Raw genomic sequence first — 52225 nt, 5'->3', positions numbered from 1 at the left:
CTTCAACAGCAAGATTTGATTCAAGGGTTAACGGGTTTTCACTGGTGGATTAAAATCGGAGCTTAATCGTAAGTGATTTACCGAACATGATATAAAGCCTGCCGATGCAGGCTTTGTTTTGGTTTTTCTATGACTCCAAATTATAAATATAACTGGTGAACGAAGATGAATTAAAATTTATTTCCCAGTTTCTTTGTATACATTTAATTGGTGAAGAATGGAAGATTCAGTGTTTGTTATATTTCTGGTCTTTGGGTGTATTTGGATTGTGATGGGAGTTGTAGGTTGGATTGCGTTTTTAAAATCTGAGGGTGAGGAAATTAAGTTTGGTAAGTGGGGACTTATAGTTGCTATTCCAATCCTAATACCAATAATTGCTTCTCTTATTATTGGTATATTTTATCGTTAGTAAAATCAATATTTATCTGACAATCCCTCTTTGTTCACTTGTTAATTGCACCCCTAACCAAAATCACTGTACTTTCTACACCAGAGGCGATCGCTTCTGGAATATTACCTTGAATCGCGTGCTGCAACAATCCCTCGCGTGAAGCTCCCAAAACTACAACATCGTAACCTTCGGTTTTCACTAGGTTAATCACACCTTCAGCGACTGAATTAGCTTGGACTGGGAGAGCAACTACAGTACTAGACAATTTCCGACGCCGCATCAAATGGCGGATGGCTTGTTCTGAAATTGTCATGTCTGGCTTTAATTCTGATGGCTTAAACACCTGTGCAAGGCGAATTTGGGGATCATTTCCTAATGTCAGTAAAGCTGGGAGCAATTTAATCGCTAGCCGCGAATTGGGGCCACCAGCCATTGGGACTAGCCAGCGATTGAAGGAGTTGTGAGTTGTGAGTGTTGATTGCCCAGTTGTGCCTAATTTTACTAATACTACTTCGCAGGTGGCTTGGCGAATTATGGTGTCTACAACGTCGCCAAAAATCCGATTAGGGGTAGATGTGCTACCTTTCCATCCCATTAAGATGAGGTCGATGTGTTGTTCGTTGATTGTCTCCAAAATTGCCTGAGCGACATCGTGGGTAACTCGAATCTGCGTGTGCAGAGGAATTTGCCATTTTTTTGCTAAGACTTCCGCCTGTCGTAGCAAGCGACGACTTTTTGCCGTTCTTACCTCTGTTTCCGATGGTGAACTGTGGCGGGGTATCAGCATCACTTGGACGCAATCTATTTCATAATGGCGATCGCGGGCAATAGCTGCTGCCATTTGTAATAAAATCCCGGCTGTTTCGGGATTAGCTACTGGCACTAATAATCTACCTCTGCCGATGCTGGGCGATCGCGTTTGGTAAACTATATATGAAGGATCTGGTCGCAGTCTTGGCGTGTCATTTTCACCATTGAGATGGTCTGCTTCCGCCCGAATAATATCTCCACGAGTAATAATTCCAATCAGTTTTCGTCCATCTAGCACTGGTAAGCGACTGATTTGGTAGCGATCCAGCAAATACAGCACATTGCTTAGGTTGTGGATGGGTGTTACGCTCACCGGAGCGGCTGTCATAATGTCTCGTAAGGGAGTATCGTTTGCTAAATTGCGATCGCGGATATTTAATAAATCTGATTGTGTCACAATCCCTACAAGCTTGCTGTTCTCTACCACAGGAAAGCCACGATGGTGGGAACGGGCGAATGCTTGGATGACTTCATCTAAAGGCATCTCTGTATCTAGAGTTTCTACTTGTTGCTGCATGACATCTCTGGCTGTCAAATTTGTCATTATCCCCCCCGCAGGTGGTGCCTTTTCGATAGTTATGCCATTGAACTTCAAAAGTTTGTCATATAGTGATCCTGGCGCTAACTTTTCGGCGACTAGATAGGAGGTTACAGAGCCAATCATTAAGGGCAGCACTAAGTTGAAATCTGTAGTCATTTCAAACACAATTACTATCCCCGTCATTGGCACTCTGGCCACCGCAGTAAAAAATGCGCCCATTCCTGCCAAGGCATAGGTCATTGGTAATCCAGTCGCTATCCCGAAAGGAAGAAGCAGACTGTGTTCTCCCATACCCACCAAGTAGCCAAGGGCAGCCCCAAGGGTCAAAGCGGGGGCAAATAATCCTCCGGGCACACCAGATCCATAGGCTACCAGGGTTAGGATAAACTGGGATAAAAAGGCGATCGCGGCCATTGACCAGCTAGCCTCACCTGTAATTAAAATTTCCCGCAGTCCCGTGTTGTCTCGAAACGCTAGTGGTAGGAATGCCACAATTACCCCAGAAACTAACCCAGCTAGTGCCACACGAGCAGGTAATCCAAAACGCAGAGAGCGGCGGTAAACAGTTAAGCTGGCAATAATCCCGCGATTGAACAGCGCTCCCATCAACCCAGCTACAATCCCCAACACCAAATAGAAAGGAATATCTTGAACAAAAAACTCTGTCTTGGAAGCAGTTAATGCTAGATTCAGATCCAGGCTGCGACCACCCAATAAGCGCGAGACGACAGCACCGATAAAAGAAGCCAGAATCGCAGTGCCGAGAGTAAATTCCGAGAAATCCTGTAATAGTTCTTCGACGACAAACAACACACCTGCAATCGGCGTATTGAAGGCAGCCGCTAACCCTGCTCCTGCACCAGCAGCAATCAACTGGCGACGGTGGTCTGGTGAAGTCGGAAACCACCGACTGAGTTGAGCTGCTAAAGCTGCGCTCACCTGAACTGTTGGACCTTCCCGCCCTAAAGATAGCCCAGAGCCTAGTGCCAGAATACCACCGACTAACTTGACTAGGGCAACCCGCAAATCTAGAGCAATTGGGATGCGGGCTAACACTGCTTTGACTTGAGGAATACCGCTCCCGGAAGTTTCTGGGGCTACGCGCTCAACCAGCCATCCGGCGAGAAATCCGAAGGCGAGTCCGATACCTGGTAGCACGAACCAAGCTGGTAGCAACAGCGATGTCTGCACTCGCCAGGCACCTAGCAATCCCACCCCCGATTTAAGTAAGACTGCTGCAAGTGCTGAAACCAAACCAATCAAACAAGCTTCAAAAATTGCTAACCGACGCCGTGGTTGTAGCTGTTGCCGAATGCGCTGGAAGATACGTATATACCACATGATGTCAAATTTCTTGTGTTATTCGGAAATTATTTACCGAAGAAGAATAAAGGCGCCAGTCGCCAGAATTCAGCATGGAGTCTGGACTGGATGGAGAATCAAGGTTTAAAGCCCCCGATTTGAATCGTGGAGAAGAAAAAATTTTTCCGTGACTGTTACCCCTGACTTGACTGTTTGGGGTATTCTGAATTCTGAATTCTGAATTCTGTCTTCTGACTCCTTCTCATTAAACTTTCAACGAATCAAAGGCAACATTTGCTACTTACAAAACCCGTTACTGGCGATGAATTTAGAATTTTTAATTGCTTCTCCCCGTGGTAGATAGCCCTTCGACTATCAGAGATGGAGTATAACAAGAACCATTCCAATCAGCGTCGTTGCCCAGTGTCACCAATTGCTTGAGGGCTGTATAGACATTACCTGCAACCATCGTATCCTTAACGCGCCCAATTACGTGACCATTTTGGACGCGGTAGCCTAAATCAACGTTGATTGAAAAATCTCCAGAAATACTGCCGTCACCCCCCAGCATTTGATCCACAATCAAGCCATCATCTAGTTGTTGAATCAAATCTGGTAGTGATGCCGAACCGGGCTGGATGAGAAAATTAAATAAACCAGGGGTGGGATAGCTGCCTAAACCAGGGCGAAAACCATTTCCAGTGGTGTCAGTACCGAGTTGGCGGACAGTGGTGCGATCGCCATAGAAATGCTGTAAAATACCGTTTTCGATAAATACTAAAGATTGAGACGGAGTGCCTTCATCATCGAAAGGACAACTGTAAGGACCCGCTTCCGGGTCTTGATAGATGGTAAGGCTGGGTGCAACTACTGCCTTACCCAGGCGTTCTGCCCAAGGCGAAGCTACTTCTAAAACTCGCTTGCCATTCAAAGCTGCTTGCACAGTACCCCAAAGCATATCGGCAGCTTTAGAAGTGAACAAAACCGGGACACGACCAGTAGGAGGTGAGACGTTTTCTCTGGCCCAAATTAACCTCTGTAAAATTTGATTAGCTAATCTCTCCGGGTCGAGTTCACCACGCTGAGTTTGTCCATCAGCAACATTCAAAAAATCATCACCACGTACCCATTCTGCTGATATGTAGCAACTGAGGGTAGTATCGGTGTAGTAACAATCTAAACCTTTGGTATTGACTAGTCTAGTGGTTTCAACATCACATTCCCAGTCACCATTGCAAACAACATCTGGATAGGCATCACGGATGAGTGCGATCGCTTCTTTGCCCCAATCTACTAAAACCTCTATCGGCACACTTTCCCCTAAATCTGAGTAGGAGGGCTGAAAGTTAGAGCCTAATTCTACTGTTTCTGGATGATTAAGTTGACTCAGTGCCAGAGCTTTTTCCACCATTACTTCGGCGAGCACAGAACCGTAAGCCACCATCAGTCCCGGTCGCCCGTTTCGCCAAAGCCGTAGTGCTGTACCTTCAGATTGGTTGGTTTCTAGCTGTTTGAGTCGGTTTGCCTCAAAAAACACTGGACGAGAAAGCGATCGCGACTGATACACCTCAGCAGCTTCAGCTCCAGATTTTATCGCTAGTTCCAGCAGCTGTTCGGCTAGTGTATCTTGTGACAAATTTTCAGAACCCATGACCCTTAGTGAATTGTGGATTTGGAACCGCATATCAACCCACGTTGAAGAAAGTGCGATCGCCAAAAGCCGACGATCAGACTTTCCGCTAATAAACGCAGATAACTATCCAAAAATCATCAGCGTCTCCTTGCAGTTGCGATTTGAAACCGCAGATCAACACTGATGGACGCAGTTAATTATCCCAAATCATTGTCATGTCTCAACGGATCTAGTCATTAGTCATTGGCCATTAGTCATTTGTCATTCTTCCCCCATGCCCAATGCCCAATGCCCCATGCCCATTTTTAAAGATTAACCTCTTGCAACAGCCAAAAACCAGCAAAAGATTCTGCTTTGGGATCAGACTGTACACCAATAAAATGTACTCCGTTAGCTTTTTGCTTGGCTTCTTCAAAACCTTTGGCTTCTGCTAAGATTTGAGGTTTTTTGATATTTGCCACAATCCAGCTTTCAGTTACACCAGTTTCTAAAAGCAATCTTGCCTCTTCGCTGGTGTCAAATCTTAAGAAAGCTAACTCCAAACCAGACATCCAGCCTGCCAAAGGCAACGCTCTCGGTGAGAAAATCAAAATACCAGGAATACGGGCTTCGGGTGAAACTTTCACCAACTCTAGGGGGAAAGCTTCACCAAAGCCAATTTCCCACTCTGGCATTTCTGCCAAATCCGCAGCATCTAAGGTAACAAATACCCACTGCTGTCCTTCTAAAGCATCTGGTAAACGTTGCGGCAAAGGTTTCTCCAAGCGGACTGAGGGATTAGTTCCCCCTTGATACCCTTCTTCTTGAGGATACACTTCTTCCATGCGCTGTTCTAACCATTGGTTGAGAACCAAAGTGCGGCGACTAGGCTGGGCAGGAATGCTCAAGTCTTGGCAAGCTTTAGTAATCATATTGTTCATTTGGCGGCGGAAAAAGCGGATTTTAATTGGTGCTTTTCCAGCCTGGTTAATAGCCTCCTGCAACGCTGTCCGCAACCAGCCAGAATTTACCTGGGTACTGGGACAATATTGAGCATAGCGAAACAAAGAATCTGCTTTTGTGCTGATATCCAAAGGACTTTCGCAGACTAAGACTTCCCAAATTTTTTTCTGATTAGCGTCCAAAATCGGACGCGAGTAAAAATCGATTTCCCAAATACTGCCCATGTTTTGCGGTAAAAATCTGGCTGTTATGTTTTCCTGATATTTTGATCATACGAGTGTTGGGGCAGCATTTGGCATTGGGAATTGGGCATTGGGATGAATGAGTCTTTGAGAATTAGTAGGTTGGGTTGAGCGACAGCCAAACCCAACGAAGTGTTGATAATGTTGGGTTTCGTTCCTCAACCCAACCTACGCCAGTGTTAGTTTTTAGCCTTAGCTGAACTGTATTGCATTGGACATTGGGATTATAGCTATTTTCAGGTAAATAGACCACGCAGTAGGGGCACAGCATTGCTGTGCCCCTACGACAGATGTGGTTTAAATACTTGAATTCTGCTGTAATGAGTCTCTGAGGTGGATGAATTAATCTTTGGGCTTAATACTTCAAGTTCTAACTCTCCCTCATCCCTCAATCGATTCAGATTCACGAGTTTGGGCTGCTGCTGGCTCTGGCAGGTACAGTCTATCTTCACTAGCATCATACTCAAACAGTTCGGCATAACGCCCCCAATCTACGGACGTGGCAAATTGCCGCTCGGCTTCTTCATGAGGATAGTATTCCTCAAGTAAATCGATAAAGAAATCCGCACGCATTGACCGATTCCGTTTTTCACGCAATGTCTGCACCATGCTAACTACGACTGGCACATTTGACAGCACCTGCTGCCGAAATAAGTCTTTACTGCGAAGAATGGTTGTGGTTGCGAAATCTTGCCCTATATCGGTCAGCTTGACATCTCCCTGTGCAACTTCCGCAAACCCCAGCATTACGGTTGCATCAAGCATCGGTAGCAAATCATCGACCGATAGTTGGATTCGTTCTGCTAGGCGAGGAATATCATCCTTACCTTCTGGTTGATCCACAATTAGCTCCAGTAGACCGCTAATACCACCGATTCTGACGTGGGGCAGGGGTTTTGCATAGGGCGATTGTTGGATTGTGCCAGGCGATCGCGATACTTGTACAGGTGATGTAGGTGCTGCAACAGCCCCAGTCACTTCTACTTCTGGGTTAGTCATCACCGTGTAGATATAGTCTATCAGAGATTTGAAGCGGATGCTGGTACGGTCATGAGGTCGTGGCATATCAATCACAACCTCACCGCGAATATGCCCCGGATTTGATCCCAAGATAATTACCCGATCTGCCAGAAACAGCGCTTCTTCAATGTTGTGAGTGACAATCAAAATGCTTTTGGAGGGAAAGGTGCCAGCATTCCATAAATCATCAATTTCACCCCGCAGGTTCTCAGCTGTCAACACATCTAGGGCGCTAAATGGCTCATCCATAAATAGTACTTGCGGCTCTAGCACAAATGCCCTGGCAAAGCCAACTCGCTGCCTCATCCCCCCAGACAACTCTTTAGGATAGGCACTCTCAAAACCATCTAAGCCCACCAAGTCAATGGCTTTAAGCGCTCGTTGTCGTCGCTGATCCCGCCCGACGCCCTGCGCGTCTAGCCCTAACTCGACGTTTTCCTGTACTGTCAGCCAGGGTAGCAGTGCAAAGCTTTGAAATACCATTGCTACACCAGGGTTAGCACCTTGCAGATGTTTCCCATTGCTGATCACCTTTCCTTCACTTGGGGGAATCAAGCCTGCCATAATCCGCAGTAAGGTACTTTTGCCACTGCCACTGCGCCCCAACAACGCTAATACTTCACCCGCAGCTACCATCAGGTTAATGTTGCGGAGAACGTTAAACTCACCTTTGCCCTCTGGGCGCGGAAAACTCTTATAGACCTGTTCGACAGCGATTAGTACATTATTAGTAACTTGCGTAGATGTCATGCTTGCTCCTCTAGCGAGCGATGGTTTAGAGATGGTACTTGGTTTCTGCTAGTTCATACAATCGTCGCCAAAATACTCTGTTCAGCCCAACGACAAATAGGCTCATCATCCCAATCCCCAGTGTAATGCGAGGCCAGTCACCTACTCCTGTTGCGTGAGCAATATATGCTCCCAACCCGTTGGCAGTTAGGGTGGTTTGCCCCCAAGCGACAACCTCTGAGACAATGCTGGCGTTCCATGCCCCACCGGTAGCAGTGACGCCACCTGTTACCCAGGCGGAGAAGATGCCAGGAATGATTAACTTGCGCCACAGCCGCCAACCACGTAAACCAAGGCTGGTTGCCATCTCGCGTAGATCCGTTGGGATGCTCATCGCTCCAGCAATGGAGTTGAAGAGGATGTACCACTGGGCGCCCAGTGACATCAACAGAATACTACCCCAATCAATGCTGATATGGGAACGGATGAAGAACAGTGTAGCGAAGGGAAAGATAAAGTTTGCTGGAAAGGAGGCCAAGAATTGCACCACAGGCTGCAACAAAGTTGCCAGTCGGGGATTAAACCCAATTGCCACTCCCACAGGTGTCCAAACTAGAGTTGCAAATACCAACAACACCAGCACACGTAACAGAGTGAGTAATCCCAGCCCAAAGGTTTTGACAACTTCAGCTAGTCCCACCGTTGTGAAAATGAAGTGCAACCCGACAACCAACAGCCCACCAATTATAGCCAGCAGCATCAAGTTGTAAAGGCGATCGCCCATTTCCTGCCGACTAGTCTCCACAGCCCGGGGAGTCTGCGGTGGCGTTAGCAATGACAAAATGCGGTTGATAGCTTCAGCCAAAGGAGCTAGCGCCCGCCCCAATAGATAAGGAATTCGGGCTGCTTTGAGCAGATCGTAGACCCAGGATTCAGGTGCTTGGGCTGCTGCACTCTGTTCTAAGCGGAACTTATCCGCCCAGGCGATTAACGGCCGCCAGAACAGTTGATTTACCAGCACAATCACCACAGCGATCGTCAATAGCGCCCAACCCAAAGCAGGTAAATTCTCCGCTACAACTGCGGCTGCTACGTAGGAGCCAATTCCCGGTAGTGTGTATTGCTGGTTTAGTACGCTGATAGCTTCACTCGCAGCCACAAAAAACCAGCCACCCCCAAAACTCATCATCGCATTCCAAAGCAGCCCCATCATCGCTGTAGGCAATTCCAGCTTGGTGAACCGTTGCCATCCCGACAACCGATAGAGCGTTACTGCCTCATCCAGTTCCGGTGGCAGTGTTCTCAGTGAGTGGTAGAACGAAAAGGTCATATTCCAGACCTGACTGGTGAAAATTGCAAAAATCGATGCTGCCTCTAGTCCTAATAGGCTTCCAGGAAACAGGGCAATAAAACCTGTAACCGTGATCGACAAAAAACCTAGTACCGGAACCGACTGCAAAATATCGAGTAATGGAATCAGAACTCGTTCAGCGCGGCGGCTTTTGGCAGCAATGTAGCCATAAATTAAGGTGAACAGCGTTGAGTAAAACAGGGCAATAAACATTCGCAGGGTTGAGCGCCCAGCATAATACGGTAGATTACGCGGGTCGAGGCTGATACCTGGCACTACATCGGGTGGTACAAAGCTTACCAACGTTCCAGCACCGACACGCGCAATTAGCGCCAGCAGAACCAATGTGCCAAGAATCAGGGCAATATCAGCTAGGCCAAAAGGGAACCGGCGGAGTGCTTCAGGGGAAGGAAAAGTTTGCTTCAGCATTTAAGGATAATTACGGGGCTGGCATACCTTTTTGAGCTAATAATCAGACATTACTACCCTCGATGTACAAGGACAAATAATCTAGTCTATGGTCAGAATACCATCATAAAATCCTTCAAAGTGATATCCTCCTATGTTGTTATGTGTGCGAGTAACAATCAGTAAAACGAAAAGATTTCCCGAAGCCTGACCAAACTTTTCGAGTAACTCTGTGGCGATCGCTATCAAGTTAGGGACTGACAACAATTAAATTATCCAATCTTGTGGGGTGGACATCCAGCCCTTGGCTACGGGCGGGCGAGACACCCACCCCAGAAGAAGTAGTTGAGTATTTTTTTATTTGTCAGTCCCTTAGTTGGCAGGTATGCGATCGCAAATAACCTAAAATCCAAAATCTAAAATTACAGCTATTTTCAGGTAAATCCCACATTTCGCAGGTTTAAACAAAGATTTTGGTATTTTTTTAATAACGCTAAAGTTATTATCCTGTAAGGATTTTACCACAAAAAGACAACACTAGTATCATCTCTTGAAGCCGCCACTATATCTATGTGTGAGGCAGACGAGAAAGTTTGATTGAATCGAACCACAAACAATAACAGACTTATCTAACCAAGAGCGATCGCTATCTAATTAATTGATAATAATCTCAATAAGCTCCGAGTAGGTGACTGGTACTTAGTCTTTCAGCCGCGATCACATGACGATATTCAAGTCTGGAAGACTTGCCCTACAAGGGTTTGAAAATTAACGAACATTTTTGACATACCTGCGGAATGTGGGGTAAATAAACCACGCAGTAAGGGCACAGCATTGCTGTGCCCCTACGACAGATGTGGTTCAAATACTTGAATTCTGGTGTAAATAAGAGAGATCGTGACTTGATTGCTATGAGTCAATCTAAAATCTAAAATCTAAAATCCAAAATTGATTGACCTTACCTATCTGCCTCATTTTCCCCTGTTGATCCAAACACCTCTGAGTCCAGATGCTTTAGCTCCGTGGTAATCTTCTATGATGCTATCGCCAATATGCCATGCTGCCTCTGGGGAACATTTATGTTTGTCTAAGGCAATGGCAAAAATTTGAGGATCAGGTTTAGCTGCACGTACCTGAGTAGAAATGGTGACGGAGGTGAAAAACTCTCTCAATCCCAAACTTTGCAATACTGAGTAAATCCGAGAATCGAAATTAGACAGCACCCCCAAGCTAACTCCCAACCGCCGCCAGTTAATTAAAGCTGGTAAGACATCGGGATAAACAAACCACGGTTCGCCAGTGCCAAAGTGGATGTAAAGTTCGCTAAAAAAAGCCGAAAAGTCAGAAAATTCTTTGAGAACACCTGCACCTTCAAAAGTGTTCAGGGCAATTATCCGCCACCAATCAAACTCGCGTTGCGGAATATCTTGCACTTCTGCATCTGGGAATATTGGCGGCGGCGCTGCTTTAAAGCTTTGAATGAACGTTCTATTTAATGTTTCGGCTGCAACTGTAACGCCAAATTCCTCAGCTATCTGACTATAAACTTCACCCACACCACCTTTGACATCAAAGAGTGTACCCACAGCATCTAAAAAAATAACTTTTGGTTGTTCCATCAAAGCCTGAAGATTTTAAATCTTGAATTTTAGATTTTGGCTTAATTAAAAACTTTTGTACTCGACTAACTCAAAATTGAATAGGGAATGGGGCATCAATGCCCAATGCCCAATGCCCAACCTTAAGTTACTGAGAAAGTGTTTCTATGAGCGGACGGACTAGCCAATTAAAACCAACTTTGAGTTGATGGTCTAAAGTTGGCAATCTATATAAATAGGCAATACGCCGGGCGACGTATGCCAAGCGCCCATCTAGTTTAATTCCCAAACCAGTGAGAGTGGCGTTGTCTATTCCTAGTGCCATCATTTCTCCTAACTGTTGGTAGCGGAAGGGAAGGAGGGGGCGATTAGTCAGAGTTGCCCAGATATTCCAAGCAGTATAATCAGCTTGTTGAAAAGCCGCTTGGGCGGTGGCGGGAACTTGCTGTCCTTCAGCATCATGACAGTCTGCTAAATCTCCCAAGGCAAAGATTTCTGGATGATCAAAAACTTGCAAATTAGATGTAGTGCTGATTTGACCACGCTGATTTTGTTTCAGGGGAAGAGATTTCACTACGGGCGCAACTCTAGTTCCCACAGTCCAAATTACCAAATCTACGGGAATCGTGTCTACCTGGCTTTTGTATTCTAGGGAGATGCTATTTTGTTCTATTAATTCGACTTTGGTTTCTAAATCCAGAAACACACCACGGGCTTCTATTGCTTTCTTTGCTGCTTCCCGGTTAAACTCTGGGGAAGTTCGCAAAATTTGGTCAGCAATTTCAATGATCCGAAAGCGTCCTCTTTCCCCTAGTCTGTCGGCTAACTTACAGGCTAACTCTACACCACTGTAGCCAGCCCCAACGATCGCCACCCGAATTTTATCAGCATCCGATTCTTCTAAAAACCGCAGGCGTTCTTCCAAACGATAAGCATCAGAGATTGTGCGGAATGTGTAGGCGTAAGATGTTGCACCAGGTACTAAATCTAGTGGTGTCTCACCTCCTAGTGCCAGCACTAATCGGTCGTAAGGGATTTCTGGCCCTGACTGTATATTTACCCGTTGCTGGTCGATGTCAATTCCAGACACAACTCCTTGATAAAAACGCACCCCTGTGCCTTGTAAAATTTCTTCAAAGGGTGGGGCAATTTCCCAGGTTTGCAGTTCGCCAGTGAGTAATTCGTAAAGTAAAGGAGAGAATAGGAAGCGATCGCTTTGATCTACCAGAACAATTTCGGGTTTTTGCGTAGATTCCCAAGGTAACTGGCTTAAGCGCAGGGCTGTGTGGAGACCACCAAAGCCTCCGCCAAGGATACAAATTCTAGAAGTTTGTTGAGTCATCTATTCTATTTATGGGACAGTCAATACTGGTTGAGCAACTAACTTCAGTCTAGTAAGTTAAAGCGGACTTTTCCAAACCCCCTAAAGTTTTTGAGGGATTAGTCATCAATACGCTTGGGTTAAGCAAAGCGCAACCCAACAAAGTCCTGGAAACTTTGGGTTTTGTTCCTCAAACGCCACTTGCAACTCCTGCGGACAGACGCGCAGGGACAAGTCGGGAAACCGCAAGAGCGCAGTGGCTCCCCAACCTACGCAGTTTAAGGTTTTGGCGCTAACCCAAGCGTATTGGATTAGTCATTAGTCATCAGTTAAACATTATTTCGATATTAGACAAAATGTATCTCTCCATATTATTACTTAGTTTTTTCAGATAAAACTGGATTCCGATACAAGCAAATATAAAGTAAAATAAACTCTGAATAAATTTAAAATTATCACGTCATATCTGTGTTAGAAGAGTCTTGAAGTTTAAGTATATTTTCAAACTTTAAAAGATTTGAAAATGCAGTTCCCTAGTACATTCTGGCGGAAGTTGGCCTGCTTTTGACAAGGGTGTTAAGTCCCAAGTCTTGTTAATTGACATGGTAGCTGGATTTGCGCCGTCTGTACTAAAGATTTGGCTATGAAAATCAGTAATTTTTGATACACCTGACACAACGCTGTTGTAAACAGCGTTGTAGTTCATGCTATCTGACAAAACTCAGTTCTGAATACTGAGTGAGCAGTAGAAAAAATGCTCAAGACTCGTATTAGTAAAAAACGAGCCTTGAGCGCAATATTTATACACCTGAAAAAAAATCGGAGTAATCTGAATGTCTCTATTTACCGTCACTAACACCAACAACGATGGTACAGGTTCACTGCGGCAGGCAATTCTAGATGCCAATGCTCTTACAGGAAGCGACATCATCGAATTTGGTGGACTGTTTACTGATGCGATCGCTCATACCATCAGTCTGACTGGTAGTAGTCTAAGTATCACAGATAATCTTACCATTAAAGGCACAAGTCCGAGCTTACTAACTATTAGTGATGATAGTGCAACACGCGTTTTTGACATTGGCAGTGCTGTAACAGCTGCAATCAACGGGCTGACTATTACTAATAGCTACAAAAATGCTGGAGGAGGCGGTGCTATTTCCAATGAAGGCGTTTTTACTTTAAGTGATAGCACCATCACTGGCAACTCGGCTGAGAACGGAGGCGGCATTTACAACTCTAGCTCTGGCACCTTCACTGTAAATAACAGCACCATCAGTGATAACTCCGCAGGCCGCGAAGGTGGTGGCATCTACAACTATGGCGTTGTTACCGTAAATAATAGCACCATTAGCGGCAACACTGCGTCATACGACGGCGGCGGTATCTATGGTGGTTCTGGCACTATAACCGTGACTAACAGCCTGATCAATGGGAACAGCGTCAGCTTCCAATCCAGCTACTACGGCGGCGGTGGCATCTTCAGTTCTGGCATCCTATCAGTGAGTAAGAGTACCATCAGTGGCAACACTGCGTCATACGGCGGCGGTATCTATGGTATCTATGAAGGCAGTATAACCGTGAGTGACAGCATCATCAGTGGCAACAAGGCCAGCGACGGCGGTGGTATTTACACTGCTGTCACCCTATCAGTAAGTAACAGCACCATCAGTGGCAACAGTGCGTCATCCGGCGGCGGTATCTATGATGGCGGCGGTATCTATGATGACGGCGGCAGTCTTAACGAGGGGGATGGCACTATAACCGTAAATAACAGCACCATTAATGGCAACAGTGCATCATACGGCGGCGGTATCTATAATGGCGGGGAGAGAGACGGCGGACCTAATATAATTGCCGGCACTATAACCGTGAATAACAGCACCATTAATGGCAACAGTGCGTCATACGGCGGCGGTATTGCTGGTTATGGGATCATAATTGTGAGTCAGACCACCATCAGTGACAACACGGCAATCGAAGGCGGCGGTATGTATAACCAAGGCTTTATCATTCCCGGCTACCATTCCCCTGATATTCTTGGATATGGCACTTTTAAGGTGAGCAATAGCACTATCACTAAGAATCATGCATCCACTGGGGGCGGCATCTACAATAATGGCAACCTATTGGTGAGTAGTAACAGCATCATCAGTGATAACTATGCCAGCGACTACGGCGGTGGCATTTACAACTCTACCTCTAACGAGTACGACGACTACAATCAATTAGGCATCGTTAACGTGATTAATAGCATCATTAGTGGCAATCAGGCAGGGAAAGCTGGTGGTGGCATTTACAATAATGGCAACGATGGCGGCGACATTTATGGATCTACCGTTAATAACGGCAGCTCCAATAAATTAGGCATCGTTACTGTGAGTGATAGTACCATTAGTAGCAATCAGGCACCCCTTGGCAGTGATATCTACAATAATGCTACCCTAATGGTGGGCAACAGCACTATCAAGCTCAATCCCGCTTTCGGGATCGAACTCACTTCTGATGGTTATGGTTACAAGATAAATGATGGTAGTATTTATAACTCTAACTCTGGCACTACCACAGTGAACTACAACAGTGCGATCGCTTATAACTCTCAGAGTAATAATGTGGTAAGTAACATTATCATCAACACCGTTATAACCTGATTGGCAGCACAGGCTTTTATAGTAAACTTTGGGTGATATCCCCCAGTCTATCTGGTTTTTGGCTTAACCAAACCGTATTGATTTGACTCCTGACCCAAGAAAACAGGAAACGTCTCCGGCTTTGCTCCTGCCTCCTGCTTTTCCAGTTATATGACCATTATTCACGGTTATATAACTGGAGATTCGCTATAGTTAACGGTTAACAAGCAACGGCTAAAAGGAGTTAAAGAGATGGAAATTAAGCCAACTGACCCATCGCTAGCACTCATAGAAATTACCTCTGGCTATCTCAATATTATGGGTTACGTTGATCAGTCAGAAGTTAATGGCCCTGGTTGTCGTGCAGTCGTCTGGGTACAAGGTTGTCTTCGTGAGTGTCCTGGCTGCTTTAATACGAACTCCTGGTCATTTGAGGCTAACCAATTGATTGCTGTTGATACCCTTGCCGAGAATATTCTCAGCAATCCCCGCAATATGGGTGTAACGTTCTCTGGTGGAGAACCCTTTTGGCAAGCAACTGCACTGGCGTCTTTAGCTCAAAAGGTAAAAGCTGCTGGGTTAAATGTAATGTCTTTTACTGGGTTCACTCTTAAGCAGCTACAGTCCCAATCCGCGCCGCCAGGTTCCCAAGCATTGTTAGAACAACTTGATATCCTGATTGACGGGCCTTTTGTAGAATCTCTGGCAATTAATTCTCCCAACTCTCCAGTTTCTTCTAGCAATCAACGGGTTCGTGTCTTAAACCCGGCTTTTCAAGACCAGATTACTTGGGCTAGCGATCAGATAGAAGTCCATATCCTCAAGGATGGTGGCCGCATTGTCACTGGTTATCAAGGTGGGCTGGAGTTAACGTAGGGGCGCAGGGGCAAGCATAGGTGTCAACTTAACGTAAAAGTTATGTCCCGCAAGGAACTGAAGTTCCTTGCTTATAGCAAAAGTAATCTAAAGATTACTAAATATCCGCAAAAATCTTTAGTCTACTTCAGTAGACTTTAGCTAAAAGCCAGAGAACTAAAGTTCAAGGCGGGTGACGAAGCTAACAGTTAAGCTATTTCTAGCTTAAGTTGATACCAATGGGGGGCAGGGCGAAAAGAGGAAGTTAAAACTTGAAAATTGAGCTTCTGAGGCTCAACGTCCACCTTCTGAGGCTCAAATTTTACTCTCCTGCTCCCTCATCGAAGAGAAGCTATATGTAAATGCAGCTTTGTTTGGGACGGATTATAGTTAATGAAAATACTAGACCGGAATTTGACTAGACTATTTCAGGCAATTTTTACTGAACACCGCGTACTTTGGACTGTTTTACTCCTTAGTGCAGCACTGATGGTAACACTAGCGCTGTCGCTTTCTCAAGGAGCAGTACCCTTAAGTATGTCGGAATTTTGGCAAGCTATTCTCCGCAAAGGCGATCCGGTTAAACAGACAATTCTCTGGGATTTGCGTCTCCCGCGTATTATAGCCGCTCTCATTGTCGGGGCAGCCTTGGGAATGTCGGGGGCACTGCTGCAAGGAATGTTACGTAATAGTCTTGCTGATCCATTTATTCTGGGCATTTCAGCCGGTGCAGGATTAATTGTGATTCTGATGATTGTCTGGCAAATATTCCCGATCGCAATTCCTTTAGCAGCATGGATGGGAGCAATTTTGACTTCAGCGATTGTGATTTTGATCGGTCGTTCGGGGTCGGGAATTTCTGTTGAGCGGTTAATTTTAGGCGGAGTGGCGGTGAGTTCTTTATTTGGTGCTGTCCAAACTACATTGCTGCTTTTGGCTGAAGACGGTCAAATTCAAATTGCACTGAGTTGGCTGGTTGGTAGCCTGAATGGACGGGGTTGGCAAGAAATTGCGACGGCTGGTCCTTACATCATCGTTGCATTGATCGGGGGATGCTTGCTGGCGCGATCGGTAAATGTGCTGGCTTTGGGAGATGATTTGGCTGTGGGTTTAGGGGTTTCGTTAATGCGATCGCGCCTATTAATTGGTGGTGTAGCCACTCTATTAGCCGCAGGTGCAGTCAGCATCAGTGGTTTGATTGGATTTGTTGGTCTTGTTGTCCCTCACGGTGTCCGCCTCATCGTTGGTACAGATCATCGCTTTGTTTTACCACTTTCCGCCCTTGCAGGTGCATGGTTACTGACTTTTGCAGATTTACTTTCTAGATTAGGAGCAGTAGAACTACCAGTCGGTTCCGTCACTGCCTTGCTGGGTTCACCGCTATTTATCTGGTTACTTTATCGTCGTTCTGCTGGGTTTAATAAATTTTGAGCTAATAAACTTGGTTAAAGCCAAGGCTGAAAAATGAGGTTGGGGACGAATTGCTGGATTACCTCAGAATCAAATTCGGCGTTAAACGCAGTTGCATAATCTGCGATCGCTGCCATTTGTCGGAGTAGTGCTAGTGAGTCTAAGTAGATCGGGTATGCAGCCTGGATTATCGTTCTTCCATCACTCTCACTAACTAAAAATCGAAGCTAACTTTTTAACCTCATATAGGAAGAGAGTTGAAGCCTTTATTTTTTAATATAAGCTTAATTTGATACCTCATCATTATAGCAATTTTCAGCATAATTACTAATTGATAAAAGTTATTTTATCTTAATCTCTCACGAATGCCCGCAACCCCTCCCCGCTAGCGGGGAGGGGAGACAAAGCGTAGCTTTGGCGGGGGTGGGGTTTTTCGGGTTTAATAAGCAATCAAGCGGACATGATATTAGCTCCCCTTGTCACTGTATTACTTGACTGATAAAATGATACAACATGACGATTCTTCACCTAAGTATATGCAGATTATTGGTTACTTGAAAAAACTTAAATTTATTCGATGGCTGATATTGATATTAGTTGTATTGGTTGGTTTAAACACTTGGCAAATCCTTAGTCCTTCAGCTAACTCGGCAACAGTGCCAGTTTTATATATGGCTCCAAGTTTGAAAAGGATAGGACAGACTGAAAAAATAGTAAGCAGACCATCAATTAATATTTTTGCAGCTAAAGGCGAATATGAATCGTTCCAATTAGTAATTGGAGCTAGGGCAGGTGGATTGACTAACCTAAAAGTTTCGGTATCAGATTTATTGGGTTCCCAAGGTCAGACAATTGGGAAAAATAACATCACTCTCTATCGAGAACATTATGTTTATGTTAATCATTCTAGCCCAAATCCCAAAGGTAATCTGAACCCTCCTCTGGGTATTGGATGGTATCCTGATGGACTTATACCATTTGTAGATCCAATAACCGAAAAGCCTCCGCTTCCAAGTGAGTTAAAAGCAGTTCCATTTGATTTAAAGTCCGAATATAACCAACCTATTTGGGTCGATGTATTTGTACCTCGCAACGTTCAATCTGATGAATATACGGGTAACTTTATTGTCACAAGCGATCAAGGCAAAACTGAAGGCACGGTAGTCTTAAACGTTTGGAATTTCGAGTTACCTTTGAAGCCCTCACTAAAGTCTTCTTTTCAATTCTGGGATAACAAAACCTATATTGCTAACTCAGAACTTCTCAAGCATAAACTTATGCCTAAAGATGTCAACCCAGAAGATCAGCAAGCTTTGATTAAGCAAGGGCTTACTTCTGCTGATCTCGGTTATTGGAGCGGAGCGAATACCAATACATGTAAGATGAGTCCACTGCCTTCAAAGGATCAATTCCAAAAAACTGCTGCATTTTATCAGTCGGATCTATTTTTATATAACTACACGGCTGATGAAATCGATGATTGTCCAGCCCTTTCTGAACAGATAAAGCACTGGTCTAGAAATCTGCATGAATCGAGGGTTCTTAACCTTGTGACAATGATACCCACACCTGAGCTTTATGACGATGGTTCTGGGACTGGGCGTTCTGCTGTTGACATTTGGGTACTCCTTCCTAATATGTATGAGCAAGCTACTGATAGAGTAGCTAAAGTGCTGAAAAAAGGAGACAAAGTTTGGTCTTACAATGCATTACCACAAGAGGAATACTCTCCTAAATGGGAGATAGATTTTGAGCCAATAAACTTTAGGATTCAGCCAGGTTTCATTAACCAGAGTCTGGGATTAACTGGAATCTTGTATTGGCGGGTTGATTTATGGACAAAAGATCCCTGGCATGATGTTCAAACCTATCAAGAGAATGGTGAGTATTTTCCTGGAGAAGGAATGCTAGTTTATCCCGGCGTTCAGGTAGGGATTCAAGGAGTTGTCCCATCTATGAGACTCAAATGGTTGCGGGATGGAGTTGAGGATTACGAATATATCGAGATTCTCAAAAAACTTGGTCGTGGAGATTGGGCATTAAATATTAGCCGAACCGTTGGTAAAGATTGGAGAAATTGGACACGGGATACAAATATGCTGACTGCTGTGCGATCTCAATTGGGAGCAGAAATCGACAGACTCTCTTTCTAAAAGGGAATGCACGTTAAGCCAAGGGCATTCAAAAGAGTGAGTAAAAGCCTTCTGCTTTGCAAAACTTCTCTCCAAGTATAAGTGGCTAAAAAACATCCCACTACTTAACTTCCACATCACATGCAAATTAGTGAAAAGTGGGTTTTGTAGTGGGATGTTTTGGTAAACCCGATGATACATGAGCCGCCTAATTCCTATCCCCCATCAACTTGCATTTATACCAATTACCCCGATGATTATTAAGGCCATGGAAATGAGCTTGATGAATGTAGCAGATTCCCGAAACCAGATAAGACCAATGATAGCAACTAGGATAGTTCCCAATCCAGCCCAGACAGAATAAGCCACACTCACTTCAAGTCTCTTGAGAGCAAAGGTGAAAAAAGTAAAACAAAGTCCATAAAAGACAAATATTAATACCGAAGGAACTATTTTAGTAAATCCTTGCGATAACTTCATGCAAGTTGTGCCTGAAACTTCAAAGATGATTGCTGCGATCAGGTAAAACCAACTTGTTGACATATCTGTTATTAGCAGTTTGTTAGGAATGCCTTATTATCTCTGTGAAATTCAAAAAATACAACAGATCTAATTATGATCATTAGTCGCGTGAATATACTAAATATTTGTAATATCAGTTACGCATAGCAAGCTTTAGGAGTAGGGGTGTGGGTAAAGCTCGTACCAATCTTTTAAATATACAGCGTTTTTCAGGTAAATGAATTACACAGGTAGGGGCACAACAGTGCTGTGCCCTTGAAATCATGTGTACCTCACCAAGTTGCAATCTGCTGTAATTGTTCTATTTCAAGTCGGCTTTTGTAGAGTTTACCGAACACACTTATTGAAAATTACCGTACTTGTTATTAACTAGATTTTTGGTTCGGTAATCTTCCTAAATCAGGTGACAAAAACCGAATTTACACCACTTTTATTTTTAAATACTATGAGAGAGAACAAACAAAGGTATCAAATCCTCAATTAGTTGGACAGCAAAGATACTGAATATCCGAGGTAGAAATATGACATTAGTACGTTGGAACCCCTGGCAAGAATTTAACGCAATACAACGTCAAATCAATCGCTTATTTGATGAAGATACTTTGCCAACTGCATTTTTGGATAGAGGTTTATCTAGAGTTCCCTCTGCTGAGTTAAAAGAAACTGAAGATGCAATTCATCTGAAGCTAGAACTTCCGGGAATTGAAGCTAAAGACGTGGATTTGCAAGTTACAGAAAATGCTGTATACCTCAGTGGTGAGCGGAAGTCTGAAGCGAAATCTGAAGATAAAGGTGTGATCAAAAGCGAATTCCACTATGGTAAATTCCAACGTGTAATTCCTTTACCTGCTCGGATTCAAAATACCAACGTCACGGCAGATTATAAAGATGGCATCTTGAACCTGACACTACCCAAAGCCGAAGAAGAAAAGAATAAAGTTGTCAAAGTTAATCTAGCATCCTCTGGCTAATTTACGCTTGATATCTGCTAGCTATCTATGAAACTAAATAATAAGCGCTCCCCTTTTGGAGAGCGCTTTTTAATGTGAATTACTCAGCCTATACAGATTTATTACAAAAGTGCAAAATTTTAAATCCAGTAGAGTGTGTTATCGCCGAGAGTACGACACCACCTCAGATTTGAAGTGCGCTAGGGTGAATGTTCTAACGCACCCGACAAAACTTGCTCTTGATTAAATCCACATTTTTTAGTTAAGCGTTAAGCGCTTCTTCTTGATTGGTTTCGATAACACAGTCAGAAGTGGCATAGGCAACGCAGGTGAGAACCCATCCCTCGTCAATTTGATCGTTGTCTAAGAAGTTCTGATCCGATTGGTCAACGGTACCTGAAATCACCTTACCGGTGCAGCTAGAGCAAGAACCAGCGTTACAGGAATAGGGCAAGTCTAGCCCATTTTCCTCGTTAGCGATCTCTAAGATATACTCATCATCAGGAACTTCAATTGTTTTTTCTCCATTTGGGGTACGTAATGTGACCTTGTAAGTTGCCATGTAAAAATTCCTAGTTAAGATAAACTCCATTTCCGATACTACGGGTTTATGTGCAGCTAGTCTAGAGTGCAATGTGGTTGATTACTCTACATCCTGATGCGCTTACCGTGAACTAGAACTGAGAGTAAAAAATTCTGCGATCGCTTCTGCAAATCCCTCAAATGAACTATAATCTTTGGACACAATAGAGACATTCATACCCAACTTTTGGGCATTGGCAGTTGTATAAGGGCCGAAACATGCAATAATACAACGTTCATAATCGCTTTGCGAGTTGACCATTGTCAAAAAGCTTTCTACTTCCGCCGTGCTACTAAAGGCGATTACATTGATCATTGCTTGACGTATCAGGTTTAATTCAATACTGTAGATATTTTTATCTAAACCCTGTGTAATATAGGTGGGTACGCGAGTTACTTTCATACCCAATTTCTGCAAATCTGTAATTAAATTGGGTACAACATCAGGCTCAGGTAAACCAACAATTTCTGGAGCCGGGATCAGCTTTTTACCACAGATACGGGAATATTTAAATCATTCATCCGCTGAAAAAATGCAGTGATCCCGTTTCTACTGGTGAAGACAATCCAATCAAATTCATCTATGCGTTCCAGAGCAGTATCTAATTTAGTGTAGTTTGATAAATAGCAGGTTTCGATAGTAGGCATGAGAACAGGTAGACCACCTTGTTTGATGATTTGTTCAGATAGCCTAAAAGCATAATTTCTCGGTGCTGTTACTAAAATTCTCTTGCCATATAGAGGTAATTCTCTAGATGGAGTGAGCAGGTCGATTTCTGTTGATTGGGTGTACATTTGTTCGTCTTCCATTTCATTGCTATTCCACCTTAGAATGGGCGTTGCTGAATTTCTAGCGATTTTCATATGGATGAGGTATGCTAACAATCTCTAATTTGGATAGGGAGCATCCCAATGCAAGCAAATTTACCAAAATCGTTACAAGTCAAACGTGTAGTAGGGATGCACAGATATGCATAGGTGTCAACTTAAAACAAAAGCCTGTCTAAAACAAGCTTTTAGGGGTTGTCTCGAAGCGATGTCTACGACGGGCTGTGACGCTCTCTTATGAGACGCTGCACGTAGCTTGCTTCTCCGTAGGGGTACGAATACTTGCTAGTGAATTAAAGGTTGTCGCGGCTTCAACTTACGCTGATTTTCTGCAAGGTAATGTACCAAGCTCGACTTTACAGCAGTTCCTGCTGCTATGAAGTACAGTATCTCCCTCCCCTCCACATTCCCTCCTTTTAGAACTCTCAGCACTAAACATGTACCTCACAATAGCGGGAAGTGCTGTATCCAAATGCTGAGGTTGTGTCCCAATGATTCTTGGCGTGTCGATTAAATATAATAACGAACTTCTTTAATTCGTCAATGAACTTCTTTAATACCAAGTTGCCAAAGATAGTATTGTTACATTCCGTTATATTGAACAGAGCCAAGAAAATCCGACTTCTCCCTTAACAGTTAGGGGGTTATTCATCAGCCACTGACAACGATCAATCAAGGCAGTCTCTAGAGCATCAAGGTTATCAAACACCTTGTTTGCCAATCGTTCTCTAAGTAACGGCCACATACACTCGCTAGGATTAAGTTGAGGAGTATATGGAGGAATGGGGTACATGATGATGTCTTGTGGGACACTCAAGTGACGAGTGGTATGCCAACCAGCTTGGTCTACAAGCAAAATAATTAACTTGTCTTTACGGGAATTAACTTGAGTAGCAAAAGCATCCAAGGCTATTTGCATCACAGTTGTATTTACCCTGGGCAAAATAAACAAACAACTATTACCTGTTTGGGGATGAACAAAACCATAAGTGTAGAGCCATTTGTAGGGTGGATAATGATTAGCAGTTGGACGTTGACCTTTCAATGCCCAGGTTCGACGAACAACTGGCTTGAGTCCTAAACGAGCCTCGTCCTGTGCCCAGACTTCTACATGTTTATGAGGGCATAACCAACGCATTAATCGGACAAAAAACTTCAGTTGCGCTTTAAAAAATGCCCTTTCTTCTTGGGTTGCACTTTTTTCATGCAATGGTCTTGGTAATTGTAAGGTCAAACCCAGTCGTCTTAGTTGTCTCCACGCCGTTGTCCGATGTATGCGGATACCAAACTGTTGTTTAATCAATTCCCCTACTTTTGGTCCACTCCATAACCCACCGTCATCTGGAGGTGATTGTAATCGTTCAAAAAGTTGCTTTTGCTGTTCTGGAGTTAAGGCTTTTTCTTTACCTCCAGGGTTGTTTTTATGTCCGTCTACAATCCCTTCTAAACCTAGAGCATTGTAACAGCGAGCAATTTTTCGTACCCAATCAGCACTAAAACCTGTAATGGCAGCTACTTGCTCTACTTTCATTACTTTTCCTGGTCGGCTCAACAGACGAATCACCAACCATCGGGTGCGTTCTTTTACGTCTCTACAACGACGGTAGCGTTGGGTTAATTCTGCATAATCCAGGTGAGGAATGATCTTAATCCGAGTACGAGGCATCACTGTACACCGATTTTACTTCCATTAAATAATACTATCTATTGCAACTTGGTATAAACTGCTGTACTTACCCCCTTATTCACCGGATCTCAACAAGATTGAGCAATGCTGGTCTTGGCTCAAAAGTCGCATTCGCAAGCAACTTGACCAATGTGAGTGTCTACGGGATGCGATGGAGCATATCTTATCTCTAGCGTCCTAACCACCACGGCGGTTGCTATACTTAAACTCCAAGAAAATGCTTAGAAGTTCAATTCGATTAGTCATACATTATCTTAAGTATGGTTCCGATGCACTGCGGGCGCATAGCGCCCGCAAGCTTAAGGCGATCGCATGATTCATACATTGATTCAGCAACGCCGGAATTTCACTACACTCCTAAACGTGGCAGTTGGCTAAATATAGCAGAGATTGAATTGAGTGTTTTAACTCGTCAATGTCTCGACCGACGGATTCCTGATCAACAAACATTAAAACAAGAGATTGCTGTTTGGGAAGAACAAAGAAACAATTTGGGCAACCGTGTTGATTGGCGGTTTACCACCGCAGACGCACGGATAAAACTGAAGCGACTCTATCCATCAATTCAAAGTTAACAGAGTACTAGCTGGACTCAGGCTTGTCCGAGGAGTGAGAGGAAGTTCGGTTGCCCGTTGGATGCGTGGAGACCACCGTCAACCGGCAGAATCACTCCATTGATAAAGCGGGCGTCCTCACTTGCGAGAAATGCAATCACACCCGCAACTTCTTCTGGTTTGGCGCTCCTTCCGATCGGGAGGCGGTCACGAAAAGCTGCGATCACTGCTTCACTTTTCTCGAAATCGACAGTGGCCTCCGTAGAGGTGATGCTAGGTGCCACGGCGTTGATGCGCACGCCACGCGAGCCGTATTCAAGCGCCAAAGCGCGCGTGAAGTTCGTGACGGCACCCTTCGCCGCGTTGTAAGCGCTCATTCCCCAATCTCCGCCCAGACCAGACGCGGAGGAGAGGTTGACGATGGAACCCTTCGTCTTCAAAAGCTGAGGCAGTGCTTCGCGGGCACCGAAGTAAACACCGTCGAGATCAGTAGCCATCATCTTCCGCCAGTCCTGCGTAGTAATCTGCGCGAAAGGACCGAATGTTGCGAACCCCGCGTTGTTGACCAACACATCCAGCCTCCCAAACTTGGTGACCGTGTCTTCTACTAGGCGCTTGACGTACGTCTCATCCGACACATCTCCGGGGTGAACAAGTGACTTTGCTGCATCAAAGCCAGCGATGGTTTCGCGCAACTTGGCTTCACGCCGTCCATTGAGCACGACAACTGCGCCTTCCTGCAGAAAGCGGCGCGCGGTGCCAGCACCGATGCCAGTACCGGCCCCCGTGACGATGACAACTTTACCTTCAAATCTGTCCATCATTCTTTTGATCTCTCCCATATGATTAGTTGCTATCTCGATTGAACTTCCGAAGGATCATGCACATTTATCGCTCTGAAAACAGGCTGCCAAGTTCAACCTAGAGCATGCCGTTGTTGTTTTTCCATTCTTCTTGAGGCGGAACCTTTTCGGGGAATCCCCAGTGCTCAACGATCTTCTCGTTTTCAACTCGGTATAGGTCGATATAGACGCAAGGCTCGTCCTCAACCGTTCCCACAGCAGCTATGAAAACAAAGTCTCTCTCTCCCAGCAGGAACTTTATCTCGTCTATGCTTCTGTGTTGCATGAGTATTACAACGTCATGGAGAAACGCCGCGACTCCATCGCGGACGCCAGGCTCGTGGCGGACGCAATAATCTCCGGAAAAGTATTGCAGGATCTTACTGTGGTTTCCTGAGATGTGAACCGTCTCGTAGTACTCCTGCATCATTGACTTGTTCTTCTCTGTGTTCTCCGAGGGGTTTGCCTCGGTCGGCCCGTCGGTCTGCGTGTGTCCACTCTCATTGGGAGGAGCTGCTTTCGTCGAAAACACCCAGTGCTCGACGATCAGACCGTCCTCAAATCTGAAGACGTCGAAGAAGGTGTTCTGACCGAGAATGAGTCCGTCTTCCTGAGTGAAGACGTAGTACCCGTCTTGGAAGGCTCGCACCACCTTCAAATGATTTTCTTCCTCTGAAAATTGATTGATGTACTCTTTCAACCCGTCAATACCATCGGCAGAGCGCGGATTGTGTTCCATATATTTCTTCGGGTTGATGTACTTAGTTGCAAGGTCTAGGTTCCCGGAACCGATGCCCTGAAGCACAGTCAATGCTTTCTCGATGTCACTCTTTGCCATGTCTTATCTCCTTCGGATAGTTGGGACTTGGGGACTGGATCGGCGGGCATGGCATGATACGTCCCGACGTTGGCCGTGAGCCGGACAATCGGTGCGTTGAAGACCGATTCCCGGTAGCAAACTGGGAGATCAGGCCCTTGCCTTCGCGGCCGAGACGGAGGTCGCGAAGGCAAGGGTTTCCACCCAGTCCTGATGGAACTGGTACAGCGTACCGGGGTGTTTGCGACCGAGTTCCTCCACAAAGAAAGGACCCTGCTGCGTCTCCTCGGTAAGCAGATGACAGCCGCTGTCCATCGGAGTGATGACCCAGCCGTGATAGGCGCTCGAGTCCTCATGGCCCTCCGCGAGAAACGAATCCGATGCAAGCCTCTCGCCGGGAATAAACTCCTGCACGGTGTTCACCAGAGGAATGTCGGCTGTCTTCCAGGTGTATCTCGCACCCAACGCCAACACAGGTTCTCTGGTTACGATCTTGACGTCCTTCGCGTGAGGGTAAAACTTCGACCAATTATGGGCGTCGATCAGGAGTTTCCAGACCACCTCGGGCGGCGCCTTCACGTCAACGTCGTTAAGCGCGTAGATGGCCGAACGCCTCGGGTCGTATTGGTGAGGCCAATTCACGTGGTTATACATTTCTTATTCCCCTTTCTTGAAAAGATCCTGAAAAATCAGCGGAGCCCAGGTGTTTCCCCGCGCCTGGACGAGTAAACCTCCCTCTGCAAGCCTTCCCAGCCCGATTGGCGCGAAGCCGAGTTGTTCAATCAAGGCCGCCACTCGGGCAGCAGCACTTTCGTCGTCACTCGATAGGAACAGAACGCGCCGCCCGCCCTTGACGTTCGGATCTTCGGCCAAGCTCTCCGCAGGTAAATGGTTGAAGGCCTTCACCAGTCTTGCGCCGGGTAAAGCCTGGGATATCACAACGGAGGAAGGAAGGTTGCCCAGTTCTTCCGGAGGGACACCGTACGCGTTTGTGATGTCGATCACGATCTTGCCCTGCCAACTCTCAGCGGCCTTCGCAACGTCTTCATGCGTCCCGAAGGGAACAGCCAAAAGGACGATTTCGGCTTTAACCGCGTCCTGCAACGACTTGGGGATGATCGTTGGTCCGATCGCCTTTGCGACCGACGCGAGCGCTTCGGGCGGCTGCCTGCTTGCTAATGCCACTTCGATTTCCTTGCGGGCGAACGCTCTGGCGAGCGCCTGGCCGACTTTGCCGGCACCTATGATTGCGTAGCTCATGTAATCCTCCATGTTGGTGTTGAGTTTGGTATTGCAGAGTCGATTGCCGTGATGGCATGAAAGGCGGTCACTGGTTCGGGCGTTGACCGACCGGTTGTTTGTTATGTGCGAGAGCCACCGCGTTCGGTGGCGACTTTGGCGAGATCATGAAGGAGTTTCTCGTGTGTACGCCAAAAAGCATCGGGAGCTTTTTTAGCCAGTTCGATCCAGTGCGGGCCCTGCATTGTCTCTTCGGTCCAGAGGTGGCAGCTATTCGGCGTGGGTGTGATGATCCAAGCGTGATAAGCCTTGGATTCCTCAGAAACCTTCGGGTAGCCGCCCCAGACGATGTGCGTCATAGGTTTGAACTCCTGCACGGACGCAAATACATCTTGACCGGCCAGATTGGTTTTGAACCGCGTGCCAAGGCGCAGCGACTCATGTCCGTCATGCAGTTGAACGAGTTTGACGCCTGGGTAGAAGCTGGGCCAGACTGTGGGATTCACGAGCAGGGACCAGATCCTTTCAGGAGAGGCTACCACCTCAAGCTCGTTCGTGAAATGGATCGGGGAGCGGCTGGGGGCCATTTCCTCCGGCCATTTTATTGCTTTGAACATATCGACCTCGTTAAGCATCTTGCTTGGATACTTTCAATTATTGCTTGCAATCTTACTGATGTTAATAGCAAAATTGACTTATTAATTTGCAAAAATGCAAGTAAAGGTAGCAATGTTGGATTGGGACGACTTACGGTATGTGTTAGCGATCGCTCGTGCAGGCAACATTACAGCAGCGGCTCCCACGCTGGGCGTACACGAATCAACGGTGTTGCGACGGCTGAATTCCTTGGAAAAGCAATTGGGAACTCGTTTATTTGAACGTTTTCCTGGCGGTTACCTCACCACGCCTGCAGGAGAGGAAGTCTATCGAACGGCTGGACAGATGGAGGAAAACATCCAAGCACTTGATCGCCGTATCAGTGGACAGGATTTACAGCTTCGTGGCACGATTCGAGTCACCACAACAGATTCCCTGCTGCTTAAGTTGTTAACTCCTCACTTCATTGCATTCCAGACTGCTTATCCAGAGATTGAACTGGAAACCATTGTTTCAAACCAAATTTTTAATCTGACGAAACGGGATGCAGATATTGCCATCCGGGCAACTAATCATCCCCCTGAAACATTGGTAGGACGGCGGGTTGCTAGTGTCGCCTCTGCTATTTATGGCTCAAAAACTTATCTGGCATTTCACCCAAAGATTGAGGATTTATCACGTTACACTTGGATTGGACTAGATGAGAGCGTGGTACAACCAGAGTGGGAGCAATGGTTACAAAAAGCCTTTCCGGGCATTCGCTACCAATATCGAGTTAACACGCTAATAGGAATCCTAGCGGCGGTCAAAGAGCATTTAGGAATCGCGTTATTGTATTGCTTCATGGCAGATCGCGATCCTGACTTGCAAGCGGTTCATCCTCCCATTCCTAAGTTAGCGAAAAATTTGTGGATTCTAACCCACGCTGATATCCGAAATGTGACTCGCATTCGAACATTCATTGATTTTATTGGAACTGCACTCAAGGGAAATTTAGAGCTATTGGAAGGAAGGTGCCAAAAGTGTTGAAAATTGGGTACAAGTATCATTGGAACAGAAAACCGGGTTAAGCTTAAAAGTCTTATTGCATAAGGGTTTTATTGAGGATTGTACTAGCTCATTTTTGAAATTGCTAAGTAACCTCTTAACGAGAAGTCAAGGGTTTCAGCGTCTGAAACCTTATGTAATATTGCAGAACTTACGCATTGACAAATGAGACAATAAATGTATTAGGGGAAATCAGAAAAAAATAGGCGATCGCTAATTGTAAGGGACTTCCAGAGAATAAAATATACAGTAAATAAAAATGATAATCATTATGGAGGGTAGGGAGAGGCTGCCGACGGCAGCCTCTCCCTACCCCTTTTGTAGTAAATTCAATAATGATTGAATTGATAGGTAGAAAGAGGTGTCGATACAACTAACGGATTCACTGAAAAAATTGTTGAAGGAAACTGCTGAGCAATTAAGCGGTGCAGCAAAGCGTAAATTTATAAGAACTCTTGCATAAATATTATACCACAAAATATTTATGCAAGAGTTCTACTGAAACGAACGCCAAAAAGCTTATATATATGACTTACGCAAAAAATCTCTCAAACTCTTATTCCTCCGTGTCGCGCCAGTTGCTTCTCCTAAAGGAGACGCTGCACGTAGCTTGCTTCTCCGTAGGAGTACAAGTCGGGGAACCCGCCCAACGCACTGGCTTCTCTGCGGACTCTGTGGTTCGATTTTCCGTTGCTTGTGCGTAAGTCCTAATATAAATCCTAGCCATTTTTCTAGGGTGAATTCTCCCCATTTTTCCGATGCTATCTGTGCATACAAAACGTCACGATATGAATATCTAAGAACGTTTGTAGATAAATCTTATGTCTTCATTACTGGCTTTGTCCAACAGTTTAGCTGACACCGTAGAACAAGTTGGGAGTACTGTGGTTGCGGTGAATGGGGGTACACGTCGTTCCTCAAGTGGCATTCACTGGCGTAATGGGATCATTGTTACTTCTGATGAGTCTCTTCAGCGCTATGATGATATCAGCATCACCTTATCAAATGGTAGCACTGCACCAGTAACACTCGTCGGTCATGACTCTAGCACTGATATCGCTGTTTTTAAACTAGAAAATGTCGAAATACCTGTGGCAAAAATTGGCGATGTCAAAACGCTCAAAGTTGGTCATCTGGTACTAGGACTGGCAAGAGGTAGCGAAGGTGACTTAAGGGCGGCGATGGGTGCAGTGAGTGTGGTTAGCGGTGCTTGGCGGAGTATGAGTGGCGGAAATATTGACCAATTCATCCGCCCAGACATCACCCTTTACTCTGGCTTTGCAGGTGGCCCGCTCGTAGATGCTGCTGGTTTTGTGGTAGGTATGAATACATCAGGGCGACGTGGTACTGCTTTGACTATTCCCACTACTACAGTTGATCGCGTGGTTGACCAATTAGTAGCAAAAGGACGCATTTCCAAAGGCTACTTGGGTGTGGGAATGCAACCTGTACGCTTACCAAAGAACCTGAAAACTGCTCTCAATTTAACTTCTGCAACTGGGGTAATTGTCGTTAATGTTGAACCTTCCGGGCCCGCTGATAATGCAGGTGTGCTGCTTGGCGATGTTTTAGTAACGTTCGATGGCGTAACTGTGGGCGATACAGGTGATGTACTGGCACTGCTCAATAGTAGCGATCGCATTGGTAAAACTGTCAACGTCCAAGTTGTGCGGGGTGGGGTGTTAGTTGAGTTAGCCATCGCACTTGGCGAAAGACCTTTGTAATTCGTAATTCGTAATTCGGAACTTTGAGATTATGGCAAACACAACATTACCTAACATCGCTGCTGAATTGACAGAGGTAGCTGCTAAACTACGCCTACGCACTGTCAAAGTAAAAAGCGGCTCTCTGGGAGTCGGTTCTGGTGTAATTTGGCAACCTGACGGACTAATTATCACTAATGCTCATGTGGCAACCAGCAACCGCGCAACTGTGGAATTGGCAGACGGAAGGGTATTTGATGCGGTGCGGACACAATTTGATCCACAGCAAGATTTAGCAGCCCTGAAAATTGTCGCCACTGATTTAACTGCTGCAACCATTGGCAATTCTGAGGCGCTACGAGTTGGTGAATTAGTCTTAGCGGTGGGTAATCCGTTTGCTGAGAGTGGTGCTGTGACAACTGGGATTATCTATGCAAATAATCCGCGGGCTGTTATGGCCGATTTGCGGCTGTATCCGGGAAATTCTGGGGGGCCGCTTGCCGACTGTCTCGGCCGAGTCGTGGGAATTAACACCATGATTGTTAATGGTTTAGCTGTGGCAGTTCCCAGCCACACAGTTGAGCGTTTTTTACAAGTAAATAGTCGTCCGCAACTGGGAGTCACACTCCAACCTGTGCTTTTAAATCGGCGTAGCTTGGGTTTATTGGTGTTGTCAATTCTACCTGACAGTGCGGCGGAAACTGCTGGTGTACAAATCGGCGATGTTTTAATTGGAGTTTCGGGGCGATTATTCACTAGCATGAATGACTTAACCAAATATCTCCATGACAGTAAAGGATCTGTGCCGCTACAACTCCTACGAGGTGGGCAGCAATTAGTGATTTATGTTGCCGTGCAAGCTGGGAAAACTGCTGTGGAGGCGACATGATCCGAGTGATGGTAGTTGCGACTTCCCCTGTAGTCCGGGCAGGGTTATCAGTTGTGGTAACTACCAATCCTCGGCTGACGGTTGTGGGGAGTACATCCGATTTGGATGTATTGGCAAGGGAAGTTGGGCAATTACAACCAGATGTAGTGCTGGTAGATTTGAGCAGCAATCTTCAACAATCGGTGTGGGAAAAATTGCTGCTCATTCAAGAAAAGCAATACCCATTAGCAATGATCGTTATTGTTGAGGAACTCGACAGCATTGATTTAGAGACGGCGTTACGTTCTGGTATCCGGGGGATATTGCCCACTAGTAGCACAGAGTCAGAAATTGTCGCTGCTGTGGAGGCGATCGCTTTTGGTTTAGTAATACTGCACCCGGATGCTGTAGAATTACTATCTATCCGAGAAAAAGTAGTAACGAATCCTGTACAAACCTTGACACCACGAGAGATAGAGGTTTTAGGAATGCTTGGGTCAGGGTTGGGAAATAAAGCGATCGCTAAACGCTTGCATATTTCTGAGCATACCGTCAAATTTCATCTCTCATCCATTTTTCAAAAGCTCAGTGTCTCCAGCCGCACCGAGGCTGTTGCTGTGGGTGTGCGACTGGGTTTGATTATGCTGTGATCTGTAGTTATTATCAGTTGAATGCAATTGATCATGAGCTTAGATCCCGTCTAACCAGCGCTTGAAGTCTTCCCGGTCTTGAAGGGGTACATCGAGAATTTCTGCTTATGATATCCTTTATTGATGACCAGAAAGAAAAAGGTACAAGCCCACTTCGGCTACGCTCAGTGCATCGCCTAAATTTATTTATGGAAAATAAAAAAATGTATTTCGAGATACATAGTACAAGAAATACTACGTAAGTTGACTCAAGCCCCATTATTTATTTATGGGGTTCTTAATCTTAATCTTAATTTTGACTTTTGACTTTTGACTTCCCCAAAGGGGCTGACACACCCCTCAACGCACACATTCCTACGATTGAAAGAATTACCATGACTTCTGACAAACATTCTGTATCTTTGGATGACGCACGACGAATACTAGCGGCTGGAGAAGCGAAGGCTCGTGCAATCGGACAACCAATGAATCTTGCGGTTGTTGATGCTGGCGGGAATCTTGTTGCTCATATTCGTATGGATGGTGCGTGGATCGGAAGTATCGATATCTCAATTAACAAAGCATTTACTGCTCGTGCGTTTAATCTCTCTACCAAATCCCTTGCTGAGGATGCTCAACCAGGAGAACAATTTTATGGTATTCACGCCTCAAATGGAGGACGAATCATGATCTTTGCTGGGGGTATACCACTTCAGTACGATGAGCAGATAGTTGGTGCAATCGGAGTAAGTGGTGGTAGCGGTGAACAGGATCAAGCTGTAGCTGAGGCAGCTGTCGCAGCTTTCTAATACCATTACATCCGATTGTCGAGGGGACAAAGTTGCTGGACATTGAGGGCAATGCACCAACAGGTCAGTTGCAGGTTCAACAAACCCTGCCGATCCGGGGAACGTATCAACTCCTGGTAGCAGTTACTTTGCTCGTTGCCAATGCGTTTGAGCCGATTCAGCAAAAGCTGACGCTGACGTTGCCTGAAAATTCCTTAAAGTTCCGCTACTTTGGTATCCTGGTTGTGATTTTGCTGGCAGTTGGGCTACTAGGAGGTTGGGTGATTGGGGGCAGACAAGCGATTCAACCGGGAGAAATTGCCCCGCAACAGGTGCGATTGTTGTTGAGTGGATTGATTGTGGTAGCGATCGCCGCGCTCCTGTTCGTCAACATCAGCGCTGAACTAAATTCAACCCTGTAATTTATCTATGAATGTAAATCGCACGTTTGGTAGAGAAGCGACGTGACATACAGCCTCCAATGAGGTCATGGTGTATATATCACATTTGATTCATCACTTGTATGAACATTTTAATGCTCTCTTCCACCTTTCCCTACCCACCAACGCGCGGGGGAACCCAAGTCAGGACATTTAATTTACTTAAATACCTGAGTCAACGCCATAGTGTTAGCCTCGTAACTCAACGCGAGGGGGATGTTACAGACGCAGAAATAGCAGGATTACGCGATTGTGTGGATCATCTAGCCATTTTTGAACGCCCGCCAGATTCTGAAAGCACTGGAATATTAAAGAAAATACAGCGATTTGGTAGATTTTTGCAACAGGGAACACCGCCAAGTGTACTCAACCGCTACTCAGTTGAGATGCAAACATGGATTGATAACTGGGTGAAAGCGGGAAAATGTGATGTAATTAACTGCGAACATAGTGTCAATGAAATTTACATCCAATCTCATTATCAGAAACAGTTAAAAACCATAGTTAATGTTCATAGTTCTGTTTATGCTACCTGTCGGAACCAACTAGCAACGGGAATTTCGGAAAATTCCCTCAGAGATAAAATTAATCTGCCACTTTTGCGTCGTTATGAGCAAAACTACTGTGCTAAATTTTCAGCAATTGTCGCCACAACAGAAGAAGATAAAATTCAACTACAAGAGTTTAACCCCAATAGTGAAATTACAGTTATTCCCAATGGCGTAGATTTAGTTTCTTTCCCCAACCGTACCACCGATCCAGGAGGACATCGCTTAATTTTCATTGGTGCAATGGATAATTTAGCAAACATTGATGCTGTCTGCTTTTTCAGCAACGAAGTTTTGCCAGAAATCCAAAAATTGTATCCTGATACAACTTTCGATATTGTTGGTTCTCATCCAGTGGCAGAAGTTTTAGCACTTGCTCAAAAACCAGGAATTAATGTGATTGGGCGTGTGCCTTCGATGGTAGAATATTTACATCAAGCCACCATCTGCGTTGTACCCATGCGGACTGGGTTTGGCATTAAAAATAAAACTTTAGAGGCAATGGCAGCTGGTGTACCTCTAGTAGCCAGCGATCGCGGCTTAGAAGGATTAGCCGTAGATGGTGCTAGTCATAGATTACGGGCATTACGAGCCAATAAACCAGCAGAGTACGTCACCGCTATTATTCAACTATTTGATCATCCACATCTACGTTCAGAATTGTCTCATAACGGCAGACAACTGGTAGAAACAGAATTCACTTGGGATATAGCTGGTAAAAGTTATGAACAAGTTTGTCTTGGGAGAGAGTAATACTAATTCGTAATTCGTAATTCGTAATTAGGACACACCTAAAGATGCTTGAACTAATTGAGTTCCCACTTTATAAATTTTAATTGTTCTTTTGTCTCGGTGTGGGATAAATATGTGTAGAGACGTTGCAATGCAACGTCTCTACATCGGTAGAGCAAATTATCTGATCTAAATTGCATTCGTTGTTAGTTAGCTCGTGAAAATGCACTTCAATTATTCTCAAACCTAGTTGAATACCCTAACACAAGTAAATTCTTATGCTTACGCTTATTCTTATTCTTGAGGATAGTCAAATAATTCTCAACATAGCGAAAAGCAGCTGCACAGTCGTAATCAGCAATGGCTATAGCTTGCAAAAAAACTTTTGGGGGAATTTCAAACCCTAAAAATTTTTCTATTAAAACTAACAAATTTTTATCTGTGGCAGCGAAAGTAGTTATTTCTGCCCCTTCTGAATCATGAAATGTATCTTCAATTAATGCTTTAGACACTTTGTACCTCCCCAAAAGCATAAGATGCAAAGCCTGTGATAAAGTTTAGCTGCTGATCACGAGTTCGTAAGTTCACTGGAAGTTCAGTACTAGGACATCCGATCTCCCGTAAAATCTCCAAACAATAAGTACTGAATTGAGTGTATGGAGCTTCCTCCAATTCTTGAGCTACTTCTAGAGCCATCTCTAGATTGACTTGGATAACCGTCTTTACAGGGTTGGTCATAAACACGCCCTAATAAACTGGATGCTCTAAGTTTTGATCACAAGCACAAATAGCGTAACAGTGTTTTTGCGGAATTTATGAAGAGAGGAAATTAAAGTATCAGCGCATTTGCGGTAGTATATCCAAAGTTATGCTCTCCTGGGCTGAGAGCTAGGCAATTTATATCTAACTGCGAGATTATCTGCAAGCTACGTGTAATGGTACAGGTCTTAAACCTTTCAATTTCCGATAAATTCAAATTTGGGGGTACAAACCGGCGCTCTAGTTTTGGTTAGCAGCATGAAGTTAGACAACTGCTAAATTATTCAAGCTGCCTTTGTAGCCACTAATCTCAATCACAGCATCCGTGAGGGCAGAGAATCCATTAGTGTTATCGTTGAGTGCTAGAAAAGTCTGCTGATGATTGCCTGTACCGAGGGTAAAAGTTGCCGCACCTTTAGCCACAAAAGCAGTTGCAGTCAATATCTGTTGTACATCTGAGAGATTTAGACTCGCAACTTTGCCAAATTGAACTAAATTAGCAGCGCTAACTTCATACAGCCCATCAATTTTATCTTGAGAAATGTTCAAGTCAGTTATTTTATCAAAGCTAGACAGCAGCGAATCACTCAGACTACTGAATACAAACTTATCAGCGCCACAACCGCCTGTGAGGGTATCACGCCCAGCACCACCATTGAGGATGTCATTACCATTACCACCAACTATTTTGTCATTTCCGGCTAATCCAAAGAGTTGATCGTTGCCGTTTTTGCCGGAAATTTGATTATTACCAGCCCCACCAGTGAGTTTATCTGCACCGTTATCACCGTTTAAGGTAATGTTTGGCACATTTCCCGCTGTGGTGGTTTTGCTGTTTAATTGACCGTTGGTATCATACAGATAAGTGGCAACTGCATCAGTAATGCCATCACTGTTGTTGTCAATATCTGCGGAAATTAGTTTGCCATTGCGATCGTAGTTGAAAGTGGTAATCTCGTCAGGGATGCCATCATTATTTTTGTCAGCAACTTGTGCAGTGAGTTTGCCGTTAACGTCGTAACTGTAAGCGGTGACTTCATCAAAGATGCCATCACGATTATTGTCAATTTTTTGCGATGTCAGGTTGCCGCTAAAATCATAGCTGTAGATGCCAACTGCATCAATTACACCATCATTGTTGAAGTCATAGCTGGCGGATGCGTGTCCATAAGTATATGTAGAGGTTATGACTGTATCAACTTTGCCGTCGCCGTTGTTGTCAATGCTATCAAATGTCTGGTTGCCCTTGGCATCATAAGTAGAGGTATAGGTTTCGACATAATCAACTTTGCCGTCGCCGTTGTTGTCACGGCTATAGGATGTCCGGTTGCCCTTACCATCATAAGTATCGGTTTCGACATAATCAACTTTGCCGTCGCCGTTGTTGTCACGGCTATAGGATGTCTGGTTGCCCTTGGCATCATAAGTATGGGTTTCGATAGAATCAGCAATGCCGTCGGCGTTGTTGTCAATGCTTTCGGATATCTGATTGCCTTTGGCATCATAAGTAAAGGTATAGACAGAATCAACTTTGCCGTCGGCGTTGTAGTCAACGGTAAGGGATGTCTGGTTGCCCTTGGCATCATAAGTATAGGTGAAGGCCAAATCAACTTTGCCGTCGCCGTTCTCGTCACGGCTATCGGATGTCAGGTTGCCCTTGGCATCATAAGTAGAGGTTCGGACAATGTCGCCCTTCTGGTCATAGCTTATGGATGTCTGGTTGCCGTTGGCATCATAAGTATAGGTAGTGACATAATCAGCTTTGGCGTCACCGTTCTGGTCATAGCTCTGGAATGTCAACTTGCCGTTGGCATTATAAGTATAGGTGTAGACCTCATCAGCAATGCCGTCGCCGTTCTGGTCAAAGCTTATGGATGTCTGGTTGCCGTTGGCATCATAAGTATAGGTACGGACATAATCAGCTTTGCCGTCGCTGTTGTAGTCACCACTTTCGGATGTCAACTTGCCCTTGGCATCATAAGTATAGCTTATGACATCAAGTATGCCGTCGCCGTTGTAGTCATCGCTTTCGGATGTCAACTTGCCCTTGGCATCATAAGTAAAGATTTCGACTCTATCACCTATGCCGTCGCCGTCCCTGTCATAGCTATTGAATGTATTGTTGCCGTTGGCATCATAAGTAGAGGTTTCGACATAATCAATTTTGCCGTCGCCGTTGTCGTCACGGCTATTGAATGTCCGGTCATAGCGGTAGGTAATAACGGAGTCTATTATCCCATCACTGTTGTTGTCTGTCCTCTCAGATATCACTTTGCCATTGACATCGTAAGTGTAAGTTGTGATTGATATCATAAATTAATGTTCCTTATCTGTTTGATTCTAATTGTGTACTGCTATGTGTTTTCATTACACATCTTTATGTTCTGCAAAATCTTTTTATACTTATGATAGATTGTTAGGTGTATTTTTGCTGCATTAGTCATGAAAATGACGAGAAGTTTGTTTATCTTTTTAATCACATTATGTCTTCTGGGAACTAGCGTAGGCGTAGCCCAATCTAGACATCGCCCTTCTTTTACTACTGTATTTATTATCTAATTTGTCAACGCGTAAATATAGACGTAGCAGCGCTACATTTCTCTACAAGGGTTATCGTCAATATCAATATTTAGATACATTTGCCCTATAGCAACATTCGTATTATGATACGATATCAATCCTAAAGAAACATTAAAAAACTCACAATTTTACTCACCACTACTAATGTTTTTTTGCTGTTGATAACGCTGTTTAAACTGCTGTTGTTGGATTTTATGATCTACAATTGGTTCAGGATAGCCAACAGCATGACGTTCTAAAGATGGAATTTTACCAGTAACTAAACATTCTGAATCTACAGACCGCAATTCTGACACCCATTGCCGGATATATTCCCCCTCTGGATCGAATTTTTGTGTTTGACTGGCTGGGTTAAAAATCCGCACAGGTTTAGGGTCCATGCCGCTAGAAGCACTCCATTGCCAACCGCCATTGTTAGCAGATAAATCTCCGTCAATCAATTTCTGCATAAAGTATTTTTCTCCCAATTGGGGATTAATTAGCAAGTCTTTAGTCAGGAAACTGGCGACAATCATCCGACATCGGTTGTGCATCCAGCCACTTTCATTCATCTGGCGCATTGCTGCATCTACAATGGGGTAGCCGGTTCTCCCCTCACACCAAGCTTGGAAATATTCTTCGTTAGTTTCCCAAGGAAAGTTCTTAAAGATGTCACGGAAAGCACCATCAGCTAATTCGGGGAAGTTATACATTGCATGTTGATAAAACTCCCGCCAAGCTAATTCCTGTTGCCATGTGCGGATATTAACTGCTGTTTCCTCACTGCGGCTGTTTTCTAGTGCTTCTATGGTGGCTTGCCAAACGGTGCGAATGCCAATTACCCCAAATTTCAAAGCTGCACTCAGTTGCGATGTTCCATCAACTGCCGGAAAATTGCGCTGTTCTTGGTATTCAGTAATCGCTTTAGTAGTAAATTCCTCTAATCGTTCTTGCGCCGCCCTCTCTCCCGGTGAAATAATCAATTCTCCATCCCAGACAAACCCTAAATCTTTCGCTGAAGGTAATGTCAAGGCTCCTGCAAGTTTTGCAATTTCCTGTTCAGCTTCTGTTAATCCCTCAACATTTTGCAGTGTTTCTAGTGGTTGAGCCTTCGCTTTGGTAATCCAATTTTTCCAGAAGGGGGTGTAAACCGTGTAACGACTATTACCACCCGTGCGGATCTCATCTGGGGAGTTGAGGATTTGATCCCAGTTTTGGTTAAGAAACTGAATACCTTTTTCTTTGAGGGCATTTATAATGGTGCGATCGCGTTCTTGTGAATAAGGTTCTACATCCCAATTCCAAAAAACGGCTTTGGCTGTTAAAGCCTCTGCTAAAGTTGGTATCGCTTGTACAGGATTGGCGTGAAGTATTAATAACTGGCTACCAACTTGGGCATATCGCTGTTGGAGTTTCTGCAAACATCCAATCATATAAGTTACTCTCACAGGAGCAATATCATCCCGTTCGAGAATATGTCGATCAAGGCAAAACACGCCCACCACTTTCGGACTCTGCCGTTTTGCCGCAGCCAATCCCGTATTGTCAGAAATGCGTAAATCACGCCGATGCCAAAACAAAATTAAGTCAGACATTCCATGCTGTATATAGTTCACCCGTACTAGCTTAGATGCTAGTGGTACCAATGAGCATCATTCTGGCGATAAATTTATTTTGTCATTGGTCATTGGTCATTGGTCATTGGTCATTGGTCATTGGTCATTGGTCATTGGTCATTGGTCATTGGTCATTGGTCATTGGTCATTGGTCATTGCCCCTCCACCTCTCTACCAGTCTAAATCTCCGGTTTGTCAGTCGGGAATAGTGGCTTTTTAGCTTAAAATTTAGTATACTCTTCTTAACAATTAATTAGTCTTTTTGTCATGGCAAACCTACTACTTGACGACGGCACAATTGAGAGTGATTTAGACGAAATAGCTCGTGAACTTGGCCTTCTTGGCATTCAACTCAGACACTACGACCCAGGAACATCGCTCCTCTTCGCCAATCTGCTAGACCAACATGTTTTAACTGAGTCTGAGAAACGTTATTGTGTAGAACTCCATAACAGCGTCTTTGAATTTATTCAGCAAGAGAATGGCGCTATCTGGTGTGACTTGCTAAATGTGCATCCAGGTTGCTTCAATCTTCATCACCTGATAGCAACCTATGGCCGTTACCATACTCATCCTGTCGCTGAACCCCTCTACGTGTTGGCAGGAGAAATGATCTATGGCTTCGTGCGACCTGATGGCAGCCAAGTACAGCTTTTAGTTCAGGCACAAGACTATCTCTACATCCCCGTTGGCGTTGAGCATTGGTGCAGCCCAACTGCATCGTTGAATTTCAAAGCGGTACGCTATTTTGCGATGCCTGGGTTAGGCTGCGCCTACGCTGATGGCTGGGTTCCTAATTATACAGGAACTCAAGTGAGTGATTCGCTCCGCAAGCCGCGTTAAAGCTCAAAGTTAAGCAAATTCACGTTTTTTTAGGTTGGAATATCCTAAACATCCCGAAGTGGGGACAGCATAAAACTACTACAAGAAGATATAATTGCGATCGCTGATCGCACGTCAAATTATTGTAGAAAAACATGGCGGCAATCTAGAGGTTAATTCTTTACAGGGAAAGGTTTAGAATTTGTGATTCAAATTCCGATTTAAAATTACCCATCCTGGCGCGGGTAGCCAAAGCTGAGATGGCTGCCAATGAGTGTGTAGAAGTCATTGGTAGCGTGTGCAGCACCCCCTGGACAACCCGGAACCTTGCACTTATCGCTAACAGTTTGGGCGACTTTGTAAAGCTCAGTGGTGTGTGGTGTCATGTCCCATCCTTCGCCACCATAACTTGTGGTTTTTTCAATATTATGCAAGACGACCACTTCAAGCCGCCAACCATTTATTTTGCACTCGCCCAAGCGATAAATTTTAGACAATGTTGGATGTGATAGAGCCAGACGTAACTCTCTTTTTATTTGTATGAAGTCAGGTTTTTCCGGCTGCATCTGCAAGTAAGCAAGCAGTTCTGCGGCTGATGTGCCAGTTCTAAAAAATACCGATGCGTAACCGTCTCCCCCAGAAACGACTCTCCAATCAACTAAGGTGAGTTCTGGCGACTGCGCCAATGCCAGAATCAGTGAGGTATCAGCTTGGTTATCTGTGCCAGTTATCCCACCAGAACCAGACTCAATGCCAAATTTGCGATCGCAAACACCAATAATTTGCCAAACACAGTGTGCAACAGTAACTAGAGGTTCATCTCTTTCTATACCCGACATTACTTCAGCATAGTTGCTCTGGTCAACATACAAATTGTAAGAACCTGAATAATTGGAGTTTCCACATGGCGCATTGATTAATTTGCCAACAAAGTGGCAGTGTTCAAAACCAGACAGTGGATGTTGGCGCACTAAAGCAGCAAGGTGTTCAGCATCACACGGAGCAAAAGTGGCACTGAAATAGTAATTAGGGCCTTGCCCGCACTCATTGATTTCCCAAAACCAATCTTGAAATGTACTCACTATGTAAAAATACACACAACGACATAACGACCAAGATAAGCGGGGGTAGATGTTTTCGACCAGAGGCTACTAGAACACCGATTCATTAATCAGAATCATGACGAAAAATTCGGGTTTATTTGAGGCGCACTCAAAAAATAGCCTCAAATCTATATACTTGCCGTGAGTTCATAAATTTAAGTTAAAGCTTGGCGTGAGTCTAAAAAATAGATAGAGAAAAATGCCCTCTGTACAAGAGTTTGATGACTAGCGATCGCTATTTTTTGGCTAACTACGAAATCAACGCTCGCTTCAGTGCTTTCCTACCCGCGTGGGGTACTTGTGCATGGGATACTTGCGCGATCGCGCTGACCTTGATGAAAACTTTAGAATGTTGATGTTGATTTCCACGAGGACGTTACTCTGACCTTGATGCCAAATTGAGAGCAATAGACCAACTGATTCTGCTGTGCAGGTGGATCATTGACGGACAACTGCATTGCTTATGTTGGACGCTACAAACACCACCACAATTGCTCATCTATAAAATTAGGGAAAAGAACGAGAGTATGGACTTAGCAAGTTTGATCGATGTCAAAGTAAAGCTGACAAATAAAGGAAGAAGCGTGTTTGCCAGCCGGAGTTTCTCTAAGGGTGAGACTGTGGTAGTTGGACGCCGTGTCATGATTCTACCCCAGCGAACTAATCATTCTTTCCAAATAGACTTCGATCTGCATATAGAACTGGATGAACCAGCGCGATTGATCAATCACTCCTGTAGCCCAAACACAGGGGTTCGCAACAATAAGTTTGGCGCATACGATTTCGTCGCATTGGTCGATATTACCGAAGGAAATGAAATTACATGGGACTACGAGACAACAGAGTTTGTTTCTATTGCTGTTCCAGAATGTGGTTGTGGTTCCCCCAGCTGTCGATTAAGAACTCATGGATTCAAGTTTCTTCCCGTCAAGATCAAGAAAAAGTATGGTGAGTTTATCGCGGATTACCTCAAAGACTCAACCTGTTTAACCGAGGAGAGCCAAGCCCATTTTTTCTAAATCTTCTTCGGTTCCCATTAGCTGCATCTCGATTGGCATAGTTTCGGAATTATCAGGCTGATTTTCATTAGGTTTTCTGCTCATTGCACTTTGCCCCTAAGTAAGTCAGCGCTAATATTTCAAGCTATGTTAAGAAATTTAAATGTAGGGTGTGTTGTTGCCAAGCGCCGCACCATCAGAATTCAAGGTGCGTTAACCTACGGCATAACACACCCTACAGACTAAATGTGCATCCAGGTTTCTTCAATCTTCACCACCTGATAGCAACCTATGGCCGTTACCATACTCATCCTGTCACTGAACCCCTCTACGTGTTGGCAGGAGAAATGATCTATGGCTTCGTGCGACCTGATGGCAGCCAAGTACAGCTTTTAGTTCAGGCACAAGACTATCTCTACATCCCCGTTGGCGTTGAGCATTGGTGCAGCCCAACTGCATCGTTGAATTTCAAAGCGGTACGCTATTTTGCGCTCGCTGATGGCTGGGTTCCTAATTATACAGGTACTCAAGTGAGTGATTCCCTCTACAAGCCGCGTTAAAGCTCAAAGTTAACGCAAATTCGCGTTTTTTTAGGTTGGAATATCCCAAACATACCGAAGTGGGGAGATATTGGCGCACTAAAGCAGCAAGATGTTCAGCATCACACGGAGCAAAAGTGGCACTGAAGTAGTAATTAGGGCTTTGCCCGCACTCATTGATTTCCCAGAACTAATCTTGAAATGTACTCACTATGTAAAGATACACACAACGACATAACGACCAAGATAAGCGGAGGTAGATGTTTTCGACCAGAGGCTACTAGTTAGGCAAACTCAACCCCTTTATTATTACCACTTTAAGCGCAACCGTTTTTATTGCTGTAAGAAGAATTTGTTTTTCGGCGAATACAAGTTTTAGGGAACTCGGCTGAAGGATCAGCTAACACTTCTTGGTATATGCAAAGTAAATTTTCTAGATGATCTCCGCTTAATTGGTTAAAGGGTTCAGGAAATTTGTCTACAGGTATGATACCTCTATTTTTTATATTCAAACGTAGAGCGCGAAATCCAATCGTAGTACCTGCATGAAGATAGACTTCGTGAAGTTCAATACCTAGATATTGACTAATACGAAGCGCCACATCATAATTGGCTAATTCACCAAAGCCTTTTACTTCCTTTCTTACTTCATTTCTAACATCCTCAACAAATTGATGAATACTATTAAAATTGTCAAAATCACTAATACACTGAGTATCAAAATGTTCTAAAGCAATCTTAGCCGCTAAACATAGACACTCGCGACCAACAAGTCTTTGATGATCATCAACTTTTCGCTGTTTGTCTTCGCTAAGAAAAGCTTTTCTGACAGCATCTCTTAAATTGTCAGCTTGTTTATACCAAGAATATTCCTCCTCTGCACAGGGATAAACATTCTTACAATAGTGGTTATATATGTCGGTGTAGGATTTCATATCTAAAAACTCATCACTCAAGTTCTACTGTAATGTTTAAGACTATACTCGTCAACCTTAGTAAGTATATCTTTCCCATTTTTTAACTGAAGATTAAACACCAAAGCCCGAATTTTTTACCGCAGTTCTGTATTTATTTGTGTTTTACAAACCCATAACTGTGCGATAATGTGCTTCAATTTGCGCGACGGTTTCAGACTTGCGCTTTGTCTCCCATTGACTACGGTTAAATAATTCTTGTCGCAAATCATCAACATTAATTGTTATCACTTTATTATCGGCTATAATTTGCTTACCATTTACCCAAGCACTATTAACAACATTCGTGGGACGCCCTAAAACTAATAAACCAATGGGGTCTGTACGGGGTAATAATGATAAATTGGTGAGGTCATAAAGTACCAAATCTGCTTGTTTGCCTACGGTCAATGAACCGAGTTTATCTGCAAGATTTAATCCTTTGGCACCTCCCAAAGATGCCATTTCTACGGCTTGTCGGGGTGTAATCCAGTGTTGATAATCTGAGTCTGTAACGTTATGTAATATAGAACCAATTTTGATGGCTTCTAACAAATCTTGAGAGTCATTACTCGAAGCACCATCACAACCAAAAGTCACATTTACTCCAGCTTGGCGATATTTTAAAATTGGGGCGATGCCACTGCCTAAACGCAAATTACTTAAGGGATTATGAACAACTGTAGATTGAGTTTCTGCAAGAATGGCGATATCAGCATCATTCAACCAGACGCAATGAGCAAGTGTTGTGCGATCGTTCAAAAATCCGATTCTTTTAAGATGTTCCACAGCAGTACAACTGTACTTTTCTTGAGCAAGTTTTTGCTGTGCCCTAGTTTCAAGTAAATGGGAGTGACGACAAAGATTATAGCGATCGCTTAACTCAGTACATCCCGCAAATAAAGCATCAGTACACAATTGAAACCCCGTTGGTGCGACCAAAATATTTACACCCTCATCTGGGCGATGAAACTGTCTCACCGCCTCTTCCAGGATTTCTAATGTTGCCGCAGTTGAGCGAAAATAAGGTTGATGAGTTTTTGCTGATTCCCCGGATGGGATACCTGCGCTGAGGGATTCATCTTGAATTAAGGGGGCGATAAATACGCGAATCCCTACTTCTCTGTAAGCGCGAGTTGCAATGGCGATCGTTTCTAACTCAAGTCCGGGAATTAACACCAGATGATCTACTACACTCGTCCCACCGGAAAGTAAGGTTTCCACCGCAGTACCCAAGGCGCCCAGATAAATCTGTTCGGGATCGAGGGAGGCAAAATCATACAGCTCCGCCAACCATAATTCTAAAGGGAACATTGACATGATTCCTCGCTGCCACATCTCTGATGAGTGGGTGTGGGCGTTGAAAAAGCCAGGTAGCAGTAGCTTATTTTTGCCATCGATCGCAGTGCCGATTACCTGTAGATTGGGGGCGATCGCTGCGATCGCACCATCTACAATCTGTACATCTACTGTTGCATAATCATAACTGACGGCAGTCAAAACATTCTGGATGGTGAAACTTACCATATTTAACCTTGATTAAGTAATTGTATTTTCAACTAAATTTCAAGTTACAAAATAGAAAATGGTGTTGGGTGTTGCAATTTTATGAATTTGCCTTTTCGGACATTGGGAGTTGCGCCAAATGCGTGGACAGTGAATGATGCGATCGCAGATATCACTCGTCTTCAAAAGACCCCACAACCCGTTATTTTGTCAACAGAAACTAAAACCCTGCGCCTAGACTTGGCAAAAACTGCTATCGTCGTCATTGATATGCAAAACGACTTCTGTCACCCTGATGGCTGGTTAGCGCATATCGGCGTGGACGTAACTCCGGCGCGTCAGCCTATTGAACCTTTAAACAACTTACTTCCAGAACTGCGTGAGGTTGGTGTCCCAGTCATTTGGGTAAATTGGGGAAATCGTCCCGATTTGCTCAATATTAGTGCTAGTTTGCGTCACGTCTATAATCCCACAGGGGAAGGTGTGGGATTAGGCGATCCACTGCCAAGCAATGGTGCTAGAGTACTCATGGCAGGTAGTTGGGCCGCAGCAGTAGTAGACGAACTAGAACAGATTCCCGAAGATATTCGTGTGGACAAATACCGCATGAGTGGGTTCTGGGATACGCCGTTAGATAGTATCTTGCGGAATCTGGGAAGGACTACATTATTTTTTGCTGGTGTTAATGCTGATCAATGTGTGCTAACCACATTATGTGATGCCAACTTCTTAGGATATGACTGTGTGTTAGTTAAAGACTGCACCGCCACAACTTCTCCTGAATATTGTTGGCTGGCGACATTGTACAATGTCAAACAATGCTTCGGTTTTGTCACTGACTCGCAAGCGATTTTAAGAGTGCTGCAAAAGAGTGGGGAGTTAGGAGTGAAGAGTGAGGAGTGAGGAAGATTTAGTAATTAGTGATTTTAGGAATTTTCATACCCATCGATAACTTCAGAGGGGATAAATAAATGTACGCTATTAGTTGTGTAATTCCGGTGATCAAATCTCTCAAAGATTACCAAGTATATCGCATCAGTCCAAACGACTCTAATCGATTAGCAATTATCTGCGATTCGACAAATGCTAATACTTCATTAACTTGCTGCATAGAAATTTTTGATGTTGGTGGACAAACACCGCCACATCGCCATCAGGGGGCGGTGGAAATATTTTTTATCCTCAAAGGAGAAGCGATCGCTATCTGTGACGGCAAGAGTGCCATGATCAAAGCTGGAGATAGTTTCTTGATGCCTCCCACTGGTACTCATTTGATTAAAAATACAGGTTCTACTCGCTTGTATACGTTGACTATTATGGTTCCCAATGAAGACTTTTCGGAATTGATTCGCAGTGGGATTCCGGCGGAGTTAGATGCAGAAGATATGGCAGTACTGGGGAGATTAAATGCTTTGATGCCCTGTTAAAATAATTCGTAATTGAATTAGTTGGGGATTTATCGGAAATCGAAATTATCGAATTTTCTGACGTAGCACTGCTACGTCTCGATATTCTTTTTCACTAGATAAGTTAAAGGTTTAAAGCCGTACTTCGTCCCGCTACGCGCTTTCGCCCCTTGTGGGCGAAAAAACCCTTGTATTACAGGGTAGGTTGAAACCAGGGCTATTTCATTCTCATCTAGCCCGCCTCAGAATGAATTCTGAGTCTAATAGCGAAAGTCTCGTCTTAAGACGACTGAGACAAGGTTATAGTCCAATACGCTTGGGTTAAGGATAGTTGTAGGTTGGGTTGAACGAAGTGAAACCCAACAAAGCATGAAAAATGTTGGGTTTCATTCCGCAACCCAACCTACGCAGTTTAAGGTTTTGGCACTAACCCAAGCGTATTGGGTTATAGTCCGTTTTAACGGACTTTAGCTATAAGAAAAGGAACTTTAGTTCTGGGCGGTTTATGTTTAGAACGAAATAGCCCTAAGGTTCAAACATCGCCTCTTGTGAGCGACCTAATGTTCCCTGTTCCCTTTCATTCCTATGTCTCATTGATAATTGATAATTCATAACTTCTGTCTTCTTGTATTAGTAACTTTCCATCTTTAGTTAGCTTCAGTTGCTGCCCCCGCCACTCTATAGTGTTGCCAATAAAACCCAGACACCAAATAGCAAAGCTTAACAAGTCGCACCAAAGAACGAGCCACAAAAACCTTTTGACAATTGGATCTTTCAGACTGATAGTACCAACAACCCAAGCCATCACCAATCTTATAACCCAACAGATACATAGTCCTAGCCATCCTAGTATTGAACCATCCGTGGCAATTAGCAGCAGCAAACTGCTGACAACACCGTAGGTAAAAATTAGTCCTAGATAACCCCAAGGACGAGAAACTCGTTTACCACGCGCCCAACGAATCTGGCGCTTGATGGCATCAACTAAGTTGTGGCTTATTTGTACATGTTCAACAACATAGTCGGAAAGCACAACTTTGTAACCTGCTTGGACAGGTAGATAGCCAAGTTGGAAATCATCTGCCAGATAATCAGCAATTGCTTCAAATCCACCGATGGCTTCTAGTACTTTTTTCGGGATGACAATGGTGGAACCAAAGGCATATTTTATCCCATTTTCCTTGATGTTGCTGACTAAAACCCCAGCATGAAATTCAGTAGTAGTACCAATAGCCTCTAATGTCGATATCCATCCTTGAGTTAAGGTTCGATACATACAGGTAACTACACCCACGCTTTCGTCTTGTAACGGCTGGATAACTCTTTGCAAATAATCTCTTCCAACTCGAATGTCACTATCAGCAAGGAGTAAAATTTCATATTTAGCTTTGGCTGCGGCATTGGCCAAGTTGCTAACTTTGAGATTTGTGCCGATGACGCGATCGCTTACTATTAACAAAATATCCAAATCTGGAAAATTGTCGATGATTTTCTCTACAACCTCTATGCAAGGGTCTTCAGAGTTTCGCACAGCAAAGATGATTTGATATTCTGGATAATCCTGCTGACAAAATGAGGCTAGGTTTTCATAAGCATTGCTGTCAAGCCCACAAATGGGTTTGAGAATACTAACAGGTGGATGAAACTCTAGATAAATTAGCTGGGGATCAGCAAAAAAAGTTATTGCTGCATAAATTGCATAGCAATAAAACAAGACCGATGATATACACAAAATTAGGAGGAAAACAATGATAATTAGGTGAAAATTTGTTAACAAAGTAGATGCAAAGATGGCCATTGATTAGCAGACAAGTAATATTAGGATTTTCTAGGTTCGCTGCCGAGAAGTTTAGGACTTTTTTATGTATATTACACCTATTTTCAGGTAAATAGACCACGCGGTACGGGCACAGCATTGCTGTGCCCTTACTAGAGATGTGGTTCAAATACTTGAATTCTGCCTTCTTCTTTAGGTGGTACGTTGGGATAGTAAATGGTGGTTGGTAATTTCAAAGCCGTTACTAAGGAGTACTTCGCGTACCTGATCACTTAACAAGGCAGCAAGTTCTGCTTCACCTGCCCCTGGTGCTTCATTCAAAGGATCGCCATGAATTGCGTTGGCGTTCGCGCAGTCTCTCGTAGAGAAGCCCAAACTAGGCATCGCTGGATGAGAGTAAATCTCCACTAAGTTTGCCTGGATTTGGGGTATCAATGCAAGTAAGTATTCCTCTGTAATGCCACCAGTTTGTAATAAACCATAAACTCTTTGGGTAAAGCTAATGCCTTGGGATTTTAGCATCTTCTCACCATAACGGCGTAGTCTGCCAAATACTGCTGACCAAACTAGCTTTGTTAGCAGATGACTGCGATTAACTCTGAGGGTTAACCCCAGTTCCTCACTGGGAAGACGAATTGCTTTGATATCAAATTCTGGTGCCAGGTCAACTAAAATACGCAAGACCACTGGATGCATATGCAAATGCAAATGCCCATCCACATGAGAGAGAGGCAAACCAGTTGAACGGTATTTTTCCAACTGGGCGCGAATTTCTTGCCGCAGTTCTTGACGGGTTTGGCTGACAAATTGATAGCGCAATCCAGCGATTAATGGACTGTTGGAAAAGTTACCTTGTTTGTCAACCAAATGGGGAATTTGCTCTGGCGGTAGGATAGAGCGCCCACATATCAACACAAGATGTAGACCAACAGCGAGGTTGGGGTGGGCATTTGCCAAGGTGACAGCCTCTTTTGCAGCATCAGCGCTCACCATCAGGCTAGTACTAGTTAGTACTCCTTGTTTGTGTGCTTTGATAATTGCTTGATTAACTCCTTCAGAGAAACCAAAGTCATCACCATTGATAATGGCGAATCGCTTTGCTTGCATATATTTTGTTTGGATTTTTTGACGCAATAAGTTAAAGGTGTAAAGCCGTACTTCGTCGTATTACAGGGTAGGTTGAAAGCGAGTCCAATTGTGGGCGACCTAGTTTTCCCTGTTAAGAGTTCTCTCTTCCCTTTCATTGCTTGGGTTATGTTAATTGCTCCAAAAAGAGCAACCAACTACTAACCAACAATTACTGATTTTGCTTTAGCACTTGCTTGGGTACGACGGTCTTTCAAGTAAGAGAAAAATTCCCGCCCTTCACGCAAGCGACGTACTAACATTTGAGGATCACTGAGCATTTCACTGACAATTGGGATAATCGCTCTGGGACGAAAGTAGAACTTCCGATACATCTTCTCAACTGCATCCTCAATCTCAGCACTGGAGAGATTTGGATATTGTAGTGAGGACATTTGAATTCCTGAACTGGCAACTAAGGAATTATTGCTAAACCAATTATTTTCTTGTGCTTGACGATAAAGTTCTGTTCCGGGATAGGGAGCTGCGATGGAAACCTGAATTGTATGAGGACTAATATCGCAAGCAAACCGGACTGTTTCCTCAATTGTTTTTTGGGTTTCGTCGGGTAAACCAATGATAAATGTGCCGTGTACAGTAATGCCAAGTTTATGACAATTGTCCATAAACTTCCGCGCTACTTCTAGCTTGACTCCTTTCTTAATCCCATCCAGAATTTGCTGATTCCCAGATTCAAATCCTACTAATAGTAGACGTAAACCATTATCACGTAATTGTTTGAGGGTGTCATAGTCGAGATTGGCGCGGGCATTGCAACTCCAAGTTAGTTTAAGTCGCTGCATATGTTCGCTAATCGCGATCGCTCGATGTTTGTCAATAGTAAAGGTGTCATCATCAAACATATATTCTCGCACCTTGTCGCCAAAGATAGCTTTGGCTTCTTCCATTTCGCGCCCCACTGCTTCTGGGCTTTTAGTGCGGTATAAGTGTCCACCAATTGTTTGTGGCCAAAGGCAAAAGGTACATTTTGCCGGACAGCCCCGCCCAGTGTAAAAGGAAATGTATGGATGCAGCAAGTAACCAATAAAGTATTTTGTAATATCTAAATCACGGTGATAAATCGGCAATACACTGGGCAGAGAATCCCAATCGTGAATTAAGGCGCGGTCTTCATTATGACGTATATTACCCTGGCGATCGCGGTAGCTTAGACCTTTGATTTCCTCCCAAGATTTGCCTTCTGCTAATTCCTTGCAGGTATAATCAAATTCGTGACGACACACAAAGTCAATGATTGGGTTTTCACTCAGCGTCTGCTCTGGTAATACTGCGACGTGCGCTCCAATCAAGCCAATCTGGATATCAGGGTTTTGAGCTTTGATTGTCTCGGCACACTTCACATCATTAGGCAGCGAAGGCGTGCTGGTGTGCATGATAATCAGCTCGTAATCTTGAGCAATTTCGATGACATCTTCTACTGTTTGACCATGTGGTGGTGCATCCACAAGCTTACTACCAGGTACAAGGGCTGCGGGTTGGGCTAGCCATGTAGGATACCAGAAGGAAGTAATCTCGCGCTTGGCTTGGTATCGGGAACCTGCTCCACCATCAAACCCATCGAAGGAAGGAGGGCTGAGAAACAAAGTTTTTTTCACAGGTATATTTCCTCATCTTATAGTTCGGAGGTTCTACCTAACACTTCTTTAGGATAAAACCTCAAAAGTAGCATAGCCGATCGCAGTCCTAAATGATTCATTCAAGAAGAATTCAAAGCAAGAAAGTGGCTGATTCCGCGAAAAGTGGGAGTGGCGGTTGACGCAAAGGAATAAAGGTGTACTGAGTTTTGTTTAAAAATCAAGTAGGAGTCCTATAGAGTTCGGGAATATCACAAAACTCACAGCAATCAGGACAACCACTAGAAAACTGCATATTTGCCAGAAAGTAATCATCTTACGTATCAAGTACGAAATGTAGAGGCAATTCATGAATTGCCTCTACAGTAAATCAAGGCTTTCACTGCCTTTTGCTTGCGGAAAACACCAAAATTAGAAAGCAAACTGGGGTTTGAATAAGTCATATCATGTCCGCCAGATTACCCATAATAAAAGAACCCCACCCCCAACCCCGCTTGCGGGGAGGGGAGACAAAGCATAGCTTTGACGGGGTGGGGTTCTTCGGGTTTAATAAGCAATCAAGCGGACATAATATCAAAGGTCATTTGACTTGCGGAAAACACCGGAATTAGAAAGTCAAAGGTCATTTTGTGAAAGCATTTAAGTATTTTGAGAAAGTAATCAGACATTTTTATAAAGCAATTAGCCTGATGAGGCTTTGCTCGTTGCCAACCACTTTTCAAACATCCTCTTAAAGTCCGGGAGGATTTCTTATCTATAATCTTGCTTTTGAATACTCC

Annotated in this window: 47 protein-coding genes and 5 pseudogenes (1 of these 52 running past the window's edge); 23 read left to right on the top strand and 29 right to left on the bottom strand. The window is 44.3% G+C overall.

What is annotated here, in order from left to right; all coding sequences use genetic code 11:
* The first annotated feature begins 217 nt into the window (after window positions 1-217).
* A complete protein-coding gene (locus tag V7K36_RS24885) occupies window positions 218-409 on the top strand; it encodes a hypothetical protein (RefSeq protein WP_335120261.1) in 192 nt (63 codons plus the stop codon).
* Between the two features lie 34 nt (window positions 410-443).
* On the opposite strand, the gene V7K36_RS24880 is transcribed toward V7K36_RS24885, so the two are convergent.
* Together V7K36_RS24880 and V7K36_RS24875 are read right to left on the bottom strand one after the other, a co-directional pair.
* Window positions 444-3083, bottom strand: a complete 2640-nt coding sequence (locus tag V7K36_RS24880; protein WP_335120259.1) for a chloride channel protein — start codon at window positions 3081-3083, stop codon at window positions 444-446.
* Between the two features lie 298 nt (window positions 3084-3381).
* Window positions 3382-4695, bottom strand: coding sequence for a TldD/PmbA family protein (locus V7K36_RS24875; protein ID WP_335120257.1), 1314 nt, complete (start codon window positions 4693-4695; stop codon window positions 3382-3384).
* On the opposite strand from V7K36_RS24875, the gene V7K36_RS24870 reads away from it, so the two are divergent.
* Entirely contained in the window at window positions 4694-4861 is a 168-nt protein-coding gene (locus tag V7K36_RS24870) for a hypothetical protein (RefSeq protein ID WP_335120255.1), read from the top strand. The two genes, V7K36_RS24875 and V7K36_RS24870, sit on opposite strands and share 2 nt — an antisense overlap.
* Before the next feature lie 121 nt (window positions 4862-4982).
* Here the strand turns inward: V7K36_RS24870 and V7K36_RS24865 are convergent, their stop codons facing one another.
* From V7K36_RS24865 to V7K36_RS24835, 7 genes are all read right to left on the bottom strand, one after another.
* A complete protein-coding gene (locus V7K36_RS24865) occupies window positions 4983-5843 on the bottom strand; it encodes a Tab2/Atab2 family RNA-binding protein (RefSeq protein ID WP_335120253.1) in 861 nt (286 codons plus the stop codon).
* A 399-nt stretch (window positions 5844-6242) separates the two neighbouring features.
* On the bottom strand, window positions 6243-7631 hold the full coding sequence (locus V7K36_RS24860) for an ABC transporter ATP-binding protein (RefSeq protein ID WP_335120250.1): 1389 nt from the start codon (window positions 7629-7631) through the stop codon (window positions 6243-6245).
* Between the two features lie 25 nt (window positions 7632-7656).
* A complete protein-coding gene (locus tag V7K36_RS24855; RefSeq protein WP_335120248.1) occupies window positions 7657-9390 on the bottom strand; it encodes an ABC transporter permease in 1734 nt (577 codons plus the stop codon).
* 81 nt (window positions 9391-9471) lie between these two features.
* Window positions 9472-9633, bottom strand: coding sequence for a hypothetical protein (locus tag V7K36_RS24850; RefSeq protein WP_335120246.1), 162 nt, complete (start codon window positions 9631-9633; stop codon window positions 9472-9474).
* A gap of 707 nt (window positions 9634-10340) precedes the next feature.
* Window positions 10341-10988, bottom strand: a complete 648-nt coding sequence (locus tag V7K36_RS24845) for an HAD-IA family hydrolase (RefSeq protein WP_335120244.1) — start codon at window positions 10986-10988, stop codon at window positions 10341-10343.
* A gap of 127 nt (window positions 10989-11115) precedes the next feature.
* Window positions 11116-12309, bottom strand: a complete 1194-nt coding sequence (locus V7K36_RS24840) for an NAD(P)/FAD-dependent oxidoreductase (RefSeq protein WP_335120242.1) — start codon at window positions 12307-12309, stop codon at window positions 11116-11118.
* A 487-nt stretch (window positions 12310-12796) separates the two neighbouring features.
* Window positions 12797-12994 carry a hypothetical protein gene (locus tag V7K36_RS24835; RefSeq protein ID WP_335120240.1) on the bottom strand — a complete coding sequence of 66 codons (198 nt, stop codon included), beginning with the start codon at window positions 12992-12994 and terminating at the stop codon, window positions 12797-12799.
* Window positions 12995-13121: 127 nt separating this feature from the next.
* Here V7K36_RS24835 and V7K36_RS24830 point away from each other — a divergent pair, with 127 nt between their 5' ends.
* The 4 genes from V7K36_RS24830 (at window position 13122) to V7K36_RS24815 (ending at window position 19336) form a co-directional block, all read left to right on the top strand.
* A complete protein-coding gene (locus V7K36_RS24830) occupies window positions 13122-14939 on the top strand; it encodes a beta strand repeat-containing protein (RefSeq protein ID WP_335120238.1) in 1818 nt (605 codons plus the stop codon).
* A gap of 231 nt (window positions 14940-15170) precedes the next feature.
* A complete protein-coding gene (locus tag V7K36_RS24825) occupies window positions 15171-15794 on the top strand; it encodes a 4Fe-4S single cluster domain-containing protein (RefSeq protein ID WP_335120236.1) in 624 nt (207 codons plus the stop codon).
* 372 nt (window positions 15795-16166) lie between these two features.
* Window positions 16167-17204 (top strand): FecCD family ABC transporter permease, encoded by a 1038-nt coding sequence (locus V7K36_RS24820; protein WP_335120234.1) that lies wholly within the window; start codon window positions 16167-16169, stop codon window positions 17202-17204.
* Window positions 17205-17686: 482 nt separating this feature from the next.
* Complete coding sequence (locus tag V7K36_RS24815; protein WP_335120232.1) at window positions 17687-19336, top strand: DUF4091 domain-containing protein; 1650 nt, start codon at window positions 17687-17689, stop codon at window positions 19334-19336.
* Between the two features lie 204 nt (window positions 19337-19540).
* On the opposite strand, the gene V7K36_RS24810 is transcribed toward V7K36_RS24815, so the two are convergent.
* Entirely contained in the window at window positions 19541-19858 is a 318-nt protein-coding gene (locus V7K36_RS24810) for a DMT family transporter (protein WP_334825911.1), read from the bottom strand.
* Between the two features lie 500 nt (window positions 19859-20358).
* On the opposite strand from V7K36_RS24810, the gene V7K36_RS24805 reads away from it, so the two are divergent.
* Window positions 20359-20808, top strand: a complete 450-nt coding sequence (locus V7K36_RS24805) for an Hsp20/alpha crystallin family protein (protein WP_335120230.1) — start codon at window positions 20359-20361, stop codon at window positions 20806-20808.
* A gap of 241 nt (window positions 20809-21049) precedes the next feature.
* Here V7K36_RS24805 and V7K36_RS24800 read toward each other — a convergent pair whose 3' ends face one another.
* From V7K36_RS24800 to V7K36_RS24790, 3 genes and pseudogenes are all read right to left on the bottom strand, one after another.
* Window positions 21050-21349 (bottom strand): ferredoxin, encoded by a 300-nt coding sequence (locus V7K36_RS24800; RefSeq protein ID WP_335120228.1) that lies wholly within the window; start codon window positions 21347-21349, stop codon window positions 21050-21052.
* 102 nt (window positions 21350-21451) lie between these two features.
* Window positions 21452-22164: pseudogene (locus V7K36_RS24795) on the bottom strand (uroporphyrinogen-III synthase).
* Window positions 22165-22789: 625 nt separating this feature from the next.
* Window positions 22790-23863 (bottom strand): IS630 family transposase, encoded by a 1074-nt coding sequence (locus V7K36_RS24790; RefSeq protein WP_335120226.1) that lies wholly within the window; start codon window positions 23861-23863, stop codon window positions 22790-22792.
* Window positions 23864-23918: 55 nt separating this feature from the next.
* Here V7K36_RS24790 and V7K36_RS24785 point away from each other — a divergent pair.
* Both V7K36_RS24785 and V7K36_RS24780 read left to right on the top strand, forming a co-directional pair.
* Window positions 23919-24065: pseudogene (locus tag V7K36_RS24785) on the top strand (transposase); the annotation flags it as partial.
* Window positions 24066-24225: 160 nt separating this feature from the next.
* Window positions 24226-24459: pseudogene (locus V7K36_RS24780) on the top strand (transposase); the annotation flags it as partial.
* Between the two features lie 17 nt (window positions 24460-24476).
* On the opposite strand, the gene V7K36_RS24775 reads toward V7K36_RS24780, so the two are convergent.
* The 5 genes from V7K36_RS24775 to V7K36_RS24755 form a co-directional block, all read right to left on the bottom strand.
* Window positions 24477-25262, bottom strand: coding sequence for an SDR family NAD(P)-dependent oxidoreductase (locus V7K36_RS24775; protein ID WP_335120224.1), 786 nt, complete (start codon window positions 25260-25262; stop codon window positions 24477-24479).
* Window positions 25263-25359: 97 nt separating this feature from the next.
* Window positions 25360-26118 (bottom strand): nuclear transport factor 2 family protein, encoded by a 759-nt coding sequence (locus V7K36_RS24770; RefSeq protein WP_335120222.1) that lies wholly within the window; start codon window positions 26116-26118, stop codon window positions 25360-25362.
* A 129-nt stretch (window positions 26119-26247) separates the two neighbouring features.
* Window positions 26248-26751 carry an SRPBCC family protein gene (locus tag V7K36_RS24765; protein ID WP_335120220.1) on the bottom strand — a complete coding sequence of 168 codons (504 nt, stop codon included), beginning with the start codon at window positions 26749-26751 and terminating at the stop codon, window positions 26248-26250.
* A 3-nt stretch (window positions 26752-26754) separates the two neighbouring features.
* The gene (locus tag V7K36_RS24760) at window positions 26755-27357 is read right to left on the bottom strand and encodes an NADPH-dependent F420 reductase (protein WP_335120218.1); all 603 of its coding nucleotides are present in this window, start codon (window positions 27355-27357) and stop codon (window positions 26755-26757) included.
* Window positions 27358-27458: 101 nt separating this feature from the next.
* Window positions 27459-27971, bottom strand: coding sequence for an SRPBCC domain-containing protein (locus V7K36_RS24755; RefSeq protein WP_335120216.1), 513 nt, complete (start codon window positions 27969-27971; stop codon window positions 27459-27461).
* A gap of 76 nt (window positions 27972-28047) precedes the next feature.
* On the opposite strand from V7K36_RS24755, the gene V7K36_RS24750 reads away from it, so the two are divergent.
* From V7K36_RS24750 to V7K36_RS24720, 7 genes and pseudogenes are all read left to right on the top strand, one after another.
* Complete coding sequence (locus tag V7K36_RS24750; protein WP_335120214.1) at window positions 28048-28962, top strand: LysR family transcriptional regulator; 915 nt, start codon at window positions 28048-28050, stop codon at window positions 28960-28962.
* Window positions 28963-29801: 839 nt separating this feature from the next.
* A complete protein-coding gene (locus V7K36_RS24745) occupies window positions 29802-30704 on the top strand; it encodes a S1C family serine protease (RefSeq protein WP_335120212.1) in 903 nt (300 codons plus the stop codon).
* 31 nt (window positions 30705-30735) lie between these two features.
* The gene (locus V7K36_RS24740) at window positions 30736-31572 is read left to right on the top strand and encodes a S1C family serine protease (protein ID WP_335120210.1); all 837 of its coding nucleotides are present in this window, start codon (window positions 30736-30738) and stop codon (window positions 31570-31572) included.
* Window positions 31569-32201, top strand: a complete 633-nt coding sequence (locus V7K36_RS24735; protein ID WP_335120208.1) for a response regulator transcription factor — start codon at window positions 31569-31571, stop codon at window positions 32199-32201. The genes V7K36_RS24740 and V7K36_RS24735 overlap by 4 nt, the downstream gene beginning before the upstream one ends.
* A 374-nt stretch (window positions 32202-32575) precedes the next feature.
* Window positions 32576-32989, top strand: coding sequence for a GlcG/HbpS family heme-binding protein (locus V7K36_RS24730; protein WP_335120206.1), 414 nt, complete (start codon window positions 32576-32578; stop codon window positions 32987-32989).
* An 11-nt stretch (window positions 32990-33000) separates the two neighbouring features.
* A pseudogene (locus tag V7K36_RS24725) lies at window positions 33001-33375 on the top strand (hypothetical protein); the annotation flags it as partial.
* Between the two features lie 116 nt (window positions 33376-33491).
* A complete protein-coding gene (locus tag V7K36_RS24720) occupies window positions 33492-34709 on the top strand; it encodes a glycosyltransferase family 4 protein (RefSeq protein WP_335120204.1) in 1218 nt (405 codons plus the stop codon).
* A gap of 209 nt (window positions 34710-34918) precedes the next feature.
* On the opposite strand, the gene V7K36_RS24715 is transcribed toward V7K36_RS24720, so the two are convergent.
* The 4 genes from V7K36_RS24715 to V7K36_RS24700 form a co-directional block, all read right to left on the bottom strand.
* Complete coding sequence (locus V7K36_RS24715; RefSeq protein WP_335120202.1) at window positions 34919-35200, bottom strand: hypothetical protein; 282 nt, start codon at window positions 35198-35200, stop codon at window positions 34919-34921.
* The gene (locus tag V7K36_RS24710; protein WP_334939675.1) at window positions 35193-35426 is read right to left on the bottom strand and encodes a hypothetical protein; all 234 of its coding nucleotides are present in this window, start codon (window positions 35424-35426) and stop codon (window positions 35193-35195) included. Before V7K36_RS24710 ends, V7K36_RS24715 begins: the two co-directional genes overlap by 8 nt.
* A gap of 285 nt (window positions 35427-35711) precedes the next feature.
* Window positions 35712-37760 (bottom strand): bluetail domain-containing putative surface protein, encoded by a 2049-nt coding sequence (locus tag V7K36_RS24705; protein ID WP_335120200.1) that lies wholly within the window; start codon window positions 37758-37760, stop codon window positions 35712-35714.
* A gap of 395 nt (window positions 37761-38155) precedes the next feature.
* Window positions 38156-39601: an FAD-binding domain-containing protein gene (locus V7K36_RS24700; RefSeq protein WP_335120198.1), complete on the bottom strand. Its 1446-nt coding sequence runs from the start codon at window positions 39599-39601 to the stop codon at window positions 38156-38158.
* Window positions 39602-39651: 50 nt separating this feature from the next.
* On the opposite strand from V7K36_RS24700, the gene V7K36_RS24695 reads away from it, so the two are divergent.
* Both V7K36_RS24695 and V7K36_RS24690 read left to right on the top strand, forming a co-directional pair.
* Window positions 39652-39831: a hypothetical protein gene (locus V7K36_RS24695; RefSeq protein WP_335120196.1), complete on the top strand. Its 180-nt coding sequence runs from the start codon at window positions 39652-39654 to the stop codon at window positions 39829-39831.
* Between the two features lie 58 nt (window positions 39832-39889).
* Complete coding sequence (locus V7K36_RS24690; RefSeq protein WP_334825880.1) at window positions 39890-40465, top strand: acireductone dioxygenase; 576 nt, start codon at window positions 39890-39892, stop codon at window positions 40463-40465.
* Window positions 40466-40671: 206 nt separating this feature from the next.
* Here V7K36_RS24690 and V7K36_RS24685 read toward each other — a convergent pair whose 3' ends face one another.
* A complete protein-coding gene (locus tag V7K36_RS24685) occupies window positions 40672-41526 on the bottom strand; it encodes a hypothetical protein (protein WP_335120194.1) in 855 nt (284 codons plus the stop codon).
* A 242-nt stretch (window positions 41527-41768) separates the two neighbouring features.
* Between V7K36_RS24685 and V7K36_RS24680 the strand changes: the two genes are divergently transcribed.
* The 3 genes and pseudogenes from V7K36_RS24680 to V7K36_RS24670 all read left to right on the top strand — a co-directional run.
* Window positions 41769-41903, top strand: a complete 135-nt coding sequence (locus tag V7K36_RS24680; RefSeq protein ID WP_335120193.1) for a hypothetical protein — start codon at window positions 41769-41771, stop codon at window positions 41901-41903.
* A 42-nt stretch (window positions 41904-41945) separates the two neighbouring features.
* Window positions 41946-42566 (top strand): SET domain-containing protein-lysine N-methyltransferase, encoded by a 621-nt coding sequence (locus V7K36_RS24675; RefSeq protein WP_335120192.1) that lies wholly within the window; start codon window positions 41946-41948, stop codon window positions 42564-42566.
* A 221-nt stretch (window positions 42567-42787) separates the two neighbouring features.
* A pseudogene (locus tag V7K36_RS24670) lies at window positions 42788-43105 on the top strand (acireductone dioxygenase); the annotation flags it as partial.
* Between the two features lie 296 nt (window positions 43106-43401).
* Here the strand turns inward: V7K36_RS24670 and V7K36_RS24665 are convergent.
* Window positions 43402-44019: a hypothetical protein gene (locus V7K36_RS24665; protein WP_335120190.1), complete on the bottom strand. Its 618-nt coding sequence runs from the start codon at window positions 44017-44019 to the stop codon at window positions 43402-43404.
* 144 nt (window positions 44020-44163) lie between these two features.
* Window positions 44164-45564, bottom strand: a complete 1401-nt coding sequence (locus V7K36_RS24660; RefSeq protein ID WP_335120188.1) for an amidohydrolase — start codon at window positions 45562-45564, stop codon at window positions 44164-44166.
* An 81-nt stretch (window positions 45565-45645) separates the two neighbouring features.
* Here V7K36_RS24660 and V7K36_RS24655 point away from each other — a divergent pair, with 81 nt between their 5' ends.
* Together V7K36_RS24655 and V7K36_RS24650 are read left to right on the top strand one after the other, a co-directional pair.
* The gene (locus V7K36_RS24655) at window positions 45646-46446 is read left to right on the top strand and encodes a cysteine hydrolase family protein (protein WP_335120186.1); all 801 of its coding nucleotides are present in this window, start codon (window positions 45646-45648) and stop codon (window positions 46444-46446) included.
* 68 nt (window positions 46447-46514) lie between these two features.
* On the top strand, window positions 46515-46970 hold the full coding sequence (locus V7K36_RS24650; protein WP_335120184.1) for a cupin domain-containing protein: 456 nt from the start codon (window positions 46515-46517) through the stop codon (window positions 46968-46970).
* 562 nt (window positions 46971-47532) lie between these two features.
* Here V7K36_RS24650 and hpnI read toward each other — a convergent pair.
* The 4 genes from hpnI to V7K36_RS24630 all read right to left on the bottom strand — a co-directional run.
* The gene (gene hpnI / locus V7K36_RS24645) at window positions 47533-48747 is read right to left on the bottom strand and encodes a bacteriohopanetetrol glucosamine biosynthesis glycosyltransferase HpnI (RefSeq protein WP_335120182.1); all 1215 of its coding nucleotides are present in this window, start codon (window positions 48745-48747) and stop codon (window positions 47533-47535) included.
* Between the two features lie 171 nt (window positions 48748-48918).
* Window positions 48919-49833, bottom strand: a complete 915-nt coding sequence (hpnK, locus tag V7K36_RS24640; RefSeq protein WP_335120178.1) for a hopanoid biosynthesis-associated protein HpnK — start codon at window positions 49831-49833, stop codon at window positions 48919-48921.
* A gap of 179 nt (window positions 49834-50012) precedes the next feature.
* Window positions 50013-51467, bottom strand: a complete 1455-nt coding sequence (hpnJ, locus tag V7K36_RS24635) for a hopanoid biosynthesis associated radical SAM protein HpnJ (protein WP_335120176.1) — start codon at window positions 51465-51467, stop codon at window positions 50013-50015.
* Between the two features lie 729 nt (window positions 51468-52196).
* Window positions 52197-52225, bottom strand: partial view of a CO2 hydration protein gene (locus tag V7K36_RS24630; RefSeq protein WP_335120174.1) — the 3' portion only. Its footprint extends 1267 nt past the window's final position; only the last 29 of its 1296 coding nucleotides appear in the window; the start codon falls outside the window, past its right edge; its stop codon occupies window positions 52197-52199.

It is taken from the genome of Nostoc sp. (genome assembly GCF_036919555.1).
Lineage (GTDB): Bacteria > Cyanobacteriota > Cyanobacteriia > Cyanobacteriales > Nostocaceae > Nostoc.
This window is presented reverse-complemented; position numbering and strand designations above follow the sequence as displayed.

Excerpts from the sequence above, each read along its gene's own strand:
- hpnI (WP_335120182.1), bottom strand. The coding sequence starts at position 48,747 with ATGGCCATCTTTGCATCTACTTTGTTAACAAATTTTCACCTAATTATC.
- V7K36_RS24855 (WP_335120248.1), bottom strand. The coding sequence starts at position 9,390 with ATGCTGAAGCAAACTTTTCCTTCCCCTGAAGCACTCCGCCGGTTCCCT.
- V7K36_RS24695 (WP_335120196.1), top strand. The coding sequence starts at position 39,652 with ATGAGCATCATTCTGGCGATAAATTTATTTTGTCATTGGTCATTGGTC.
- V7K36_RS24735 (WP_335120208.1), top strand. The coding sequence starts at position 31,569 with ATGATCCGAGTGATGGTAGTTGCGACTTCCCCTGTAGTCCGGGCAGGG.
- V7K36_RS24710 (WP_334939675.1), bottom strand. The coding sequence starts at position 35,426 with ATGACCAACCCTGTAAAGACGGTTATCCAAGTCAATCTAGAGATGGCT.
- V7K36_RS24765 (WP_335120220.1), bottom strand. The coding sequence starts at position 26,751 with ATGTATAACCACGTGAATTGGCCTCACCAATACGACCCGAGGCGTTCG.
- V7K36_RS24860 (WP_335120250.1), bottom strand. The coding sequence starts at position 7,631 with ATGACATCTACGCAAGTTACTAATAATGTACTAATCGCTGTCGAACAG.
- V7K36_RS24705 (WP_335120200.1), bottom strand. The coding sequence starts at position 37,760 with ATGATATCAATCACAACTTACACTTACGATGTCAATGGCAAAGTGATA.
- V7K36_RS24840 (WP_335120242.1), bottom strand. The coding sequence starts at position 12,309 with ATGACTCAACAAACTTCTAGAATTTGTATCCTTGGCGGAGGCTTTGGT.
- V7K36_RS24815 (WP_335120232.1), top strand. The coding sequence starts at position 17,687 with ATGATACAACATGACGATTCTTCACCTAAGTATATGCAGATTATTGGT.
- V7K36_RS24760 (WP_335120218.1), bottom strand. The coding sequence starts at position 27,357 with ATGAGCTACGCAATCATAGGTGCCGGCAAAGTCGGCCAGGCGCTCGCC.
- V7K36_RS24845 (WP_335120244.1), bottom strand. The coding sequence starts at position 10,988 with ATGGAACAACCAAAAGTTATTTTTTTAGATGCTGTGGGTACACTCTTT.
- V7K36_RS24690 (WP_334825880.1), top strand. The coding sequence starts at position 39,890 with ATGGCAAACCTACTACTTGACGACGGCACAATTGAGAGTGATTTAGAC.
- V7K36_RS24730 (WP_335120206.1), top strand. The coding sequence starts at position 32,576 with ATGACTTCTGACAAACATTCTGTATCTTTGGATGACGCACGACGAATA.
- V7K36_RS24875 (WP_335120257.1), bottom strand. The coding sequence starts at position 4,695 with ATGGGTTCTGAAAATTTGTCACAAGATACACTAGCCGAACAGCTGCTG.
- V7K36_RS24740 (WP_335120210.1), top strand. The coding sequence starts at position 30,736 with ATGGCAAACACAACATTACCTAACATCGCTGCTGAATTGACAGAGGTA.
- V7K36_RS24720 (WP_335120204.1), top strand. The coding sequence starts at position 33,492 with ATGAACATTTTAATGCTCTCTTCCACCTTTCCCTACCCACCAACGCGC.
- V7K36_RS24810 (WP_334825911.1), bottom strand. The coding sequence starts at position 19,858 with ATGTCAACAAGTTGGTTTTACCTGATCGCAGCAATCATCTTTGAAGTT.
- V7K36_RS24835 (WP_335120240.1), bottom strand. The coding sequence starts at position 12,994 with ATGAACTACAACGCTGTTTACAACAGCGTTGTGTCAGGTGTATCAAAA.
- V7K36_RS24660 (WP_335120188.1), bottom strand. The coding sequence starts at position 45,564 with ATGGTAAGTTTCACCATCCAGAATGTTTTGACTGCCGTCAGTTATGAT.
- V7K36_RS24820 (WP_335120234.1), top strand. The coding sequence starts at position 16,167 with ATGAAAATACTAGACCGGAATTTGACTAGACTATTTCAGGCAATTTTT.
- V7K36_RS24655 (WP_335120186.1), top strand. The coding sequence starts at position 45,646 with ATGAATTTGCCTTTTCGGACATTGGGAGTTGCGCCAAATGCGTGGACA.
- V7K36_RS24770 (WP_335120222.1), bottom strand. The coding sequence starts at position 26,118 with ATGGCAAAGAGTGACATCGAGAAAGCATTGACTGTGCTTCAGGGCATC.
- hpnK (WP_335120178.1), bottom strand. The coding sequence starts at position 49,833 with ATGCAAGCAAAGCGATTCGCCATTATCAATGGTGATGACTTTGGTTTC.
- V7K36_RS24650 (WP_335120184.1), top strand. The coding sequence starts at position 46,515 with ATGTACGCTATTAGTTGTGTAATTCCGGTGATCAAATCTCTCAAAGAT.
- V7K36_RS24825 (WP_335120236.1), top strand. The coding sequence starts at position 15,171 with ATGGAAATTAAGCCAACTGACCCATCGCTAGCACTCATAGAAATTACC.
- V7K36_RS24800 (WP_335120228.1), bottom strand. The coding sequence starts at position 21,349 with ATGGCAACTTACAAGGTCACATTACGTACCCCAAATGGAGAAAAAACA.
- V7K36_RS24750 (WP_335120214.1), top strand. The coding sequence starts at position 28,048 with ATGCAAGTAAAGGTAGCAATGTTGGATTGGGACGACTTACGGTATGTG.
- V7K36_RS24880 (WP_335120259.1), bottom strand. The coding sequence starts at position 3,083 with ATGTGGTATATACGTATCTTCCAGCGCATTCGGCAACAGCTACAACCA.
- V7K36_RS24830 (WP_335120238.1), top strand. The coding sequence starts at position 13,122 with ATGTCTCTATTTACCGTCACTAACACCAACAACGATGGTACAGGTTCA.
- V7K36_RS24870 (WP_335120255.1), top strand. The coding sequence starts at position 4,694 with ATGACCCTTAGTGAATTGTGGATTTGGAACCGCATATCAACCCACGTT.
- V7K36_RS24775 (WP_335120224.1), bottom strand. The coding sequence starts at position 25,262 with ATGATGGACAGATTTGAAGGTAAAGTTGTCATCGTCACGGGGGCCGGT.
- V7K36_RS24700 (WP_335120198.1), bottom strand. The coding sequence starts at position 39,601 with ATGTCTGACTTAATTTTGTTTTGGCATCGGCGTGATTTACGCATTTCT.
- V7K36_RS24680 (WP_335120193.1), top strand. The coding sequence starts at position 41,769 with ATGACTAGCGATCGCTATTTTTTGGCTAACTACGAAATCAACGCTCGC.
- V7K36_RS24885 (WP_335120261.1), top strand. The coding sequence starts at position 218 with ATGGAAGATTCAGTGTTTGTTATATTTCTGGTCTTTGGGTGTATTTGG.
- V7K36_RS24755 (WP_335120216.1), bottom strand. The coding sequence starts at position 27,971 with ATGCTTAACGAGGTCGATATGTTCAAAGCAATAAAATGGCCGGAGGAA.
- V7K36_RS24790 (WP_335120226.1), bottom strand. The coding sequence starts at position 23,863 with ATGCCTCGTACTCGGATTAAGATCATTCCTCACCTGGATTATGCAGAA.
- V7K36_RS24745 (WP_335120212.1), top strand. The coding sequence starts at position 29,802 with ATGTCTTCATTACTGGCTTTGTCCAACAGTTTAGCTGACACCGTAGAA.
- V7K36_RS24865 (WP_335120253.1), bottom strand. The coding sequence starts at position 5,843 with ATGGGCAGTATTTGGGAAATCGATTTTTACTCGCGTCCGATTTTGGAC.
- V7K36_RS24805 (WP_335120230.1), top strand. The coding sequence starts at position 20,359 with ATGACATTAGTACGTTGGAACCCCTGGCAAGAATTTAACGCAATACAA.
- V7K36_RS24665 (WP_335120190.1), bottom strand. The coding sequence starts at position 44,019 with ATGAAATCCTACACCGACATATATAACCACTATTGTAAGAATGTTTAT.